The organism is Selenomonas sputigena (genome assembly GCF_026015965.1).
Taxonomy (GTDB): Bacteria; Bacillota; Negativicutes; order Selenomonadales; family Selenomonadaceae; genus Selenomonas.
Window position 1 is genome coordinate 343,567 of sequence record NZ_CP110383.1, and the last position, 57,671, is coordinate 401,237.

The 57,671-nt window shown below is 56.8% G+C and carries 47 protein-coding genes, 1 tRNA gene and 1 pseudogene (2 of these 49 only partly in view); 34 read left to right on the forward strand and 15 right to left on the reverse strand.

Translation table 11 applies throughout. From position 1 onward, the window contains the following. A protein-coding gene (dnaJ, locus tag OL236_RS01615; RefSeq protein WP_265071087.1) for a molecular chaperone DnaJ crosses the window boundary here: on the forward strand, positions 1-101 show its final stretch. The gene continues 1,069 nt to the left of window position 1, outside the view; only the last 101 of its 1,170 coding nucleotides appear in the window; its start codon lies beyond the left edge, outside the window; its stop codon occupies positions 99-101. Between the two features lie 136 nt (positions 102-237). On the opposite strand, the gene OL236_RS01620 is transcribed toward dnaJ, so the two are convergent. The 3 genes from OL236_RS01620 to OL236_RS01630 all read right to left on the reverse strand — a co-directional run bounded on the left by OL236_RS01620 (position 238) and on the right by OL236_RS01630 (position 2,031). Beyond that, on the reverse strand, positions 238-879 hold the full coding sequence (locus OL236_RS01620) for a DNA-3-methyladenine glycosylase family protein (protein WP_265071088.1): 642 nt from the start codon (positions 877-879) through the stop codon (positions 238-240). An 11-nt stretch (positions 880-890) separates the two neighbouring features. Beyond that, the gene (locus OL236_RS01625; RefSeq protein ID WP_265071089.1) at positions 891-1,319 is read right to left on the reverse strand and encodes an EamA family transporter; all 429 of its coding nucleotides are present in this window, start codon (positions 1,317-1,319) and stop codon (positions 891-893) included. A 635-nt stretch (positions 1,320-1,954) separates the two neighbouring features. Further along, positions 1,955-2,031, reverse strand: a tRNA-Pro gene (locus OL236_RS01630). A 306-nt stretch (positions 2,032-2,337) separates the two neighbouring features. Here OL236_RS01630 and hcp point away from each other — a divergent pair. After that, a complete protein-coding gene (gene hcp / locus OL236_RS01635; RefSeq protein ID WP_265071090.1) occupies positions 2,338-3,975 on the forward strand; it encodes a hydroxylamine reductase in 1,638 nt (545 codons plus the stop codon). 203 nt (positions 3,976-4,178) lie between these two features. Here hcp and OL236_RS01640 read toward each other — a convergent pair whose 3' ends face one another. Beyond that, positions 4,179-5,474 carry a bacteriohemerythrin gene (locus OL236_RS01640; RefSeq protein ID WP_265071091.1) on the reverse strand — a complete coding sequence of 432 codons (1,296 nt, stop codon included), beginning with the start codon at positions 5,472-5,474 and terminating at the stop codon, positions 4,179-4,181. A gap of 145 nt (positions 5,475-5,619) precedes the next feature. Here OL236_RS01640 and OL236_RS01645 point away from each other — a divergent pair, with 145 nt between their 5' ends. Beyond that, positions 5,620-6,942, forward strand: coding sequence for a replication-associated recombination protein A (locus tag OL236_RS01645; RefSeq protein ID WP_413777382.1), 1,323 nt, complete (start codon positions 5,620-5,622; stop codon positions 6,940-6,942). Between the two features lie 81 nt (positions 6,943-7,023). Here the strand turns inward: OL236_RS01645 and OL236_RS01650 are convergent, their stop codons facing one another. The 4 genes from OL236_RS01650 to OL236_RS01665 form a co-directional block, all read right to left on the reverse strand. Further along, complete coding sequence (locus tag OL236_RS01650; protein WP_265071093.1) at positions 7,024-8,715, reverse strand: methyl-accepting chemotaxis protein; 1,692 nt, start codon at positions 8,713-8,715, stop codon at positions 7,024-7,026. A gap of 252 nt (positions 8,716-8,967) precedes the next feature. After that, positions 8,968-9,762 (reverse strand): ABC transporter ATP-binding protein, encoded by a 795-nt coding sequence (locus OL236_RS01655; protein WP_265071094.1) that lies wholly within the window; start codon positions 9,760-9,762, stop codon positions 8,968-8,970. Further along, positions 9,762-10,643 (reverse strand): ABC transporter permease, encoded by an 882-nt coding sequence (locus OL236_RS01660; RefSeq protein ID WP_265071095.1) that lies wholly within the window; start codon positions 10,641-10,643, stop codon positions 9,762-9,764. The genes OL236_RS01655 and OL236_RS01660 overlap by 1 nt, the downstream gene beginning before the upstream one ends. Before the next feature lie 86 nt (positions 10,644-10,729). Then, positions 10,730-11,716, reverse strand: a complete 987-nt coding sequence (locus tag OL236_RS01665) for an ABC transporter substrate-binding protein (RefSeq protein WP_265071096.1) — start codon at positions 11,714-11,716, stop codon at positions 10,730-10,732. A 255-nt stretch (positions 11,717-11,971) separates the two neighbouring features. Between OL236_RS01665 and OL236_RS12455 the strand changes: the two genes are divergently transcribed. The 13 genes and pseudogenes from OL236_RS12455 to OL236_RS01735 form a co-directional block, all read left to right on the forward strand. After that, positions 11,972-13,468, forward strand: a complete 1,497-nt coding sequence (locus OL236_RS12455) for a PAS domain-containing protein (protein ID WP_320109803.1) — start codon at positions 11,972-11,974, stop codon at positions 13,466-13,468. Positions 13,469-13,668: 200 nt separating this feature from the next. Beyond that, positions 13,669-14,457, forward strand: a complete 789-nt coding sequence (locus tag OL236_RS01680; RefSeq protein ID WP_313972255.1) for an amino acid ABC transporter substrate-binding protein — start codon at positions 13,669-13,671, stop codon at positions 14,455-14,457. A 134-nt stretch (positions 14,458-14,591) separates the two neighbouring features. Continuing rightward, positions 14,592-15,470 carry a transposase gene (locus tag OL236_RS01685; RefSeq protein ID WP_265071097.1) on the forward strand — a complete coding sequence of 293 codons (879 nt, stop codon included), beginning with the start codon at positions 14,592-14,594 and terminating at the stop codon, positions 15,468-15,470. Positions 15,471-15,556: 86 nt separating this feature from the next. After that, the gene (locus tag OL236_RS01690) at positions 15,557-16,354 is read left to right on the forward strand and encodes a diaminopimelate epimerase (RefSeq protein ID WP_265071098.1); all 798 of its coding nucleotides are present in this window, start codon (positions 15,557-15,559) and stop codon (positions 16,352-16,354) included. Between the two features lie 453 nt (positions 16,355-16,807). Next, positions 16,808-17,263 carry a MarR family winged helix-turn-helix transcriptional regulator gene (locus OL236_RS01695; RefSeq protein WP_265071099.1) on the forward strand — a complete coding sequence of 152 codons (456 nt, stop codon included), beginning with the start codon at positions 16,808-16,810 and terminating at the stop codon, positions 17,261-17,263. A 31-nt stretch (positions 17,264-17,294) separates the two neighbouring features. After that, positions 17,295-18,371, forward strand: coding sequence for an efflux RND transporter periplasmic adaptor subunit (locus tag OL236_RS01700; protein WP_265071100.1), 1,077 nt, complete (start codon positions 17,295-17,297; stop codon positions 18,369-18,371). Further along, entirely contained in the window at positions 18,368-21,415 is a 3,048-nt protein-coding gene (locus tag OL236_RS01705) for an efflux RND transporter permease subunit (protein ID WP_265071101.1), read from the forward strand. The genes OL236_RS01700 and OL236_RS01705 overlap by 4 nt, the downstream gene beginning before the upstream one ends. A gap of 128 nt (positions 21,416-21,543) precedes the next feature. After that, positions 21,544-23,490 carry a GGDEF domain-containing protein gene (locus OL236_RS01710; protein WP_265071102.1) on the forward strand — a complete coding sequence of 649 codons (1,947 nt, stop codon included), beginning with the start codon at positions 21,544-21,546 and terminating at the stop codon, positions 23,488-23,490. Positions 23,491-23,673: 183 nt separating this feature from the next. Beyond that, positions 23,674-23,949 (forward strand): YhdT family protein, encoded by a 276-nt coding sequence (locus OL236_RS01715; RefSeq protein ID WP_265071103.1) that lies wholly within the window; start codon positions 23,674-23,676, stop codon positions 23,947-23,949. Beyond that, positions 23,946-25,430: a sodium/pantothenate symporter gene (panF, locus tag OL236_RS01720; RefSeq protein WP_265071104.1), complete on the forward strand. Its 1,485-nt coding sequence runs from the start codon at positions 23,946-23,948 to the stop codon at positions 25,428-25,430. Before OL236_RS01715 ends, panF begins: the two co-directional genes overlap by 4 nt. 51 nt (positions 25,431-25,481) lie before the next feature. Continuing rightward, positions 25,482-26,645 carry an exonuclease SbcCD subunit D gene (locus OL236_RS01725; protein WP_265071105.1) on the forward strand — a complete coding sequence of 388 codons (1,164 nt, stop codon included), beginning with the start codon at positions 25,482-25,484 and terminating at the stop codon, positions 26,643-26,645. After that, on the forward strand, positions 26,642-29,716 hold the full coding sequence (locus tag OL236_RS01730; protein WP_265071106.1) for an AAA family ATPase: 3,075 nt from the start codon (positions 26,642-26,644) through the stop codon (positions 29,714-29,716). The genes OL236_RS01725 and OL236_RS01730 overlap by 4 nt, the downstream gene beginning before the upstream one ends. Before the next feature lie 125 nt (positions 29,717-29,841). Beyond that, a pseudogene (locus OL236_RS01735) lies at positions 29,842-29,979 on the forward strand (IS3 family transposase); the annotation flags it as partial. 133 nt (positions 29,980-30,112) lie between these two features. On the opposite strand, the gene OL236_RS01740 reads toward OL236_RS01735, so the two are convergent. Further along, positions 30,113-30,388, reverse strand: coding sequence for a helix-turn-helix domain-containing protein (locus OL236_RS01740; RefSeq protein ID WP_265071107.1), 276 nt, complete (start codon positions 30,386-30,388; stop codon positions 30,113-30,115). Between the two features lie 5 nt (positions 30,389-30,393). After that, a complete protein-coding gene (locus tag OL236_RS01745; RefSeq protein ID WP_265071108.1) occupies positions 30,394-30,756 on the reverse strand; it encodes a type II toxin-antitoxin system RelE/ParE family toxin in 363 nt (120 codons plus the stop codon). A gap of 66 nt (positions 30,757-30,822) precedes the next feature. On the opposite strand from OL236_RS01745, the gene OL236_RS01750 reads away from it, so the two are divergent. The 7 genes from OL236_RS01750 (at position 30,823) to OL236_RS01780 (ending at position 39,708) form a co-directional block, all read left to right on the forward strand. Then, positions 30,823-31,188 (forward strand): hypothetical protein, encoded by a 366-nt coding sequence (locus OL236_RS01750; RefSeq protein ID WP_265071109.1) that lies wholly within the window; start codon positions 30,823-30,825, stop codon positions 31,186-31,188. Between the two features lie 293 nt (positions 31,189-31,481). Beyond that, positions 31,482-33,248, forward strand: a complete 1,767-nt coding sequence (locus OL236_RS01755) for a DUF262 domain-containing protein (RefSeq protein ID WP_265071110.1) — start codon at positions 31,482-31,484, stop codon at positions 33,246-33,248. Positions 33,249-33,358: 110 nt separating this feature from the next. Next, positions 33,359-34,936 (forward strand): type I restriction-modification system subunit M, encoded by a 1,578-nt coding sequence (locus OL236_RS01760; RefSeq protein ID WP_265071111.1) that lies wholly within the window; start codon positions 33,359-33,361, stop codon positions 34,934-34,936. Then, positions 34,933-36,249: a restriction endonuclease subunit S gene (locus OL236_RS01765; RefSeq protein WP_265071112.1), complete on the forward strand. Its 1,317-nt coding sequence runs from the start codon at positions 34,933-34,935 to the stop codon at positions 36,247-36,249. Before OL236_RS01760 ends, OL236_RS01765 begins: the two co-directional genes overlap by 4 nt. Before the next feature lie 17 nt (positions 36,250-36,266). Beyond that, a complete protein-coding gene (locus tag OL236_RS01770) occupies positions 36,267-36,353 on the forward strand; it encodes a hypothetical protein (RefSeq protein WP_265071766.1) in 87 nt (28 codons plus the stop codon). A 1-nt stretch (position 36,354) separates the two neighbouring features. Further along, positions 36,355-36,627 (forward strand): helix-turn-helix domain-containing protein, encoded by a 273-nt coding sequence (locus tag OL236_RS01775; RefSeq protein WP_006193136.1) that lies wholly within the window; start codon positions 36,355-36,357, stop codon positions 36,625-36,627. A gap of 21 nt (positions 36,628-36,648) precedes the next feature. Then, positions 36,649-39,708, forward strand: a complete 3,060-nt coding sequence (locus OL236_RS01780; RefSeq protein WP_265071113.1) for a type I restriction endonuclease subunit R — start codon at positions 36,649-36,651, stop codon at positions 39,706-39,708. Positions 39,709-39,787: 79 nt separating this feature from the next. Here the strand turns inward: OL236_RS01780 and OL236_RS01785 are convergent, their stop codons facing one another. Beyond that, the gene (locus tag OL236_RS01785; protein WP_265071114.1) at positions 39,788-40,300 is read right to left on the reverse strand and encodes a hypothetical protein; all 513 of its coding nucleotides are present in this window, start codon (positions 40,298-40,300) and stop codon (positions 39,788-39,790) included. An 18-nt stretch (positions 40,301-40,318) separates the two neighbouring features. Then, positions 40,319-41,191, reverse strand: coding sequence for an RsiV family protein (locus OL236_RS01790; protein ID WP_265071115.1), 873 nt, complete (start codon positions 41,189-41,191; stop codon positions 40,319-40,321). Between the two features lie 155 nt (positions 41,192-41,346). On the opposite strand from OL236_RS01790, the gene OL236_RS01795 reads away from it, so the two are divergent. After that, the gene (locus OL236_RS01795; protein WP_006191552.1) at positions 41,347-42,504 is read left to right on the forward strand and encodes an MFS transporter; all 1,158 of its coding nucleotides are present in this window, start codon (positions 41,347-41,349) and stop codon (positions 42,502-42,504) included. Between the two features lie 74 nt (positions 42,505-42,578). Here the strand turns inward: OL236_RS01795 and recQ are convergent, their stop codons facing one another. Then, the gene (gene recQ / locus OL236_RS01800; protein WP_265071116.1) at positions 42,579-44,360 is read right to left on the reverse strand and encodes a DNA helicase RecQ; all 1,782 of its coding nucleotides are present in this window, start codon (positions 44,358-44,360) and stop codon (positions 42,579-42,581) included. A gap of 60 nt (positions 44,361-44,420) precedes the next feature. Between recQ and OL236_RS01805 the strand changes: the two genes are divergently transcribed. The 6 genes from OL236_RS01805 (at position 44,421) to OL236_RS01830 (ending at position 49,943) form a co-directional block, all read left to right on the forward strand. Continuing rightward, positions 44,421-44,642 (forward strand): type II toxin-antitoxin system HicA family toxin, encoded by a 222-nt coding sequence (locus tag OL236_RS01805; RefSeq protein WP_265071117.1) that lies wholly within the window; start codon positions 44,421-44,423, stop codon positions 44,640-44,642. After that, positions 44,639-44,953 carry a type II toxin-antitoxin system HicB family antitoxin gene (locus OL236_RS01810; RefSeq protein WP_264919483.1) on the forward strand — a complete coding sequence of 105 codons (315 nt, stop codon included), beginning with the start codon at positions 44,639-44,641 and terminating at the stop codon, positions 44,951-44,953. Before OL236_RS01805 ends, OL236_RS01810 begins: the two co-directional genes overlap by 4 nt. Positions 44,954-45,213: 260 nt before the next feature. Continuing rightward, positions 45,214-46,812 (forward strand): TolC family protein, encoded by a 1,599-nt coding sequence (locus tag OL236_RS01815; RefSeq protein WP_265071118.1) that lies wholly within the window; start codon positions 45,214-45,216, stop codon positions 46,810-46,812. After that, positions 46,809-47,954, forward strand: coding sequence for an efflux RND transporter periplasmic adaptor subunit (locus OL236_RS01820; protein WP_265071119.1), 1,146 nt, complete (start codon positions 46,809-46,811; stop codon positions 47,952-47,954). Before OL236_RS01815 ends, OL236_RS01820 begins: the two co-directional genes overlap by 4 nt. Positions 47,955-47,972: 18 nt before the next feature. Then, a complete protein-coding gene (locus tag OL236_RS01825) occupies positions 47,973-48,713 on the forward strand; it encodes an ABC transporter ATP-binding protein (RefSeq protein WP_265071767.1) in 741 nt (246 codons plus the stop codon). A gap of 12 nt (positions 48,714-48,725) precedes the next feature. Further along, positions 48,726-49,943 (forward strand): ABC transporter permease, encoded by a 1,218-nt coding sequence (locus OL236_RS01830; protein WP_265071120.1) that lies wholly within the window; start codon positions 48,726-48,728, stop codon positions 49,941-49,943. 136 nt (positions 49,944-50,079) lie between these two features. On the opposite strand, the gene OL236_RS01835 is transcribed toward OL236_RS01830, so the two are convergent. Together OL236_RS01835 and OL236_RS01840 are read right to left on the reverse strand one after the other, a co-directional pair. Further along, the gene (locus OL236_RS01835; protein WP_265071121.1) at positions 50,080-52,224 is read right to left on the reverse strand and encodes a methyl-accepting chemotaxis protein; all 2,145 of its coding nucleotides are present in this window, start codon (positions 52,222-52,224) and stop codon (positions 50,080-50,082) included. Between the two features lie 187 nt (positions 52,225-52,411). Then, a complete protein-coding gene (locus OL236_RS01840) occupies positions 52,412-52,765 on the reverse strand; it encodes a hypothetical protein (protein WP_265071122.1) in 354 nt (117 codons plus the stop codon). 129 nt (positions 52,766-52,894) lie between these two features. Between OL236_RS01840 and OL236_RS01845 the strand changes: the two genes are divergently transcribed. The 4 genes from OL236_RS01845 to sucD all read left to right on the forward strand — a co-directional run. Then, positions 52,895-54,319, forward strand: a complete 1,425-nt coding sequence (locus tag OL236_RS01845) for a carbon starvation protein A (protein WP_265071123.1) — start codon at positions 52,895-52,897, stop codon at positions 54,317-54,319. A gap of 195 nt (positions 54,320-54,514) precedes the next feature. Next, complete coding sequence (locus OL236_RS01850) at positions 54,515-55,495, forward strand: KpsF/GutQ family sugar-phosphate isomerase (RefSeq protein ID WP_265071124.1); 981 nt, start codon at positions 54,515-54,517, stop codon at positions 55,493-55,495. Between the two features lie 250 nt (positions 55,496-55,745). Continuing rightward, a complete protein-coding gene (sucC, locus tag OL236_RS01855) occupies positions 55,746-56,936 on the forward strand; it encodes an ADP-forming succinate--CoA ligase subunit beta (protein WP_009645122.1) in 1,191 nt (396 codons plus the stop codon). A gap of 21 nt (positions 56,937-56,957) precedes the next feature. Further along, positions 56,958-57,671: the 5' portion of a succinate--CoA ligase subunit alpha gene (gene sucD / locus OL236_RS01860; RefSeq protein ID WP_009645156.1), read on the forward strand. 192 nt of this gene lie beyond the right edge of the window; 714 of the gene's 906 nt are visible here — the first part of the coding sequence; the start codon lies at positions 56,958-56,960; the stop codon falls past the right edge of the window.

Here is a 57,671-nt window from a genome sequence, read left to right on the forward strand (position 1 = left end):
AGCAGAAGGACGCACTGAAGGCATTCGGCGACCTCTGCGGCGAAAGCGTCAATCCCGAGCAGAAGACGTTCAAGGATACGCTGAAGAGTTTCTTCAAGTGAATATTCGGCGCGAAGTGATTGTCGCGAAAAGGCTAGGAAAGGGGAGCTGCTCCGGCAGCTCCCCTTTGTGCTTGCAATATTGGCGGTTTTGTTCAAACGTTATATGCACGTTGTCTTTGCTTTTGCGATGCGTCCGCTATTTCTTTCGCGCGGCCGGATCGCTCAATCCCTCGATTGCGCCACCTGCAATCGCCCATAGGTAGAGGCTGGCGGTACTTGCGTAGGGAGAGTAGCGCTTCTTGTAGCGCTCGAATCTCCTGCGGTCGATTTCCTTGTGCCGGTAGAGCATCCGCAGGCCGCGCTGTATGCCGAGGTCGCCGAAGCTCAGGACGTCGGGACGCCGTAGCGTGAAGATCAGCAGCATTTCCGCCGTCCAGTCGCCGATGCCTTTGAGTGAGGAGAGGGCGCAGATGACCTCGTCATCGCTCATCGCATACAAGGCGGCGATATTGAAATCACGGTTCGCAACCTTCTCGGCAAAGTCCATGATGTAGTCGACCTTGCGAAAACTCGTGCCGACGGCCTGCAGTTCCTCGCGTCCAAGGGAAAGCAGATGCGCCGCATCCACCGTGCAGACCTTCTCACAGAGCCTTGCCCAGACGGCTTCCTGCGCCTTCGTCGAGATCTGCTGCCCGATGATGTGATGCACGACGGCGGAAAACACGTCGTCATGCACGGGACGCTCCAGCACACCGAGGCTCTCGATGACGGCGGCGAGTTTCTTGTCCTTGGACTTCAAATAGGCGATTTCCTTTTCGCCGCAGGGAACATACATCATGTGCGTCCTTTCTACAGTACGGCGATGATCAAACTGCCGAGAGAGATGAGAAAGATGCCGATGCCGTGCGTGAGGCTGACTTCTTCCTCAAAAATGAGGATGGCAAGGAGGACGGCGAAGACGACGCTGAGCTTGTCTATGGGAGCGACGCGCGAAACGTCGCCAGTCTTCAGTGCCATGAAGTAGAAGAGCCACGATGTCGCTCCGGCAATGCCGCTCAAAGCGACGCATGCCAAGGCTCTGCGGTCGGCAAACACTTCGGGTAGATGTGAGGCATGTCCCTGCACGACCATGACCGCGACGAGGAAGATCGCCATGATGATGCTGCGCACAGCGGTAGCGACGCTGCTGTCCAGCCCTTCAAGGCCCATCTTGCCGAAGATGGAGACGAAGGCGGCGGAAAGTGCGGAGAGGAGAGCATAGAGAAGCCAAGAGGACATGAGTGAAACCTTTCTTTCCTTGTGGACGATACGAAAATATTGTATAATAGCGGCAGAGAACCACCAAAGGCTAAGCGGCTGCTTCTTCCACTTCCATTCTGAAAAGAAGGGAGGTGGCGCGTATGACTTCTTTCGAGTTGATCGTGATTTTGATCTTCGCGACAGGGTACATTATCGTGATAAAAAAGAAATAACCGCCCCCTCGCCAAAGGATAGCGGTTAGTTCTTAACCCATTTCTTTCGGAAGAGGTAGCCGTTTACGGTGGTTCTCTTCTTGTCTATATCATAGCAGATTCACGACACGCTTGCAAGTTTTTTGGTGTTTGGCGTACTACGGCTGATGGTACAACCACAATGGACATATATTGTCACGATAGCAACGAATTTGACGCATCAGACAGGAAGAAAATCGAAGAAGGATTGAGGGGCTTAGGTCTTGGAAACGAATAAGCGGGTATTTTAGGCATAAACTACACGCACAAACGTCCACTTTGTGGACATTGTGCGCCGCCCTTACAGAAACCTAACCAATCGGTCTGCACCCTCTGGGCTTGACCTCTTGGGGTTTCATGGTAAAAAAATGGAGCTATCCAAATAGCAGTTGGATAACCCCTGAAGCCTTGAAAATACTAAGCTGGTCGGAGCGACGGGATTTGAACCCACGACCTCTTCCACCCCAAGGAAGCGCTCTACCAAGCTGAGCCACGCCCCGACTGCTTTAGTATAGCAGACTTCTCCCGAAAAAGCTAGGGGAAATTTTCTTTTTTTAGAAAAACTTTGCGGCGGCAGGATTTTCGGATGGGGGGAGTGCTCGGCTGATCCATAATGGAAAGTATTTGAGATTGTGCGCGTGCAAAGGTATAGGAAGAAAGATTCTCACACAAGAGAATGAAGGACTTTTTTCGTTTCGGTAACAAGTGTTACCGAAGGGGCATGTTCTCTTTGCTATGATAAGGCTGTCAGGAGGAACTGCCTCGTGCGGGTTCTCGTTACATCGCAAAGAGAGAGGATGGTATATATGGAGAACAAGATGTTTTGCTTTCAGTGTCAGGAGACGGCGGGCTGCAAAGGCTGTACGCAGGTGGGCGTTTGCGGCAAGAAGCCGGAGGTCGCAGGACTTCAAGACCTTTTGGTTTATGTGACGAAAGGGATTTCTGCTGTTTCGACGGCGTTGCGCGAGGCGGGAAAGACGGTTTCCCAAGCGGTCAATGATCGCGTCACGCTGAATCTCTTCATCACGATTACGAATGCGAACTTCGACGATGCAGCGATTGCCGATGCGATCGAAGAGACGCTCAGCATGAAGGAAGATCTGCTGAAGGAGCTTGCCGACACGTCGAAGCTTCCGGCGGCGGCTCTTTGGAACGGTGCGAGGAGCGAATTCCAGGAAAAGGCGGCCTCGGCAGACGTTGGTGTTCTCGCGACGGAGAACGAGGACGTTCGTAGCCTCAGGGAGCTTGCGACGTACGGCCTCAAGGGTATGGCGGCGTACAATCATCATGCGAATGTCGTCGACTATCGCGATGAGGCGATCGACGCCTTCATGCAGAAGGCGTTGGCGAAGCTTCTTGACGACAGCCTCTCGGGCGACGACCTCACGGCTCTCGTGCTGGAGACGGGTAAGTACGGCGTCGATGTCATGGCGCTCCTGGACAAGGCGAATACGGAGACTTACGGCAATCCGGAAATCACGAAGGTTGATCTCGGAGTGCGCAAGAACCCGGGCATCTTGATTTCGGGTCACGATCTTAAGGATCTGAAGGAATTGCTCGATCAGACGGAGGGCACGGGCGTCGACGTTTATACGCACGGCGAAATGCTGCCTGCGCACTACTATCCGGCATTTAAGAAGTACGCACACTTCGCGGGCAACTACGGCAATGCTTGGTGGCAGCAGAAGGAAGAGTTTGAGGCGTTCAACGGCCCGATTCTCATGACGACGAACTGCATTGTGCCGCCGAAGGCGAGCTATCAGGATCGCATCTTCACAACGGCTGCCGTCGGTTTCCCCGGCTGTCCGCATATCGAAGAGAAGAATGGCAAGAAGGACTTCTCCGCTGTCATCGAGTTGGCGAAGAAGTGTGCGCCTCCGAAGGAATTGGAGCAGGGCGAGATCGTCGGTGGCTTTGCGCATGAGCAGGTCTTTGCGCTTGCCGACAAGGTGGTTGACGCCGTGAAGTCGGGCGCAATCAAGAAGTTTGTCGTCATGGCCGGCTGTGACGGTCGTCATAAGACACGCAGCTATTACCGCGATTTCGCCGAGGCTCTGCCGAAGGACACGGTCATTCTGACGGCGGGCTGCGCGAAGTACAAGTACATTAAGCTCAATCTCGGCGATATCGGCGGCATTCCGCGCGTGCTCGATGCGGGTCAGTGCAACGATTCGTACTCGCTGGCGCTCATCGCGCTGAAGCTCAAGGAAGTCTTCGGCCTCGCCGATGTGAACGAACTGCCGGTTGTCTACAACATCGCATGGTATGAGCAGAAGGCGGTTATCGTCCTCCTCGCGCTCCTGCACCTCGGCGTGAAGAACATCCATCTCGGACCGACGCTTCCGGCGTTCCTCTCGCCGAACGTCGCGAACGTGCTCGTCGAGACCTTCGGCATCGGCGGCATCACGGACGTCGAGAGCGACATCAAGAGCATGATCGGCTGAGCATCGTGTGTGCTGAAGCCGCATAGCGAAAAAGGGTTCCCTTTGCGAAAAGTAAGGGGAGCCCTTTTCTTATAAAAATTTCGGAGAGGGATGTAGAAATTTTATTTCAGGGACAAATCATGTCCCTAGATAGAACAAGGGCGGCGCATAAGTCGGGATGGACTTATGCGCTGCCCTGTTCATGTAAGGGACGGTCTATCGTGTCATTCTGTCAGCTTCGATGCCGCTTCTTCGATGTAGGGCATCTTCTTGTCAACCTTCAGGATATGCTGTACGAGCCAGTTGAGAAGGAATTTGATGAGTTTGTCGAGCGCGTCTTCCTGATCGCGGTCGATTTCGTCGAAGTCGATGTTGTTGAGCTTCTCGACGAAGGCTGTGTGTGCGGCGACCTGCTCGGCAAGGCCGTCGTAGTTGATGCTCTTCATGTAGCGCTCCTCATCGGCGAAGTGCTTGATCGTGTAGTCGCGCAGTTCTTCGATGATCTCGATGATGTCGTCGAATTTATCGACGCGGAACTCGTCATGCACGAGTTCGTATGTCTGGCGCACCAGGTCGAAGAGTGTTTCGTGCTCCTTGTCGACGAGCGGAATCTGCGTGCGGAATTCGTCGGTGAAGGCGAAGGGATCAGCGGGCGCCTTTTTCGCCTTGATGACCGTCGTCGTCGGCTTTGCCGTCTTGGACGCGGCTGCCTTTGCCGCAGGTTTGACGGCAGAAGTGGGTGCGGAGGCTGCTTCCTCCGTGGGCTTCTTTGCGGAGGCTTTCGTCACTTTTTTTGCGGGTTCGGCTGCTTTCGCGGCAGGCGCATCGCCCTTGCTGTCTTCATTAGCAGGTGCAGCGGCATTAGCAGGTGCAGCGGCATTGGCCGGCTTCGCGGCAGTGCGCTTCTTCGTCGTCTTTTTGGCGGGAGCGGCGGGGGCTTCTGGCATTTGGGCCGCCGGTGCTTTTGCCTCGATGGTCGTTTTCGCCTTCTTTTCGACGGAGGACGCGTGCTCTTCCTCGTTAGTTGTAGGTGCCGCTTCTCGTGCCTTGGCGGCTTCTTCGGGGTGCGCCGTTTCCGCTGCCCGCGCTTCCTTTGCTGCCCGCGCCTTCGCTTCGACGGCGGCGGCCTTTGCCTTCTTCAGTGCACTGCCGATCAGCATGTCGCTCGATAAAATGTGCTGCAGAAACCATTCGTTGAGGAAGTGCAGGAGACTCGTAAGCTCCTCGTGGTCGTTCTGGAAGTTCATCGAGGATTTGTGCTGGTCGATGACTTCGCGAAAATGTGCGTGCGCTTCCTTCTGATCTGCAAGTTCGCCGTCGCGCGACATGGCCATGATTTCTTCTTCGTAGACGTGCTGCTTGACGATATGATCGTTCATCGTCGCTAGGAGTTGACCGCTCAAGCGGTGGTACTCGTCCTCATGACCGGCGGCGAGCGCTACGCGCGCTTCTTCCATGTCTTCCAAGAGGCGGCGGTGTCCGTTGTCGATAAAGGGGATTCCTGTTTCAAAATTTTCCAAGAAGCGGTACATAAGGCTCACTCCATTTTTGCATAGTAATTCTCTTCTAAAGTATATCGTAGGTCAGGAGGTTTGTCTTAAGCTCGTCTTTTGACCCATAGCTATATCTGCTATAATGGAAAGAAATGAGGTGTGGAGGATGGAAATGGAACAGGAATCACTTTTTCGGCGAGAGATCGATTTGCCGCTGGCGGCGCGGATGCGCCCCAAAAGTCTCGCGGATTATGTGGGGCAGCAGCACCTCGTGGGCAAGGGAAAGATGCTCAGGAAGCTCATCGCCGAGGACAAGATCTTCTCGATGATCTTCTGGGGGCCGCCGGGCGTCGGCAAGACGACGCTCGCACGCATCATCGCGCGGGAGACGAAGGCTCGTTTCATCGACTTTTCCGCCGTGACGAGCGGCATCAAGGAGATCCGCACGGTCATGCAGGAGGCGGAGAAGAACACGGCGTACGGCGAGCGCACGATTCTTTTCGTCGATGAGATCCATCGCTTCAACAAGGCGCAGCAGGACGCCTTCCTGCCGTTTGTGGAGAAGGGAAGCATCATCCTCATCGGCGCGACGACGGAGAACCCGTCGTTCGAAATCAACAGCGCTCTTCTGTCGCGCTGCCGCGTCTTTGTGCTCAAGGCCTTGCAGAAGGAGGACATTTTGGGGCTTCTGCGCCGTGCGCTCGCCGCGCCCGAGGGCTTCGGCGAGCAGAAGGTGGAAATAGCGGATGATCTTCTGGAAGCTTTGGCCGTGTTCGCCAACGGTGATGCGCGAACGGCTCTTTCCACCTTGGAGATCGTCGTTTTGAACGGCGAGGTGGAAAAGGATGCGATCCGTGTCACGCGCGAAACGGTGGAGCAGTGTTTGGAGAAGAAATCGCTGCTCTATGACAAGAAGGGAGAGGAGCATTACAATCTGATTTCGGCGCTTCACAAATCGATGCGAAACTCCGATGCTGACGCTTCGGTTTACTGGCTCGCGCGCATGTTGGAAGCGGGTGAAGATCCCTTGTACATCGCGCGGCGCATCGTGCGTTTTGCGAGCGAGGATGTGGGACTTGCTGATCCGCGCGCCTTGGAGCTTGCCGTCGCGGCGTATCAGGCGTGCCATTTCATCGGCATGCCCGAGTGCTCGGTTCATTTGACGGAGGCCGCCGTTTACATGGCGCTCGCGCCGAAATCGAATGCGATGGAAGTCGCCTATTTGAAGGCAAAGGCCGATGCGACGAAGCGCCTCGCTGAGCCTGTGCCGCTCGTCATACGGAACGCCGTGACGCGGCTCATGAAGGATGAGGGTTACGGCAAGGGTTATCAATACGCGCACAACACGAAGGACAAGCTCACGAACATGCAGTGCCTGCCCGACGATCTTCTGGGAAGCGTCTACTACGAGCCGACGGAGGAGGGGCTTGAGGGTCGCTTCAAGGCGCGGCTCGCCGATATCAAGCGCTGGAAGAAGGAGCATGGCGCGAAGTAGCGGAGGTGCAGAAGCGAACGGAAAAGTGGCAGTACGGGGAAAAACCTTTCCCCTGCACTGCCACTTTTACCTCATTTAGAATTACAACTGGAACTTCTGCACTTCTTCTTGAAGTCTTTGTGCGAGTTCAGCAAGCGTCTGGCTGGCGTGCGCCATTTCCTGCATGGCGGCCGCCTGCTCCTCGGTGGCGGCGGAAATCGTCTGTGTATCTTCCTGCGATTTGTTGCTGATCTCCTGCACCTGGTTCATGGCGGCGATCATCTCGCTGCTCGTTCGGCTTACTGCCTGTACGGCATCAACGGCGGTGCGGATCGTCTGTTCGAGTTCGCCGAACTGGTTGGCGATATTGTCGAAGGCTGCTCCCGAAGCATTGACGGCATCGGTGCCTCTCTGGACATTTTCGTTTCCAGCCTGTATGGAATCGACGGCTTTTGTCGTGTCCTGCTGGATGGCGGTGATGCGTTCGGTGATGTCCTGCGTGGCGATGCCCGATTGCTCGGCGAGTTTTCGCACTTCTTCGGCGACGACGGCGAAGCCTTTGCCGGCCTCGCCGGCACGCGCCGCTTCGATGGCGGCGTTGAGGGCGAGGAGGTTCGTTTGCTCCGCGATGTCGGAGATGGTTTCGACGATGGTACCGATCTCGTCGGAACGCTTGCCCAGCGTATCGACGATTGCCGCCGAAGACTGCACTTGTTCGGCGATGGCTTTGATTTCGGTGATGGCATGACGGACTTTTTCCTGCCCGTCTACGGTCACTTCTTGACTCTTCTGGGCGAGATTCTGCATGGAAGCCGCGCTCTTTCGCAGCAGATCGATGGTCTCGCCCATCGCATGAGCCTGCTCTGTCAGATTGCCTATCGTATCGGCAGAGGCAGCAGCTCCCGCTGCCATGTTAGTGGCATTTTCCGCTACCTGCGTGACGGACTGCGTCGTCTGGCTTGCACTGGCGGTCAGTTCCTCTGAAGAGGCGGCGACGGATTCAGAGGAAGAGGCGACATTTTTGATGACGCTCTTCAAACGAGCCTTCATGCCGTTTGCGCTGTGCGCGAGCGTGCCGAGTTCATCGCTGCGATCTTCTGGAAGGTTGGCGACGCGAAGGTTTCCGTTTGCAATTTGGCTCAAGGTATCGGCGAGCGTGAGCAGGGGGCGGATCGCTTTGCCGATGATGATGTATGACAGGAAGCTCAGGAGTCCTGACAAGACGAGGACAGCGATGACGCTGGCGAGCATGAAGGAGTGGCGTACATCGTCCATGTCCGACGTGCGCACGTCGATACCGATGAATGCCATGCCGATGTTTTTCCCCGCGGCGTCTTTCAGGGGGAGATAGGCGCTCATGTAATCCTTGCCGAGAATCGTTGTACGTCCTTCATAGGCCGCGCCGTTTCTCAGCACAGTGTTGATGATCTGGTCATCAGCCTTCGTGCCAATATTGCGTGAGCCGTTTTGGTCTTTGACATTCGTCGAAATGCGCGTGTCGCCGGCAAAGAATGTAACGAAGCCGTGACAGCTGCTACCGAATCGGTCGACGATCTCCGTATCCTCGTTCATATTATGGTCGCCTTTGTAAAGAATGCCGTCTCGGACTTCCCAATCCCCCGGATAAAGGGAATCCATGTTGTCGACCATGATGCGTAGATTCGATGCTGCCTGTACCTGCAGCGAGGTGTCGAAGCCTGCGTTCGCACTGAACCACCCGATCAAAGCCATGACGATGCAGGCGATGATGAGACAGATGTTGAACGCAAGTACGCTTTTTGTTTGCAGTTTCATTACAAAGCCTCCTTTGTGTTTTTGAATATAAACCTAAATAAACTATATTACATATATTGACATCTATGATGTCCTCTACAAGTTACATAATGTCTTTCTATATTTTAATTTTTAATCCTTGAGATAAAAGTCTTGTTTAAACATTAAAATATAAAAAGAAGATCTATATATGAGTCCATGGAAACTCGTATACAGATCTTCTGTCAAATTGTAGGGAAAGGTTCATTCTGTTATTCTGCAACGAAATGTTTTTCACGACAGCAGCAGACTGTCATTCGCCATTTCGTTGCCCGCCGCTTTTTCAAAGAGCGCGAGCAGGTCGCGCACGGTCAGGCGCGATTTTTCTTCGCCTTTGACGTCGACGAGGATGTTTCCTTCGTGCATCATGATGAGGCGGTTGCCGAGGCGAAGGGCGTCCTTCATGTTGTGCGTGATCATGAGCGTCGTGAGCTTGCGTTTTTCTACGATGGATTTTGTGATGTCGAGAACTTTTTCCGCCGTCTTGGGGTCGAGCGCCGCCGTGTGCTCGTCGAGGAGTAGGAGCTTAGGCTCGGCCATCGTTGCCATGAGAAGCGTCAGGGCTTGGCGCTGACCACCCGAGAGAAGGCCGACCTTGGATTCGAGACGATCTTCGAGGCCGAGGTCGAGTCCCGCCAGAAGCTCGCGGAAGCGTTCGCGCTGCGCTTTGGAGAAGCTCCAGCGAAGACGCGGTGCATTGCCGCGGCGTGCGGCGATGGCGAGGTTCTCTTCAATCATCATGCCCGCTGCCGTGCCCATCATGGGGTCTTGGAAGACTCGTCCGATGTACTTGGCACGCTTGTGCTCGGGCCATTTCGTGATGTCTGTGCCCGCGATGACGATGCTGCCCGCATCGACACGGAAGGTGCCGGCGATGGAGTTCATCAGCGTCGACTTTCCCGCGCCGTTGCCGCCGATGACGGTCACGAAGTCGCCGGGCGAAAGGTGCAGCGTGACGCCTCGGAGCGCGTACTTTTCTGTGATTGTGCCGGGATTGAAGGTCTTGGCGACGTTTTGAAGTTTGAGCATCAGCGAGAGCCTCCTTTCGCGCGGCGGATGCGCGCCTGGATAAGAGGCAGGGACAGCGCGAGCGCGACGAGCGCCGCCGTGAAGAGCTTGAGGTCGTTGGGCGGCATGCCGAGTTCGAGGACGATGGCGATAACGGCGCGGTAGACGATGGAGCCGCCGATGACGGAGAGAAGGCAGTTTTTGAAGCTGCGCGTGCCGAAGAGCACCTCGCCGATGATGACGGAGGCGAGACCGATGACGATCGTGCCGACGCCCATGCCGACGTCCGCAAAGCCGTTCGACTGCGCGACGAGCGCTCCCGAGATGGCGACAAGACCGTTTGAGAGCAGAAGGCCGAGGATGATCGTCATGTCGGTATTGACGCCGTTCGCACGGATCATGTGCGGATTGTCTCCCGTCGCACGAATCGCCGCGCCGAGTTCCGTACCGAAGAAGTAGTAGCACGCGACGCTGATCACGACGACGACGAGAAAGCCCATGGCGAGCACGGCGACTTCGCGCGTGAGGCCGAAGCTCTGTGCCTGCGTGAAGATCGTCTCTGTATTGAGGAGCGGCAGGTTCGCCTTGCCCATGATGCGAAGATTCACGGAGTAGAGCGCGATCATCGTGAGGATGCCGGCGAGAAGCGCGGGGATCTTGAGCTTCGTCGTCAGAAGTCCCGTGATGACGCCTGAGATCATGCCCGCGACGAAGGCCGCGAAGATGGCGAGAAGCGGTGTGACGCCGGCGGCAAGGAGGCTCGCTGCCGTCGCCGCGCCCAGAGGGAAGCTGCCCTCGACGGTGAGGTCAGCGATGTCGAGGACGCGGAAGGTCAGGTAGACGCCGATGGCGAGGAGCGCCCAAAGGAGTCCTTGGGAAATCGTTGGTATGATGAGATCCATAGAGAGAAATTCTCCTTTTTGAAAAAGCAGCCGCAAGGAATTGCTTGCGGCTGTTTCTTGGTTTTGATCGGGGACAGGAGCTGCAATTATTCGAAAATCTGCGCATCCTTCAAGATGTCGGCAGGAATCTGGATGCCGAGCGTTTCCGCGTTCTTCTTGTTGATGCTGACTTTGAGTTCCTTCGCCATCTCGATCGGCATGTCAGCGGGCTTCTTCTTGCCTTCGAGGATGTCGGCGGCCATGTGACCCGTCTGCACGCCGAGCTTGTAGTAGTCAATGCCGTAGGTCGCAAGCGCCCCCGCCTTGACCCAGTTGTCCTCGCTGCAGAACACGGGCTTCTTCGCTGGATTCGTGATGGAAAGAAGTGTCGGGACGGCGGAGGCCATGATGTTGTCCGTCGGCTCGAAGAAGGCGTCGACGTCGCCGACGAGGCTGTTCGCCGCCTGCTGGATGTCATTGACGGTCGAGATCGTCGCCGTGCGCACCTTCAGCCCACGGCTCTCGGCGTACTCGGCAATCGCCTTCGCCTGCACCTCGGAGTTGACTTCGCTTGAGCAGTAGATGATGCCGATGGTCTTGACCTCGGGGCAGATCTTCAGCATGAGGTCGACCTGCTCCTTGATGGGACTCATGTCGCTCGTTCCCGTGACATTGCCGCCGGGCTTCTCGTTCGAGGCGGCGAGCTTCGCGCCGACGTAGTCCGTGATCGCCGTGCCGACGATGGGAATGTCGTGCGTCGCGTTCGCCATGCTCTGTGCGGCGGGCGTCGCGATCGCACAGACGAGATTCATCTTCGCGTTGACGAAGCGCTGCGCGATGTTCTGCAAGTTCGATTGATCGGCCTGCGCGTTCTGGCGGTCGATGGAGATGTTCTTTCCTTCCTCGAAGCCGCGCTCCTTGAGTCCGTCGGCGAATCCCTTGTTCGCCGCATCGAGCGCATTGTGCTCGACGAGCTGCACGACGCCGATCTTCACGTCCTTTGTGGCGCTTTGGCCGCAGCCTACGAAACCGAGGCTCGCTGTGAGAAGAGAAGCGCCGAGGATGAGCGCCTTGAATTTTTTGGAAATGTGCATGAGGATTCCGCCTTTCTTCTGTGTGGGAAACGCATCTGAAGCCGCGTCGCCGAACAGTTCTTGATGAAGATTCCGGATGGATTCATGTAGAAAATATTGACGCAATATGGATATTATACATGTTTACAGAAAGAAATGCCATAGCTCTATGAAAATCAGGACGAAGCTTCTGGTTGACAATTTCTGTTAAACGCTATATTCTAGTACTTATAGAGAAGGTATGACCGGTGAATAGTATCATTGGAGGAGATTTTGATGTTTGGCATGAAAAAGGCTGCAGCCGCCCCGAATGACGGGCAGAATCTGGCGGCAGCCATTCAGAGGGTTGCACAGGGGCATGAGAAGAATCAGCTTTTCTCCAAGGCAGATTCGCGCGAGCCGTGGGCGGACGCGTTCAATGCGCTCATCGACAAGGTGAACGAGGAGATCGAGTACCAGAAGTTCCGCATCCGCACGATCAATGATGCCGTCCATTCGGGGCTTTGGTATATGAAGATCAATGCGGACTTCAGCATCGCCTATGCCATCTGGTCCGACGAGTTCCGCCGCATGGTCGGCTTCCGTGACGAGAACGACTTCCCCAATACGGTGGAATCTTGGAGTTCGCGCCTGCATCCTGACGATGTGGACGGAACGCTTTCCGCCTTCACGCAGTGCATCAAAGATCTGAGCGGCAATACGCCGTACGATGTCGACTACCGCATGAAGGTGCATGACGGCAGTTACAAGTGGTTTCATGCCTCGGGCAACGTCGTGCGCAGCCAGAGCGGACATCCCGAAGAGATCATCGGCGTCTTCGTCGACATCGACGAGGAGGTCAAGAACAAGGAATATCTCGACTACACTTTGAAGCGCTACGAGGCGATCGACAGCATCCTGGCGGAAGGCTCGTGGAACATGAAGGTCGTCGGCGACGATCCGACGAATCCGAACAATGAGTTCTGGTGGTCGGATCGTTTCCGCCACCTCCTGGGCTTCTCCAATACGACGGACTTTCCGAACAAGCTGAACTCGTGGGCCGATCGCCTGCATCCTGAGGACAAGGCGCGCACCTTGCAGGCGTTTCAAGCGCATATCATGGATCGCAGCGGCAGGACGCCGTTCGACCTTGAGTATCGCTTGAAGACGAAGACGGGCGAATATCTGTGGTTTCACGCCGTGGGCAAGACGATCCGAAAGCCCGACGGCACGCCCGTCCTAGTCGCCGGCGCCATCGAGGACATCACGTTGCTGAAGACCGGCAAGGAACAGTTCTACAAGGAATTCGGCTCAAGGATGGAAGGGCTTTATCAATCAATCGAGACGATCACGACGCGCGTGAACGAGACGGCGGAGCGCACGACCGAGATCACCGGCGTACAGGAGGAAATCACGCGGGCGGCAGAGGATACGCGCACGCAGACCGAGAACACGCTGAAGATGACGGAGCTCATCATGAACATCTCGAAGCAGACGAACCTCCTCGCGCTCAACGCCTCGATCGAGGCGGCACGCGCGGGTGATGCGGGCAGGGGTTTCTCCGTCGTCGCTGAAGAGGTGCGAAAGCTTGCTGACAGCAGTCAGGAGGCTGTCGGCAAGATTGTCGAGGCTCTCGGCTCGATGGAGAAGGCCTCGGCCAATATCGAGGAGAAGATCAAGACGATCAACCTCTTGATTGAAAGGCAAGCGGAGGGGATGAAGGAAATCCATACGTCTGTGGTACAGGCGAAGGAAGTATCGGGCGACATTGAGAAATTGACGAAGAGTATGTAAGAAAGCACTGGATTTATCCGTGCTTTTCTAGGCAGAAGCCTAGGAAACGCCGCGAAGGAGCAGGAAATTGTGCTCCTTCGCGGCGTTTTTGTGCATCAAAGAGCCGAAAATTATGACGAGATTCCCCCTTGGCAAATTCTCTTTGTCCATGTATAATATCACTATGATAATACTTTAACGAAGAAAAGGAGTGCTTTGTTTTGAAGAAAATTTTATTCGTCTGTTTATCCCTCATGCTCGCGGCAGGCTTTATGGCGGGCTGCGGCGGACAGAAGGCGGCAAACGACGCGCCGAAGAAGATCGTCATCGGTCTGGACGACAACTTCCCGCCGATGGGCTTCCTCGACGAGAAGAACGAGATCACGGGCTTCGACGTGGAATTGGCGAAAGAGGCGGCGAAGCGCCTCGGCACGGAGGTCGAGTTCAAGGGCATCGACTGGGCAAGCAAGGAGGCTGAGATTCAGAGTGGTCGCATCGACGCGCTGTGGAATGGCTTGGAAATCACGGAGGAGCGCAAGAAGAATCTGCTCTTTTCCGAGCCGTACATGAACGATCAGCAGGTGATCTTCAAGCGTGCGGACGACGCTTCGATCACGAAGGAAGACGACCTTAAGAACAAGATCGTCGCGACGCAGAGCGCCTCGGGCACGGCAGAGGACTATGTGGATGGTCACAAAGATGTTACGGGCTACAAGGACGTCAAGAAGTACGCGGATTATTTGTCGGCGTTCATGGATCTCGAGAACGGCCGCGTCGACGCGATCGTCTGCGACGAGATCATCGGCCGCTTCTACATGTCGAAGCACCCCGACAAGATTGCCGCGCTCGACGGTCACGTCGGTCCCGTGACGCAGTTCGGTGTCGCTTATCGCAAGGATGATACGGCGCTCAAGGAGAAGATGCAGAAGGTTCTCGACGAGATGCGCGCCGACGGCACGATGGCGAAGATCTCGGAGAAGTGGTTCGGCAAGGACATCACGAAGTTGTAGTTTTGAAGGCTGTGCGCGAGCTTGGGGCTTGTGCACAGCCTTGCTGTATTTCGTGTTTTTTTATTGAGCGAGTACAGATCTCGTGATAAAATATAGAATAAAGAAAGGATATTTTTTGACATGGAGAGAGCTGTATGGCGCGGGTGAAGAGAACGTACAAGGATTCGCTTTTTTGCGATATATTCCGCCGCAAAGATTATTTGCAGGATGTATATCGCGGGCTTTTTGGGCGAGATGTTTCCTTGCAGGAAATACAGCTCATGACGCTGCAGGGGACATTCTTCAACGACGAGAAGAATGATGTGAGTTTCTTGGCGGGTAAGCGGCAAATTGTTTTGATGGAGCACCAGAGTACTTTGAACGAGAATATGCCCTTGCGTATGTTTTGGTATATGGCGAAGCTTTATCGGAAGCAAGTGCCGAAGGATGCACCGTATCGAACGCGACGTCTCCAGTTGCCGGCACCATGCTTCTATGTATTCTACAATGGTCTTGATCCAGCGCCGGATGAATGGGAAATGCGTCTGTCGGAGGCTTTCGGAGGAGAGTGCTCCTCGTTGGAACTTTGCGTCAAGGCATATAACATTAATGAAATGTCGGGCAGCAGACTTCTTGAAAAGAGTCGTGCGCTCAAGGGGTATAGCGTTTTCGTGGCGCAAATCCGACGAAAAACGGCGGCGGGAGTATGTTTGGAGGGGGCTGTTAAGCAGGCAATCCGCTATTGTATCGAGCAGAATCTTTTGGCGGAATATTTTCTTGAGCGTGAGATGGAGGAGGTTTTTGACATGGTGAGCTTCAAGTGGGATCCTGAATTGGCAAAGCGTGTCCAGCTTCAGGAAGCACAAGAGATCGGCATGGAAAAGGGCATGGAAAAGGGCATGGAAAAGGGTGTGACGGAGATCGTGCTCAACATGCTGAAGAAGAAAAAATGGTCATTGCAGGATATTTCTGAAGTCTCGCAATGGCCGTTGGACAAGATTGAGAATCTTGGAAAGATGCATCAGCTTTTGTGAATTCGTTGTCGATGGTGTTGTGCGCTTTTTGCCTGCGCTGTGGAAACAGCAAGCAAAAGGCGCATTTCTCGTAGGAGATATAGTTTATGGAGCTGGATTTCATCAAGCTGAGTCCGCTGGGAAATACGACGGTATTTTTGCGCGGGGAGGCTGCACCGGAGGCGCGTGCCGCGCTCCTCGCTGAGGCGATGGATTACGATCATCTGGCGGCGGAGCAGGCGGGTTTCCTCGTTGCGCCGCATTCCGAGGAGGCGCTTTTTCGCATTGAGATGTCGGGCGGCGAGTTCTGCGGCAATGCGACGCTTTCAGCGGCGGCTCTGGCGGCATCTGAAGGTGCTGAGTCCCCCTTTTTTGTCGAGTGCTCGGGTGCACCCGAACCGCTTCGGGCAGAGGCGCATCCGCTCGGCTCGGGACGCTGGCTGGCGCGTGCCGAGATGCCGCAGGCGCATGAGGTGCGGCGTATTTCTCTTGACGGATTTTCGTTTGGGGGCGCGGCGATATGTGTATCGCTTCCAGGCATCGTGCATCTCGTCGTCGAAGCCGCAGACCTTTCGGCGGCGGATTACGACGAACTGCTTGCCCGTCTGATGTGCGAGACGGACGCCGATGCTTACGGAGTCGTGCCGTTTGAGCGCTTGGGACGCGATCACTTTCGCATCCGTCCCTACGTCGCCGTGCCGAGCGCTAAAAGCCACGTCTTTGAGCGTGCCTGCGGTTCGGGAAGTCTGGCACTTGCGCTTGCCGAAGGAGGCGAGCGTGGGCGCATCGTCGTCGAGCAGCCGGGCGGCACGCTCTTCGTTGAGACGGGCAAGCGTTTCTTCCTCGAAGGCGAGGTGCTCATTTCCTGCCGCGGTACGGTGGAACTGGGAAACGTGGGGCTGTGAGATGGCGGAGGTTCGTGAGGTGGGTTGCGCCAAATGGTTTGACGTGTATCGTATCGTGTCGTATAATAAAAAGAGAAGAGGTGCTACTGGTAAACGGTCAGCCCCTACTCTTGGTTGAGAGAAGAATTCCCCGCCTAAGTTGTGAGCCTGAGGCGGGGAATTCTTATTTTGCTTTTAACGCAACGATGCAGATCGTTACGAGGAAAACCAACGATAAAAAATCGTACAGATCCATAAGCAACGCCCCCCTCTCAGGGGCTAAGAATCGACCGCCTACCGTTTTCGTAGTACCAATTGTATTATAGCATGGAAAGATGGCGTTTGGATATATAGTGCACCGATTTATTGAAATATAAAGAAAATGTTGATATAATCAACTAAGAGAAAATCTGTACGTCATGGATGTGAGCTTGCTGCTGTTGCATTTGGTCGTGTATTGAGAGGGGGATCTTGGTGGAAAATTTGCAGGTGGCGCGTTGTTTTTCCATTTTGGACGGACGTTCGCGCAGCTATGTGTTGGAAGCATGTCGTCCTTTGCAGCTTACGTATTCGGAGTACGTCCTGCTTCTGCGCCTTTTTGACTGCGAGGGGGCGAGTCAGGAGGATTTGTCGCGTGCTCTGCAGACGGACAAGTCCGCCGTGGCGCGCACGCTCAAGCTTTTGGAACAGAAGGGCTTCATCTGTCGCGAGAAGGACGCGGAGGATCGCCGCATCAAGCGCATCCGTCTGACGGAGTACGGACGCATGCAGCATCCGTTCCTGCTGTCCGTGATGAATTCGTGGGTTAATTATCTGATCGATCCGTTGTCGCCGCAGGATGTCTCCTGTGTGGAGCGCAACTTCCAGATTTTGGCGGAACGCTCGTCGAAGGCGGATTTTCGAGAGCTCATTGGAAAGACGGCGCGGTGAAACCCGCAGGAAGCTGAGAGGGGGAAACGATGTGAGATATGGGGCATGCAGTATTCTGGCGCTCCTTTTGGCGGGGCTGCTCGTCAGTGCCGCAGGCTGCGGCGATGCGCCGCCCGAGAAGGCGAAGCCGCCGTTGGTGCGCACCGAGCGCGTCGAGACGAATGAGGCGGCGCACGCGGTCAACTATGCGGGCAGTGTGCGCGGCCGCTACGAGAAGAATCTGGCATTCCAGGTAGGCGGCCGCGTCATCGCGCGTGCGGTCAACGTCGGCGACCGCGTGGAAGCGGGAGCGCCGCTCCTGCGCCTCGACGCCTCCGACATCGTGCAGAGGTCGAGGCAGGCCGACGCCGCAGTCGATGCAGCGAAGGCGCAGCTCGACCTCGCGGCGGCAAATGCAGCGCGCTACCGCGAGCTTTACGCGGCCGAGGCCGTGCCCGCCGCCGTGCTCGACCAGTACGAGACTGCCTATGGGGCGGCGGCGGCGAGCTATCGGCAGGCGCTCGCCCAAGCGGCAGAGGGGCACAATGCCGTTTCCTATACGGAGCTTCTTGCCGATGCGCCCGGCGTGATTTCTGCCGTGGCAGCAGAGTCGGGACAGGTTGTCGCCGCAGGACAGACGGTCGTGACACTCGTCGAGTCGGGCGATCTTGAGGTCGAGATCGCTGTGCCCGAAGATCGTCTCGCCGATGTGCCGCCGGGCAAGGAAGTCGCCGTATCCTTCTGGGCGCTCGGCGCAGGCGTCGTTTCCGGCACGGTGCGCGAGGTCGCGCCGATGGCGGACGCCGTCTCGCGTACCTACCGCGTGCGCGTCTCTGTGCCCGCACCGCCGGCCGGCATGGCGCTCGGCATGACGGCGAATGTGGCTGTGGGACGGATGCCGACGGCAGCCGTGCGCCTGCCGCTCGCCGCCATCTACCAGACGGGCGGCAAACCTTCGGTCTGGCTCGTCGGCGCGGACAACAAGGTGTTCTTGCAGGAAGTTGCGGTCGACGGCTATGACGGCAACGACGTGCTCGTCCGGGGACTTCCCGACGATGCGCTCGTCGTGACGGCGGGCGTCCACAAACTGCGCGAGGGCGACGAAGTGCGGACGGGGGATGCGCCATGAGGAATCTTACGGAAATCTCCCTCAAGCACAAGGGGCTCGTATGGTATTTCATTCTCGTCGTCTTTATCGGCGGCATTTTTTCCTACGGCAAGCTCGGCAGGATGGAAGATCCTGACTTCACGATCCGCCAGATGGTCGTGTCCGTCGCCTGGCCGGGTGCGACAGCGCAGCAGATGGAAGAGCAGGTCACGGACAAGCTGGAGAAGAAGCTGCAGGATGTGCCGGGACTCAAGGAGCTCAAGAGCTATTCGCGCGAGGGACAGGCGGTCATCTATGTGACGCTGGACGACGCTGTGGCGAAGGAGGATATTCGTCCGACGTGGCGCGACGCACGCAATCTCTGCGAGGATGAGAAGCGCAGCCTGCCCACAGGTGTTTACGGCCCTTATTATAACGACCGCTTCGACGATGTATTTGGCTCGGTCTACGCCGTAACGGGCGACGGCTGGTCCTACGAGGAGATGCGCGAGCAGGCGGAAAAGACGCGCCGCGCCCTGCTTGCGGTCGAAAATGTGCAGAAGGTCGAATTGATCGGCGTGCAGCCGGAGAAGATTTACGTCGAGGCCGCGCGCGAGCGTCTCGCGGAGCTTGGCATACCGCCCGATGCGATTCTTTCTGCCATCCGTACGCAGGAAGAGATGACGCCGGCGGGCATGATCGAGACGCAGACGGACAACGTCTACGTGCGCGTCTCGGGCGCTTTCGACGACCTTGAGGCGATCCGCGCCCTGCCGATCGCCGCCGGCGGGCGCACCTTCCGACTCGGCGACGTCGCGAGCGTCACGCGCCGCTATGCCGAGCCGGCCGAGCCGAAGATGTACTTCAATGGCGAGCCTGCCGTGGGCATCGCCGTTTCCATGCGCCCGGGCGGTAACATCCTGACGCTCGGCAAGGATTTGCAGAAGAAAATCGCCGCGCTCAAGGACGATCTGCCGCTCGGCTTGGAAATCCATCAGGTCTCCGACCAGCCGCAGGTCGTCGCAGAATCCATCGATGATTTCGTCGACACGCTCAGAGAAGCCGTCATCATCGTGCTCGCCGTGAGCTTTCTGACGCTCGGCCTTCGCACGGGGTTCGTCGTCGCCTGCTGCATCCCGCTCGTACTGACGGGCGTCTTCCTCTTCATGTACGGTGCGGGCATCGACCTGCAGAAGGTGTCTTTAGGCGCGCTCATCATCTCCCTTGGGCTTCTGGTTGACGATGAGATCATCGCCGTCGAGATGATGAGCGTCAAGCTTGAAGAGGGGCTTGACCGCTTCAGCGCCGCCTCGCACGCCTTCCGTGCGACGGCTCTGCCCATGCTGACGGGCACGCTCATCACATGCGCGGGCTTCATCCCCGTCGCTTTCTCGAAGGGCATGGCGGCGGAGTTCTGCGCCTCGCTCTTTCCCGTCATAGCCGCCGCGCTGCTGCTCTCTTGGATCGTCTCCGTCATGGTCGCCCCGCTCCTCGGCTACCACATCATCCGCATTGAGCCGAAGCGCGATGAAAAGGGCGAAGCCTTGCTCCATCAAGGCCGATTCTATCGCGTGTTTCGCCGCGTGCTGGAGGCATTTTTAGCACATCGCCGTCTCGTGCTCGGCGTGACGGCGCTCGTCTTCGCTGCATCCATCGCGCTTTTGGGCGCTTGCCGGCAGGACTTCTTCCCGCCGTCTTTGCGGCCTGAGATCATCGTCGAGATGCACCTTGCCGAAGGCTCTTCCATGAAGAACACGGACGGCGAGGCGAAGCGCTTTGCTGCTTTCCTCGACGGCCTTGCGGACGAGTACAGGAACTATTCCGTCTATGTGGGCGAAGGTGCGCCGCGCTTCGTGCTGACCTTTGAACCCGTCTTGGCTGCGGACAATTATGCGCAGTTCGTCATCGTCGCGAACGACAAGGAGTCACGCGAGGATTTGACGGCGAAGATCCGCACGGAGCTTTCCGAAAACTTCCCGAACGTGCGTGCAAATCTCAAGTTCATCCAGACGGGGCCGCCTGCAGCGTACCCCATCATGCTGCGCGTCGAGGGAGAAGACAAGGAAAAAGTCATGTCGCTTGCCAATGAGGTTGCCGACCTCGTGGCGAGCGATGCGAACACGCGCGACGTGAACCTCGACTGGCAGGAAAAGAGCAAGGTTCTGCACCTCGCGCTCGATCAAGACAAGCTCAAGGCGCTCGGACTTTCGACGCAGATGGTGCAGCAGATGCTCTACACGGAACTGGCGGGAGTGAAAGCGGCGGAACTCTACGAGGGCGACCGCACGGTGGACATCGTGCTGCGGCTCAGGGAGGAGGCGAGGGACGATCTCTCGCGCCTCGAAGAATTGCCGATCTACCTGCCGCAGGCAGGCTATGTGCCGCTTGCGCAGGTGGCGAAGATTTCCTATGACGCGGAAAACGGCATCATCTGGCGGCGCGACTTGAAGCCCGCCGTGACCGTACGCGCCGACATCATCGCGGGCACGCCGACGGATGCGGCGAAAAAAGCGTACGCGGCGACGAAGGAACTGCGCGAGAATCTTCCCGCAGGATATGCCATCGAGCCGGACGGAAGCCTTGCAGACAGCGAGGATTCGATGAAATATCTTCTTGTGCCCGTGCCCGCCATGATCTTCCTCATCATGACGCTCTTGATCTTCCAAGTGCGCGAAGGCCGCGCCATGCTCATCACACTCTTGACCGCTCCTTTGGGCATCATCGGCGTCGCCTGCGGCATGTTCCTCACGGGCGAGCCGATCGGCTTCGTCGCCGACCTCGGCATCCTCGCGCTCTCGGGCATGATTATCCGCAACTCGGTCATCCTCATCGACCAGATTCAGAAGCATATCAAGGCGGGCGAGTCGCCGTGGCAGGCGGTCATCGACTCGGCTGTTCTGCGCTTTCGTCCCATCATGCTGACGGCTGCTGCTGCGATCCTCGGCATGATTCCGCTGATGACGAGTTCTTTCTGGGGACCGATGGCGGTGGCGATAGCGAGCGGGCTTTCCGTGGCGACGGTATTGACGCTGCTCGTGCTGCCCGTCATGTACGTCACTGTCTATCGAGTGAAGCGGGAGACTTGAAAAGAAAAAATACGATCTCCAACTCTGGACTTTTGTACTAATATGTGATATATTATGGCAAAAGGGTCTTGTGTCTTGCAGGAATGACGGACGGAAGGCTTTCGTAGTCGGCAGTGAGAGGGCGGTGCATGGCAATGTTGGGGAAAAGAGGGTGCAGAGCGGCGCATGACTTTCTGCGCATTCTTGCGCTCGCAGCTGTTCTCTTCGTCCTCGCCGCCTCCTTGCCGAAGGCCTTGCCTGCAGTCGCCGCGCATGGACTTTCCTTGGATTCCCATGAGATGGCAGGCTTTTCCCTGCAGCATTCTGCTAAAGAGGAAGCTGAGCCTACGGAACTGCACTATTGGCAGAGCGCGAACCTTCCGGACGAGGGAGAAATGCAGGAACTTCTGCAGGAGGCGCAGAATGGTGCCGAAGGATGGCAGTGTGTGACTTATCCCGCACAGCCGCTCCTTTCGAGCGAGACGCGCTATGTCTATCTGACAACGAGTCTGCCCGAAGAGGGGTACAGCGGCACGGGTTTGTTCTTCAAGACGACGAACCAGTCGGTTCGTCTGTGGCTCGATGGCAAGCTCCTTTACGAATACGGTTCGATGGAGGACGGTGACTACAGCTACGGCACGCGCTGGCATCTCGTTCCTCTGCCGGAAGGCTATGCGGGGAAGACACTGACCGTCGGAATGCATTCTTTCAGCACGGTCGATCTCGGCCGCTTCGACCACCTGTGTCTGCGCGACATGCGTGCGAGCGTGGCGGAGCTTTTCTTCGCCGATCTGCCCTTCGTCTTCGGACTTTCTTTGATCTTCATGATGGGGGCGATCGTCGCCATCTATAGCTGCACCTTGCGCCGCAACCGAGGCGCCTACGTCTTTCTGCTGCTGTTCTTCCTCGTCTACGGCGCCTGGATGGTCAGCGTGATGAACGCGCGGTATTTCCTTTTCGATTCGCCGCGCTTCTGGTGGTTCGTGCAGCTTACAGCAGTGTATGGCATAGCGATCCTGGCTTTTCAGTTTCTCGCGGGCTTCCTGCCCGCCGCGCAGCGCCGCACGATGCGCCTTTTGTCCGTACCCTTTGTGCTCCTCTTGGCTGCGTCCGCTCTCGGCGAAATCTTCGTCGCACGCGGCAGTTTCTTCACCTGCATGAACTTTTACTATCCGCTGGCGGCCATCTTTACGCCGTGGGCGAGCCTCTTGCTCTGGCGCGAAGCGAAGCGCGGCAACGAATACTGCCGCACGGCGCTCGTGCCGCTCCTCGCGATTGCGCCGCTCGGGCTTTTCGACGGACTTTGGTTTCAGTACCATCTGTTTGCGTGGGACACGTACATCACGCCTTTCGCGTTGCTGTCCTTCGTCGTCTTCGTCCTGAGCACGATTCGCATGCGCATTCGCGACGAGGTGCGCAGCGAAGCGGTGCAGAAGTCTCTGGAGAATGAAATTGTCGAGGCGAAGGAAAAAGCGCAGATCGATCCCTTGACGCGCTGCTTCAACCGCTACAAGTTCAACGATACGTTCCCCGAATGGGTGAAGGTGGCGCAGAATACAGACGGACATCTCGCGTTCATGATCCTCGACATCGACTTTTTTAAGCGCGTGAATGACGACTATGGACACGATGAGGGGGATCATGTGCTGCGCTCCTTTGCCGGGGTTCTGCACACTTCGCTCGACCGTCGTCACCTTCTGGTTCGCTGGGGCGGTGAGGAATTCGTCATTCTCTGCCTGCACTATTCACTGAAAGAGGCGGAAACCTTCGCCAATCATCTGCGCGAGCGGATCGCACAGGCGCCGATCTGCAACTACCGTCCCATCCAGTGCAGCATCGGCGTTTCGCGCTGGCATGGCGTGCAGAAGGACACGATGGAGGCGCTCTTGAAGCGTGCGGACGATGCGCTCTATCGGGCGAAGCAGGAAGGGCGCAACTGCGTGCGCATCGAGCAGATGGAAAGCCCGTCGCCCGATGGCGAGAGGTCAGAATGTGCGGAAGGCTCTCTGCTCGACAGCGAGAAGACGGAAGGCACCGAGCGTCCGAGGATTGCTGGCGAGCGTGCGGAGTGCGCCGAAAGCGTGCCTGCACATTGAGCAGGAAAACAAGAGTTACATGGAGAAATAACAGGGGTCGGCTGTATGCCGCGAAGGTTCGCAAAAAGCGTCTTCGCGCTGCAGGCGGCTCCTGTTTGCTGTTTTGGGCAGACGCCGATCAGACGGGGATTCCCGCTGATACATTCGGGGAGGAGACTCCCGAGGAGAAAGGAAAATCATACAATGACAAGAAAAGAGAAGTACCACCAGGTAAGGCGCGAGGCCATAGCCACAGGACTGGCACTCGCCGCGCTCATCGTCTACTGGCTCTTCGCCGGCTTCGGCACGGCGCAGTTCCTCGACGGCAGCATCCGCATCGCGGGACTGCCGCTCTGGGTCGTCCTCGGCACATTCGGCACATGGGCGATGGCGCTCGTCATCGTCACCCTCTTGCTGTGCTTCGTCTTCCGCGACATGCCGCTCGATGACGAGGAGAGGCGGAAGGGGGGCGAGGCATGATGGAAAAGCTCTCGCTCCTACTGCCGCTCCTCGCTTTCATGGGGCTGATGCTCGCCGTCAGCTTCGCCGTGCGCGTGCGCAGGGAAAAGGAGGGCGCGGGCTTCGTCTCGCAGTACTTCATCGGCAACCGTGCGATCGGCGGCTTCGTGCTCGCCATGACGACGGTCGCGACGTACAGTTCCGTCAGCTCGTTTGTCGGCGGGCCGGGCATGGCTTGGAAGGTCGGCTTCGGTTGGATCTACATGGCGGTCGTGCAGGTCACGGCGATCTTCCTCGTACTTGGCATCTTCGGCAAGCGCGTCGCGCTCCTCTCGCGCCGCCTTGACGCCGTGACCATCGTTGACATCATCCGCGCACGCTTCGGCTCCGATGCGCTCGCGAACCTTTCCGCATTCGTCATCGTGCTGTTCTTTCTCGGCACGATGACGGCGCAGTTCGTCGGCGGTGCGAAGCTCTTCGAGGCGGTCACGGGCTACAGCTATTTCACGGGACTCGTGCTTTTCGGCGCCGTCGTCGTCCTCTACACGGCGATCGGCGGCTTCCGCGCCGTCGCCTTGACCGACACGCTGTGCGCCGTCATGATGATGGTCGGCATCGTGCTGCTCTTTTACTTCGTGCTTGAGGCGGGCGGTGGTTACTGGGCGATCCTGGAGACGATCGAGCGCGAGCATCCGGCGATGCTCACGCCTCTGTCCGCCGGCGACATGCCGCTCGGCCTCTACTTCACGCAGTGGCTGCTCGTCGGCATCTGCACGATTGCGCTGCCGCAGTCCGTCGTGCGCGGCATCAGCTACCGCGACACGCGCGGACTGCATCAGGCGATGCTCATCGGCACGTTCGTCATCGGTTTCATGAACATCGGCATCAACTTCACGGGCATCCTCGCGCACGGCGTTCTGACGGGTCCCGTGACGGACTACGGCACGGTCGACAACATCATTCCGCAGGCAATCGCACGCTCGATGCCGCCCGAACTCGCGAGCATCGCCATCATCGGCCCTCTGGCGGCGTCGATCTCGACGATCTCAGGGCTTCTGATCGTCGCTTCGTCGGCGATCATCAAGGACGTCTACATGCACGAGAAAATGAAGAAGGGGCGCGTCCCCTCGATGAGCCGCCTGCGCCTCCTGTCCATGACCTCGACCGTCATCATCGGTGCGCTCGTCTTCTTCCTTGCGGCCTCGCCGCCGAATCTCATCTGGCTCATCAACATGTTCGCCTTTGGCGGACTCGAAACGGCATTTCTCTGGGTCATGCTCTTTGGCCTCTACTGGCGGCGTGCCAACAAGGCGGGCGCTATGCTCTCGATGGCGGGCGGCACCGTCGTCTACTGCGCGGCGCAGGCGCTGAAGATCCATGTATTCGGACTGCATCCCATCGTACTGGGGCTTTCGTCTTCGCTCGCCTTCTTCCTGCTTGGCACATATCTGGGCAAGCCGACCGCCGCGGAAAGGCTTCGCGTGTTCTTCCCCGACAAATAAATCCGCTTTGCGGCCATCTCGCGCCGCCTTCGTATGAAAGGAAGGTTTCCCATGCGCTTCATCCATACCGCCGATTGGCACCTCGGGCGGCTCTTCTTCGGCCGCCATCTGACGGACGATCAGGCGCACGTCCTCGACGAGCTTGTGCATCTCGCGAGGGACGCACGCGCCGAGGCTGTCGTCATCGCGGGTGACGTCTATGATCGCGCCGTGCCGCCCGTCGAGGCGGTCGAACTCTTCGATGAGGTGCTCTCGCGCCTTTTGCTCGAAGAAAAGCTCAAGGTGCTCTACATCGCGGGCAACCATGACAGCGCTGCGCGCCTCGGCTTCGGCAGCCGCCTCCTTGCAGGGGGCGGCGTTTTTGTCGCAGGGCAGCTGCTGGCGGATGCCGCGCCCGTCATCTTGGACGACGCGCACGGCAAGGTTGCCTTTTCGCTCCTGCCCTACATGGAACCGGCGACGGTGCGCTTCGCTTACGGCGAGGCGGCGGAAGATCTCGCGGGCTTCGACGAGGCGACTTCGTTCGCCGTCGCACGCGCGGCGGCGCTCGTGCCCGAGGGCTGCCGCAGCGTCGCCGTCGCTCACGCCTTCATCGCGGGCGGCGCATCGTCCGAGTCGGAGCGTCCTCTTTCCGTCGGCGGCTCGGACTGCGTGAGTCCCGCGTGCTTCGCGCCTTTTTCCTATACGGCGCTCGGGCATCTGCACGCGCCGCAGCAGGCGGGGGCGGCGAACATCCGCTACGCAGGCTCGCTCATGAAGTATTCGTTCAGCGAAGCGGGTCAGAGGAAGGGCGCGACCATCGTCGACCTCACCGCCGACGGCTCTGTGACGATCGAGGAAGCCGCGCTCGCTGCGCCGCACGACCTCCAAGTCGTGCGCGGCACGCTTCAGGAAATCCTCGAAGACCGCGATCGCTTCCCGAAGAGCGAGGACTATACGGCCATCGAGCTTATGGACAAGGGGCCAGTGCTCGACGCGCACGGCAAGCTCAGCCGCATCTATCCGAATGTCCTGCAGGTCACGCGCCCGGGACTCATGGAGCAGGCGGGCGCTCTGCGCGAGCAGGGCAGGAAGAAGCTGGAGCGTCCCGACGACGTGCTCTTCGGCGAGTTCTTCGCCGACATGACGGGCGAGATGCTCGATGAGGTGCAGAAGAAGGAGCTTTTTGATGTGCTCGAAGAGCTGCTGCGCGAGGAAAGGGAGGCGAAGATATGAGACCGCTGCGATTGACCATGGAGGCGTTCGGCTCGTATGGGAAGAAGACTGTCGTCGATTTCACGGAACTCGGCGAGAGGAGCTTTTTTCTCATTCACGGCCGTACGGGATCGGGCAAGACGACGCTGCTCGACGCCATCTGCTTCGCCTTCTACGGCGAGGCGAGCATGGCGGGGCGCACGGGCACGATGATGCGCACGGACGAAGCGCCGCGCGAGGCGAGGACGAGCGTCGACTTCGTCTTTGCTTTGGGAACGCAGAAGTACCACATCTGCCGCACGCCGTCCTATGAGCGCATGAAGAAGGACGGCACGGGGCTGACGCCGGTGCAGGCGTCGGCGATGCTCTGGCAGGTTGAGGAAGGAGAAGCAGCGGAAAATGAGGAGCGCGTGCTCGCACAGCGTCCGTCGTCGGTGACGCAGAAGATGACGGAGCTTCTGGGTTTCGGCCCTGCCGAGTTCCGCCAGGTCGTCCTCCTGCCGCAGGGCGCGTTCCGCGACCTTTTGACGGCGAAGGTGGACGAGCGCGAGGCGCTCCTCGCGATGCTCTTCAAGACGGAGCGCTACCGCAGATTGGAGGAACTCTTCAAAAGCCGCGCCAAGGCGATGGAAGCGCGAAGAGCGGAAATCAAGGCGCAGGAAGGGGCGCTCCTCGCGGGCGGCGCGGCAGATTCGCTCGACGCGCACCGAGCGGCGAGCGAGGAGAAGGAAAAGGCGCTCGCCGTCCTCGAAAAGCAGGCGGCGGCGCTGCAGGAAAAGCAGGAAGCGGCGCAGCGTGCCGAGCAGAAGGGCATCCGTGCGGCGGAAATCCTGACGCGCTGGGAGAAGGCGCGAAAGATGCTCGCCGACCATGAGGAGAAGCGCGGCTCTGTCGAGCGCTACCGCGCACAGCTCGAAGAGGCGCAGCGTGCGGCACAGATCGAAGACGTGGCGGCGGGCGCGGCGCGTGACCGCGAGAAGGCGAAGGAGCGCGAGGCTGAGTGCGCGGCGCAGGAGAAGCGGCGCGAGAAGGCGGCGCATGAGCTGAAGCGTGCCGAAGACGCGCTGATGCGCGAGAAGGCGCGGGAAGGCGAGCTGGAAGAGGGCAAGGCGAAGGTGCGCAAGCTCGAAGAATACGGCGCGTGCGCGATTGACTTGGCAAAGGCGCGGGCGCGTGCGAAGAGCCGCGAAGAGGCGGCGCATGAGGCGGCAGAGAAGGCGGCGCAGGCGAAGGCGGCGCAGGAAAAGCTCGCCGCTGAACTTCTCGCGCTCGGCACGCGCGAGAAAGAGCTTGCCGAGCGTGCGGCAAAGGCCGAAGGGCTTTCCCTTGCGCTCGCGCAGAAGGAAAAGGAGCGCGAGGCGCGGCAGAATCTTGCCGCATTGAAGAAGCGTGCAGCAAAGGCGCAGGAAGCCGCCGAGAGCGCAGGCGAAAAGGCGCGGGCGGCGCGAGAAGAGCACGAGATGAAGCGCAGGAATCAGCGCGCCTTGGAGCATGTCTACATGGAAGGCCAGGCGGCGCTCCTCGCACGCAGTCTGGAAGACGGCAAGGCCTGCCCCGTCTGTGGCTCGACCGCGCATCCGCATCCGACGGTGAGCAAAGACGATGTGCCCGAAAAGGCGGATGTGGAGCGTGCGCGAAGCGAGACGGAAAAGGCGGAGAAGGCGCGCGAGAAGGCGGAAAAGGCGCAGACGGCAGCAGAAGCCGACCTCGCCGCCGTGCGCGGCGAGTTGGCGGCGGCGCAGAAGTCGCTGACGCAGACGACGGAGGACGAGGGAAGCCTCGCTGCCGCCATCGCCTCTTTGCAGGCCGAGGTCAAGGCGGCCGGGCAGGCGGCAGCGGCGCAGAAGGAGGCCGCCGCCGAGCGCGAGGCACTGTCCGCAAGGCTCGTGCAGGTGGAAGCCGCAGAAAAGGAGGCGGCGAAGGGCGCGGAAGCAGCCAATGCCGAGGCCGCACAGGCGGCGGGAGCATTGCAGGAAAAGAGCGCATCTCTGCCCGAAGCATACCGCGAGCCGAAGGCGGTCGAGATGGCGCTCGCGGCGGCAAGGCGTGGCGTCGCAGAGAGGGAGAAGGCGCTGGCCTCAGCGCAGGACGCTTTCTCCGGTGCAGGGAAAGAGCTTGCCGCAGCCAAGGCCGCAGCCGAGGCGGCAAAGACAGCGGCGGCACTCGCGCAGGAAGAAGCGCGAAAGAGCGCGGCGCTTCTCACCGAGCGCTTGAAGAGCGCGGGATTCTCGGACGAAGCGGCATTTCGCGCCGTGCTCACAGGACACTTCGCGACAGCAGAAGGCCGCAAGGAAGTCTCCGACCGCATCCGCGCCTACGAGGACAAGCGAACGGCTTTCGCCGAGGCAGAAAAAAAAGCCGCCGAGGAGGCGGCCGGCATCGCTCCACCCGACCTCGCCAAGCTCAAAGCGGCGCGGGAGGAAGCGGCTGCCGCGTGGACGGCAGGCACGCGCGAAGCCGCAGCACTGGCACAGGAGCTGAAGGAGCGCAGGTCGCGCGAGGAGCAGCTGCAAAAGCTCGCTCTTGAAGCGGCCTCGCTTGAAGCCGCCTACCATACGACGGGCAGGCTCGCGGAAGTCGCCGCTGGGCAGAATCCTCACCGCATGCATTTCCAGACATACGTCTTGCGCTCCATTCTCGCCGATGTGGCGGATGCCGCGAACATGCGCCTCCTGCGCATGACGCACGGGCAGTACCGCTTGGAGCGCAAAGAAGGTGTCGCCGACATGCGCAGGAGCGCGGGACTTGATCTTGAAATCTTCGATGAGAACACGGGCTACGCACGCCCCATGGCGACGCTCTCGGGCGGCGAATCCTTCCTCGCCGCCCTCGCCCTTGCGCTTGGCCTCGCCGACGTCGTCACCAACTACGCCGGCGGCATCCGCCTCGACACCATCTTCATCGACGAAGGCTTCGGCACTCTCGACGCCGAAACCCTCGACCTCGCCATAAAAACTCTCATGGACCTCCAAAAAGGCGGCCGCCTCGTCGGCATCATCTCCCATGTGGAGGAACTAAAAAACCGCATCGATGTGCGGCTTGAAGTAGAAAAGGGTGAGGACGGGAGCACGGCGAGGTTTGTCGTGGGGTAGATGAGGCGGCAAAGAAGTATGGGGTGTGCGGTAGAGATTCGTTCATAGGTGCAGAAGAGGCGTGCTGTTGTGATAAACTAAAATTGTAACAGAAGTGTCTAAAGAAAAACATCGAATGAAAGGAGATTTATTTTCACGAGTATCACGATGAGGAATCTCTCTATCGCGCCGTTGAGTATTTTGCCTATACCACGTACAACCATGTACGTCCGCATTCTTATAACGGTTACCGTACGCCATTCGAAGCAAGGTATTCGTCATAAGTTTATTGGACACTTATGTTACAAAAATGCTTGATCACAACAGCCCCCCGTTTGACGGGTGGTCATGATTTGCATAAATTCCTCGAATAGCATCCGTCAGACATCTCATCTTCCTGCATTCATGTGAGACTGATTAAAGGGTTGCTACTTGAAGTTTCAACCCTAGTGGCTGCATGAGTTTCAGCAGTGTGTCGATTTTTGGTGTGGTTTTAAAGGATTCGATGCGTGCGACAGAGGACTGCGGCAAGCCGCAGCGTTCTGCAAGCATTCGTTGGCTGATGCCGAGGGCAGTGCGACGTTCAATCATAGAAGATACGATGGCTGCAATCTCCTCGATTTCCTCCATGTTGCGACGACTTTCTGCGTCGATGGATTTTACATGATTCTTGTAATCTTCCCATGTCTTCATTGCGGTCACTCCTTTTGTTGACGGATGTAATCCTTCCGTGCCTCTTTAGCGTGGGCAAGTTCTCTAGGCGGAGTCTTTTGGCTTTTCTTACGAAAGTGGTGCAGCAAAACATATCGATTATCGGCGTAATAGAAATAAAAAATGCGATTATTTCCTGGGCGGAGTTCCCATATACCATCTTCCAGATGTTTTGTGATTTTGCTTGGCAAATTTGTTCCGTTGAGTGCTAGAAGATCGAGATAAAAGATGATTTGTTCATACTGAATGCGTGCATCTTTGTTGCTTCCGCTTTTGAGGCGCAGTTCCTCGAGGAAATCCCATACGTCAGATATGCCGTTTCTTTTTTCGTAGAAATCAATTTGATACATAGTCCACTCCCTCTGTTCACTATTTATATGATAGCATAAAAGCTATCGCTATACAAGGAGGATTCCATGAACCCATTCAGCAAACTCTTTCTGCTGTATTACATACTGTTGCCAACCAAGCTGATTGCAATGATTTTGCATGAGTTAACACAGCGTGTTTCTGGCATTGATGTTCGTTCAAGAGCAAACAAAGTAGCGAATCTTTTTTCACGAATTGCTCGTCAGAAGTGTATTAGTAAAGAGCACGAAGATTGCATATCTCTGCTGCATGAATATCTTGATTCGATATTGCAAGCGATTATTGGTGGGAGGCACGCGAGTTCATTCAAAAGAGCGGCACCCCTTTTTATGCTTGGATATCCGATTGGGAGAACTTTGATTATGCAAATTTTAATATTGATTGGCTTGCATGGTGTGCAGAAAATTTATTAAAAACGATGGGAGAAATGTACAGGTACGAAAAAAGATTCAAGAGGCAGTAAGAAAGCAACATCTGGATGGATATAGAAACGCCAGTGCTATGAGGAGATACTTTGAGATCTTTGCCGTTTAGCTATATAGAGGACAGTCCGTCTGTGCTTTTAATGCAGGGCAATGTACGATATAATGAATTCGTAGAATAAACCGACTCCAAGAAGACGGGCGATATGATCAGCAATATAGAGATAGATAACAGCTGTGGCAGTATGCGCTGCGATGGCAATAAAAGATAGGAGATGGACTGCATGAGAACAAACGATACTCCGATCTTGGATTTGATGAAGGACATCGACAAGGGAAACATTCAATTGCCTGATTTCCAGCGCGGCTGGGTATGGGATGACAGTCGCATTCGTGGGCTTATTGCCAGCATTACGCAGAATTTTCCAGTAGGTGCCGCCATGTTCCTCGAATATGGCAATGCGAATGTACGCTTCAAATATCGCATGATTGAGGGCGCACCGTCCTGCAAAGCACAGCCCGAGCAGCTTATTCTGGATGGTCAGCAGCGGCTCACTTCCATCTATGCGTCTATGTGCAGTCCGAATGCCATCAAAACCAGAACCGACAAAGGCAATGAGATCAAGCGATTTTACTACATCGATATTGCCAAGGCAATTGATCCTGCTATCGATCGAGTGGAGGCTATTATATCCGTCCCAGAGTCGAAGCGAATCACATCCGACTTTGGCAGGAAAATTGACCTCGATGTTTCGACTGCCGAAAGGGAATATGCGAATAAGCTGTTTCCTCTGAATATCATCTTGGATGACGAGAAGTCCTTTGAGTGGGAACGGGCATATCTTGCTTATCACAGTAATTCACACGAGGCAAGCGACGAGTATAGAACTTTTCGTGGAAAAATTATAATGACCGTCACTCATTACAAAATTCCTGTCATCAGCCTGGACAAGGACACGCCGAAGGAAGCGGTGTGCCAAGTTTTTGAGAATGTGAACCAAGGCGGCGTATCGCTTACGGTTTTCGAACTCGTCATAGCTGTATTCGCTATGGATGATTTTGAACTCAGGAAAGATTGGGAAAAGCGCAAAAACAATCATCTCAACGGAGATATTCTGAATATTGTCACGGCTACGGATTTCCTGACTGCCTGCACGCTTCTTTCTGCCTATGAGAAGAAGGGTGTGGTGAGCTGCAAGAAGAAGGACGTGCTGAACCTGAAGCTTGCCGATTATCAAAAATACGCCGATGTTTTGATGCAAGGATTCGAGGAAGCGGAAATGTTGCTCTTCGAGGAGCGCATCTTCGTCAGCCGCGACCTTCCTTATACGACGCAGCTCATTCCATTGGCCGTTTTGTGCGCCTTGCTCTTGCTCGATCGTCGAATAAAAAATTCCAATGTGAAGAACAAAATCAAGCGATGGTATTGGTGCGGTGTATTCGGTGAGCTTTATGGAAGTGCCAATGAGACGCGTTATGTAAATGATGTAGTTGGCGTGATGAATTGGTTGAACGGTGGTGAGCTGCCCAAGACCATTGTCGATTCCTATTTCAATCCCATGCGCCTGTTGATGCTTCAGTCAAGACGGAGTGCTGCCTATAAGGGAATCATGGCGCTTATCATGAAGAATCACAGTCGTGACTTCATCAGCGGGCAGGAGATGGATCTTGTTCTCTATAAAGCCGCCGGCATTGACATTCACCATATCTTTCCGAAAAACTATTGCAAGAGCAGGGGATATGATTATATCAAGTGGGATTCCATCATTAACAAGACGCCCCTATCGTACAGTACCAATCGGGAGATAGGCGGTGTTGCTCCGAGTGAATACCTGGCGCGTATCGAGAAGAAAAAGGTAGAGCAGACAGACTTGTGCGATTATCTCGCCAGTCATTGGATTGATATGGCCGATTGCATGTCCGATGATTTCGAGAGATTTATCGTTCATCGCGCGAGAAAAATTCTCGATGCCATTGCAAATGTCACCGGCAAGCCGATTTCCGGCAGGGATAGCGATGAAGTGAGAGAAAAATTTGACGAAATTTTGTAAGCTATCTGCTCCGTGGATGTCTGGTTGTTTTGCGGGGAACGTTTTCACTAGAAGGACAAAGGCGGCTTCAACAAGAATTAGAAGAGCATACTGACTACGGAGGCGATACGATGGACAATAAAAAGGAAATGGAGCGGGCGGAGCTGCATCGGGCGATCTGGCAGATTGCGAACGATCTGCGCGGTTCGGTGGATGGCTGGGATTTCAAGCAGTATGTCTTGGGCACGCTCTTTTATCGCTATATCTCGGAGAAGCTGACGAATTACCTCAACCGTGAGGCGCATGAGGCGGGGGATGCGGCATTTGACTATGCCGCACTGTCCGATGAAGAGGCGGAGACGGAGCGCGAGAATCTCGTGGAGGAGCAGGGGTACTTCATCCTGCCGAGCGAGCTTTTTGCCAATGTGCGAAAAAGTGCGCCGACAAATGAAAACCTCAATGAAACGCTGGAAAAGGTATTTCACAACATTGAAGCCTCGGCGACTGGCACGGCGAGTGAAAACGATCTTGCGGGGCTTTTTGAAGACCTCGACGTCAACAGCAACAAGCTCGGCGCTACGGTGAAGGAGCGCAATGCAAAGCTCGTGAAACTCCTCGACGGCATCGGCGAAATGCAGCTGGGAGATTATCGGGACAACACGATCGATGCCTTCGGCGACGCCTATGAATACCTCATGCGGATGTACGCTTCGAATGCCGGCAAGAGCGGCGGCGAATACTATACGCCGCAGGAAGTCTCCGAGCTTCTGACGCGCCTCACGGTCATCGGCAAGGCGCGGGTGAACAAAGTGTACGACCCCGCCTGCGGCAGTGGATCTCTATTACTGAAGTTTGCCAAAATTCTCGGCAAGGAGAATGTGCGAAACGGCTTCTACGGGCAGGAGATCAACATCACGACGTACAATCTTTGCCGCATCAATATGTTCCTGCATGACATCAATTTCGACGACTTCGACATTGCGCGCGGCGATACGCTGACTGATCCGCAGCATGATGCGTTTGAGCCGTTTGAAGCGATTGTTTCCAATCCGCCGTATGCGATTCGGTGGGAAGGCAAGAACAATCCTACCCTTATCAACGATCCGCGCTTCGCGCCTGCGGGCGTGCTTGCGCCGCCGTCGAAAGCCGACTTCGCCTTCATCTTGCACGCGCTCGCGTGGCTGGCGGCGAACGGCACGGCGGCGATTGTCTGCTTCCCCGGCATCATGTATCGCGGCGGCGCGGAGAAGAAGATTCGCCAGTATCTGATCGACAGCAATTTCGTCGATGCCGTGATTCAGCTGCCGGACAATCTCTTTTTCGGCACGAGCATCGCGACCTGCATCATGGTGCTGAAGAAGTCGAAAGCGGACACGACTACGCTCTTCATCGACGCTTCGAAGGAATGTATCAAGGTCACGAACAACAACAAGCTCACGCAGGAAAACATCGAGCATATCCTGCAGATGTATACTGACCGCGCAGATGTTGCCTACACGGTGCGCCTCGTTCAAGGCAAGGAAATAGCCGCCGAGGACTACAACCTCTCCGTCAGCACTTACGTCGAACCGGAAGACACGCGCGAAGTCATCGACATCGTGGCGCTCAATGCAGAGATTCGCGAGATCGTCGCAAGGGAAGAAGTGCTGCGGTGTGAGATCGACAAGATTATTGCCGAGATCGAAGACGAGGAGGGAATTGCTCTATGAGCAGGCTGAAGGAGTTGATGGAAGAGCTTTGCCCGAGTGGAGTGGAGTATAAACAACTTGGTGAGATTGGAACACTTGTCAGAGGAAAAAGATTTGTAAAAAATGATTTTGCAGATATTGGAGTACCAGCCATTCATTATGGGGAAATGTATACCTATTACGGAATTTCTAGTAGTGAAGCTAAAACAAAAATACGTGCAGAAATCTCATCAAAGATGAGGTATGCACAAACCAATGATGTTATTATTGTAGGCGCAGGCGAAACTGTTGAGGATATTGGAATCGGTGTAGCTTGGCTGGGAAAAGACGATGTAGCTGTACATGATGCTTGCTATATTTTTCGACATAATATGAATCCGATATATGTATCGTATCTCTTGCGTACAGAAAGCTACCACAAACTAATTAAGAAATATATTACTACAGGGAAAATATCGTCTATTTCGGCGCAAGGCTTAGCGAAAGCGATCATTCCCGTCCCGCCATTGGAAATTCAAAATGAAATCGTAAAATTATTAGACAGTTTTACGGAGCTTACAACGGAGCTTACCGCAGAGCTTACAGCGGAGCTTACCTTGCGGAAAAAGCAGTATAATTTTTACCGCGACAGCCTTTTGAATTTTGTCCGTGTGGATGATACAATCGTTCAGACAGACAGACAGACAGACAGACAAGCTCAAAGAATAAGTGAATTTGGGCTGTGGCGGAAAACGCAACATATAGAGTGGAAAAGTTTACGAGATATTTCCGTGCGAATTTCTTCGGGAGGAACGCCAAGAAAAACAAATTCTGCTTATTATACTGGCGGTACAATTCCTTGGTTGCGAACTCAAGAGGTGGAATTTAATTATATTGAGAAAGCGACATCTTTTATTACAGAAGAGGGATTAAAAAACTCATCGGCGAAATGGATCCCTGCACACTGTGTTATTGTTGCCATATCTGGTGCGACAGCTGGACGAAGTGCTGTCAATAATATCCCTGTTACAACGAATCAGCATTGTTGTAACATTGAAGTTAACGAGGAAATGGTTGAGTATAAATATGTGTTCTATTGGGTAAAAAGCCAATATGAAAAGTTGAAAGGGCTAGGGCGCGGCGCACGGGCAGATTTGAGTGCAGAAATTATAGCCAACTATCCTATCCCTGTTCCGCCTCTTTCTGAACAGTGCCGCATCGTCTCCATCCTCGACCGCTTCGACGCCCTATGCAACGATCTCACAAGCGGCCTCCCTGCCGAGATCGCCGCACGCAAGAAGCAATACGAACACTACCGCGATAAACTGCTGACCTTTCCAAGAAGCAACGGATAGTTCTAACGCATGGATTCATTAAGAAAACACAGAAGACTCCGGTACGAGAAATCGAACGTGCGAAAAAATATCGTGTGATTTATTGCGAGAGAGAGGAGAAATGACATGGATGATTTGGATCGCTATATTGCAGAGCAGATGAAAGACCCCGCTTTTCGCGAAGAACACGAACGGACACGTTTGGAATTCGCACTTACAGAACTCCTGATTACGGCACGCATGGAGCAGGATCTGACACAGAAAGAATTGGCGGAGAAATCGGGGGTTCGCCAATCGAACATCAGCCGTATTGAAAAAGGACAGGCGGTACCTTCCTTGGTGACGCTTGATAAGATTGCAAAGGCATTGGGAAAGGAAGTCCAAGTCAGTTTTGTCTGATGGGGCGAGGAGGTCGGTACATTGTACTATAACCTGATTGCAAGCGCAGAAGAGAGCACGGTGCTCGCGCAGTATGTTCGCGAGGAGCGGGCGCCGTATGCGGCGTATCAGTCGGAGGCGGCGCTTGAGCGAGCATTGATCGGGCTGCTGGAAGAGGAAGGCTATACGTATCTTCGGATTCATGACGAGGCGGAGCTGGTCGCGAATCTTCGAGAGCAGCTTTCGGCGCTCAATGATTATGTGTTCAGTGATGCGGAGTGGGAACGGTTCTTCAAGGCTTCGATCGCGCCTGCGGGCGACGGCATTGTGGAGAAGACGCGGCGTATTCAGACGGATTACATTCAGAATCTTCGGCGCGATGACGGAACGACGAAGAACATCAAGCTGATCGACAAGGAGAACATTTATAACAATCGTTTGCAGGTCATCAACCAATATGCGGTAGAGGGCGGTGCGGACGCTCAAGCAGAGAATGCGGCGGCTCATGCGAATCGCTACGATGTGACGATTCTCGTCAACGGCTTGCCGCTCGTGCATTTGGAGCTGAAGCGGCGCGGCGTGGAGATTCGGCAGGCGTTCAACCAGATCAATCGCTATCAGCGCGACAGTTTTTGGGCAGGTGCGGGGCTGTATGAGTATGTGCAGGTTTTCATCATTTCGAACGGGACGAATACGAAGTATTATTCCAATACGACGCGTGCAAGTCATATCCGAGAGATGGATGCGGCGGGGCGCAGGGCGAGCAAGAAGACGAGCAACAGTTTTGAGTTCACATCGTTTTGGGCGGATGCGAGCAATCGCCTCATCACCGACCTCATGGATTTCGGCCGCACGTTCCTCGCGAAGCATACCCTGCTCGCCGTCTTGACGCGCTATTCGATCTTTACGACGGAAGAGGTGCTGATGCTCATGCGTCCGTACCAGATTGCGGCGACGGAGCGCATTTTGTCGCGCATCAAGATCGCGTCGAATTACAAGACTTGGGGCAAGATCGAGGGCGGCGGCTATATCTGGCACACGACGGGGTCGGGCAAGACGCTGACTTCGTTCAAGACGGCGCAGCTTGCCGCAGGGCTGCCGGATATTGATAAGGTACTCTTTGTGGTCGACCGCAAGGATCTTGACTATCAGACGATGAAGGAGTACGACCGCTTTGAAAAGGGCGCGGCGAACGGCAATACGTCGACGCGCGTGCTCGCGGGGCAGCTCGCGAATGATGCGGCGCGCATCGTCGTCACGACGATTCAGAAGCTCGCTATGTTCATCAAGCAGAACAAGACGCACGCGATCTACGGCAAGCATGTCGTGCTGATTTTCGATGAGTGCCATCGCTCGCAGTTCGGCGATATGCACACGGCGATTGCGAAGGCGTTCAAGAAGTATCATATCTTCGGCTTTACGGGCACGCCGATTTTCGCGCCGAATGCGTCGGGCGCGGGCAAGCCTTCGGCGCGGACGACGCCGCAGCTTTTCGGCGATAAGCTCCACACCTATACGATTGTGAACGCCATCAACGACGGCAATGTGCTGCCGTTTCGCATTGATTACATCAACACGATGAAGAGCAAGGCGGAGATCGAGGACAAGGAAGTGCGTGCCATTGACCGCGAGAAGGCGCTCGCTGCGCCCGAGCGCATCCGTGCCGTGACGGAATATATCCTCGTGCATTTCGATCAGAAGACGATGCGCGGCAAGGCGTATTCGCTCAAGGGACAGCGTGTCTTGGGGTTCAATTCGATGTTCGCGGTCGCGTCGATTCCTGTCTGCATGAAGTATTACGAGGAGTTCAAGCGTCAGCTGGCAGCGGCGGGGCGCGACCTTGCGGTTGCGACGATTTTCAGCTATGCGGCGAACGAGGACGATCCCGAGGACGCTTTGCCCGATGAGGATTTTGATACGGCGGGGCTTGACCGCACGAGCCGCGACTTCCTTTCGGACGCGATTGCGGACTATAATGCGCGTTTTTCTACGAATTTTTCGACGGACGGGGATTCCTTCCAGAATTATTACAAGGATCTTTCTCAGCGCATGAAGAAGCGCGAGATCGATTTGCTCATCGTTGTCAATATGTTCCTCACGGGCTTTGACGCGACGACGCTCAACACGCTTTGGGTGGACAAGAACCTCAAGTACCATGGGCTGATTCAGGCGTTTTCACGCACGAACCGCATTTTGAATTCGGTCAAGACGTTTGGCAATATCGTCGCTTTTCGCAATCTGGCGAAAGCGACGGACGATGCGATCTCGCTTTTCGGTGATGAGAATGCCGAGAGCGTCGTGCTGCTGCGAGGTTTCCGCGACTACTACGACGGCTATGATGATGCGAGCGGCCGTCATCATAGGGGCTATGCGGAGCTTATCCTGGAGCTGCGCGAGAAGTTCGCCGTCGGTGAGCCGATCTTGGGCGAGCAGGCGCAGAAGGATTTCGTGCGCATCTTCGGCAGCATTCTGCGCCTCAGGAACATTCTCACGGCGTTTGATGATTTTGAGGAAAATGATCCTCTCCTGCCGCCGCGCGATTTGCAGGATTACCAGAGCATGTACTTGGACATTCATCGCGAGATGACGGGCGCAGGAAATGCGGAGAAGGAGAACATCAACGACGATGTCGTGTTCGAGTTGGAATTGATCCGGCAGGTGGACATCAATATCGACTACATTCTTCTGCTCGTGGAGAAGTATCATGCATCGAACGGCTTGGACAAGAGTATCATCGGCGCGATCGACCGCGCCGTCGGCGCAAGTCCTGAGCTTAGGAGCAAGAAGGAGCTGATCGACGGCTTCATCAAGACGGTCAACACGAGTACGAAGGTGATGGAGGACTGGCGCACCTATGTCGATGCGGAGAAGGAAAAGGCGCTCGAAAAAATCGTGCAGGAGGAGAAGCTGAAGCCCGAGGAGACGGAGAAGTTCGTCCGAAGTGCGCTGCGCGACGGCAGGTTCAAGACGACGGGCACGGCGATTGATACGATCCTGCCGCCCGTTCGCCGCTTCGGCGGCGCTCGCGCCGAGAAGAAGGCGGGCGTCATCGAAAAGCTCAAGACGTTCTTTGCAACTTTTATGGGGCTGGTGGAGGAGTGAGGGAGCCGTCTGTAAAAAACAGGTGCGGTCTGTATTGAAACCATACAGACCGCACCTGTTTTTTATTTTTGTCCGTTCGTCAGAACAGATCCTCCATCAGGCGGATTTCGTAGATCGTGCCGTCTTCGTAAGTGTAGAAGATGAGGGTGGAGTCTATGCCTTCATAACTATAGGCATAGTTCATAGGGGTGCCGTTTCCTTCAAGTCTCTCGGGCAGCCAGCCGAAGGCGCGCTCGATGTCGGCTGTGGTGCTGCCGACGTGCAGGCCTTGCGGTGTTTCGATGCCGTTGTTGGCGGTAGTGTTGATATCCATGACGCTGTCTCTGTCCGTGCGGATGAGGATTTTGAATGAGTTGCCGTAATAGTAATAGAGAACTTTTACGTCGGAATGGTTGGGTTCGATGTTCGTATACATGCTGCTTTCCAGGCGGTCGGGTGTGCCGTAGATGCTTTCCACGTAGGCGCGGGAGCTGCCGATCTTGAGGCCGCCCAGAGAGAGTGCTTCTTCGGGCAAAGCGGTTGCCGAAGAGAGGTGTGTAGGGAGCAGCAGGGCGACGAGGAGCAGGAAGCGAGCGAGTGCTTTTGCTTTCATGAGAAAGATCTCCTTTTATCAATCTATAGAATACGCGTCGATGAAAAGCTGCGGAGCGTCCGCGCGCTCGATGGTGAGCGTGAAGTCGCCGGAGGCGTAGGGGGCGAGAGCGTAGGGCGGGTAGAGGAAGACGAGTTCGCCGCGCGTGCCCATGTACCATGAGAAGGTGTCGAGGCCTTTTTCTGCGGGGTGAATCCGTTCGAGTTGCTCGCGGATGTCGAAGGCGAACAGTTCTTCCTCACGTCCTGGGTATTGAGCATGGAAGGCAGCGGCAAGCGCTTGGAGCAAAGCTTCGCGGTTCGTGACGAGGGCGGCGAGGGGGACTTCTTTTCCCGTTCGTGTATCGAAGGTCGTGCCGCCTTTGCCGTGCATCGGGTGTATGCCGCCCGCGTAGGTGATAGCGAAGCTGCAGAAGCTGATCATGTTCTCATCGACGCGCCCCCACTTCGTGATGACGGAGTAGTCGAAGTAGGCGGTCTCTTTGAGAACGCCGTTATCACGATCCTCTTTCTTGTATTCGTAGGCGAAATCAAAACCCCGCTTCGCAGCTTGCGCTTCCTGTTTGCTCCAAGTAGCAAGACCGTGTGCGAGCAGGGGGTGTCCTTTGCCGTTGACACGAAGCACGGGATGGCTGCTGTAGGTCACGCATTTGCCGTTGGCATTCAAGGCCTCGATGCGATGGTCTTCGACGAGGAGCCACGGCACGGGGGCTTTGACGGAGCGTTCCTCGTCTTTGTCGGCGGAAGTTTTTGCCGGACGCGTGTACTCTTTGATTGTATCTTGCTGCGCTGCCGCATGGACGACGGATGCGAGGGGCAAGTCGCCCGAGACAGGCGCAATGGGAGCGAGCAGGAGGACGGCTGCGAGGGAGAGTGCATGGATTTTCTTCATGGGATGAACCTCCTTTTTGATGGCTCTGCATATACTTTGCTTTTTCTCGTGTGCAATCGTACGCGAAGTTGCAGCAAGACTTCGTTTAGGCTGCTGTCTATCGGTTGACAAGCCATCGGGAATATGTTAGTCTCCCTAAAACAAGGGGGTTGAATATGCAAAACAACGGTTTGCCGGTTGATCGCTCGCGCAGTTTGCTGCATCGCGCCAATCAGGCTTTTTTCTTTGTCGGCGGCTTCGGCGTGGCATCTTGGGCGCCTCTCGTGCCGCTTTTGAAGGCGCGGCTCGGCGTCGCTGAGGATGTGCTTGGACTCTTGCTTCTCTGCATCGGCGTTGGCTCGCTGGTGACGATGCCTTTTGCAGGAGTCCTGGCCGGGCATTTCGGCTGCCGCCGCGTGATCGCTGTCGATTCGCTCGTCTTTGCGGCGCTTCTTGTGGCTCTTGCCAGGGTGGACAATATCGTTCTTGCTGTGCCGACGCTCCTTTTGTTCGGCTCTTCCATGGGAATTATCGATGTCACGATCAATATCCATGCCGTGCGCGTCGAGCAGCTTTTGAAGAGGCGCGTGATGAGCGGCATGCACGCGCTTTGGAGCGTGGGCGGTTTCATGGGGGCGGGGCTTTTTGGTGTTTGGATGGCGCTCGGATTCACGCCCTTGGGCGCGACGGCGTGTTCGGCAGGCATCATCGTGCTCATGGTGCTCGCCTTCGCGCGATTTTTGCTCGCGGGCAGGAGTGCACCTGAGGGCAGGGCGCTCGCCGTGCCGCACGGCATCGTCGCCTTTGTCGCGGCGGTCGCCGGTATATCCTTCCTCGTCGAGGGCGCTGTCATGGACTGGTCGGGTGTGTTTCTCACGGAGGTGCGCGCGATGGACATGTCTCTTGCGGGCACGGGCTTCGCTGTCTTTTCTGCGGCGATGCTCCTCATGCGGCTCTTGGGTGATGCGATTGTCAATCGCTTGGGTGCGCGCCGCGTCGTATTCTTCGGTTCGGTCATCGCCATCGCGGGTTTCTTGCTCGTGATCGTTTCGTCCTCCGCGTGGCTCATCTTCCCCGGCTTCTTCGCGATCGGTTTCGGCTGCGCGAACATCGTGCCGATTTTCTTCTCATTGATGGGAAAGCAACAGGATATGACGATCAATGCGGCGGTCGCGGCGGTGTCGACGTGCGGTTACCTCGGTGTGCTCATGGGGCCTGCCGCCATCGGTTTCATCGCACACAGCACGAGTCTTTTGGCATCGTTCGCACTATTGGCCGTGCTGCTCTTCGTGCAGCTCCTCATTGGGCTGCATGTGTTCCGCAAGGTGGCGTGAGAAAAAATTCATCGGCGCGTGCCTATAAAGGCGGCGCAAGGGCAGCAGCAAAAGCTCTTTCGCCGCCTTTTCGCTTAAGTGCGATGCTCTTTGATGCATGCGAGGAAGGCTTCGCCGTAGCGCTCGCACTTTCTTTCGCCGACGCCCTTGACGTGCAGGAAGTCGTCGAGCGTTTCGGGCAGAATGCGGCACATGTCGCGCAGCGTCGCGTCGGAGAAGATGACGTAGGGCGGCACGCGGTCGCGGGCGGCTAGCTCTTTTCTGAGTGCGCGGAGGTAGTCGAAGAGTGAGATGTCTACGGGCTTTTCCTTCTGTTTTCGGGGGAAGTTCTGGAAGACTTGCTCCTTGCCGCGCAGCACAGCGTAGGCGGGTTCTGCGAGCTGCAGCACGGGGTATTCGCTCTCGGTGAGCGAGAGATACCCCGTGGCGATGAAGCGTTGAATCGAGCGCTTGATCTCGGCGAGCGTCTGCTCCTGCATGATGCCATAGGTCGACAGTTCGTCGAGGTGCAGCGTGCGCACGCGCTGCTCGGCGGAGCCTTTGAGCACCTGCGCTGTCAGCGTCATGCCGTAGCGTCCTCTCATGCGGTAGACGCACGAAAAGATTTTCTGCGCATCAAGCGTCACGTCGCGCCGCTCGAAGTCGCCCTTGCAGCTGCTGCAGTGCTCGCACGAGGCGGCGGGGCTTTCCTCGCCGAAGTAGCGCAGGATGAAGGCACGCAGGCATTCGGGCGTGTGGCAGTAGTCGGACATCTTCTGCAGGCAGCCGAGTTCGTGCGCCTTACGCGCGGCATCCTCGGTCGAGATGTCGATCAGGTACTTTTGCGTCATGACGTCCTGCGGCGAGAAGAGCAGGATGCATTCGCCCGGCTCGCCGTCGCGTCCCGCGCGTCCCGCCTCCTGATAGTACGACTCGATGTTTTTCGGCATGTTGTAGTGGATGACGAAGCGCACGTTCGACTTGTCGATGCCCATGCCGAAGGCGTTCGTCGCGACGATCGCCTGCACGTTGTCGTAGAGGAAGTCGTCCTGCGCCTTCGAGCGCTCTTCGTCGCTGAGTCCCGCATGGTAGGGACGCACAGCGAATTTTTTTTGCTGCAGGAAGTGGCTCAGGGCGTCCGTCTCTTTGCGCGTCGCACAGTAGATGATGCCGGCTTCTTCGCGATGCGTGCGCAGGTAGTTTGCGATGAAGTCCTTGCGGTCGACGCCTGTGAGGACGCCGAAGAAGAGGTTCGGCCGGTCGAAGCCTGCGACGTGCACGGCGGGGCGGCGAAGCGAGAGGAGCGAGATGATGTCGTCCTTGACGCGCGGCGTCGCCGTCGCCGTGAAGGCGCCGATCAAGGGACGCTTCGGCAGACGTTCGATGAAGGGCGCGATGGCGCGATAGCTCGGGCGAAAGTCGTGTCCCCACTGCGACAGGCAGTGCGCCTCGTCGATGGCGATGAAGGAAACGGTCTGCTCTTGCAGCAGGGATTGGAAGAAGTCGGTTTCGAGCCGCTCGGGCGCGACGTAGACGATCTTGTACGCGCCTTGCGCGATGGCGCGAAGCCTTTCGCGAGCCTCCGCCTGCCCGAGCGAGCTGTTGATGAATGTCGCGGGTGCACCGGCTTCCGTGAGAGCGTCGACTTGATCCTTCATCAGCGAGATCAAGGGCGAGATGACGAGCGTGACGCCCGGGAGCAGCAGAGCGGGCACTTGGAAGCAGATGGACTTTCCCGCGCCCGTGGGCATGATGGCGACGGTTTCGCGGCCTTCGAGCAGGCTCTTGACGACGGTCTCCTGCGCAGGGCGGAAGTTCTTGTAGCCGAAGGTTTGCTGCAGGATCTGCAGCGCACGGGCGAAGTTTTGCTCGGGCATTGGATGGACTTCCTTTCGTGTCATGGTATAATGTATGTCAAGGAGGCGGTACGAGTGCCGATGACGGCAAAACAGATGATACGGCTGCTTGAAAAGAATGGCTTTGCAGCGGTATCATCAAACTCCGGCTCGCATCAGAAGATGAAAAATTCTGCGACAGGGAAAATGATGATTGTACCCGTCCATACAGGAACATTGGGCAAGGGCTTAGAACATAAGATATTGAAGCAAGCAGGTTTGCTAGAAAGGCTGTGCGAATCGAAGGGAGGATATGAGCCATGAAGCATTATTATCCTGCTGTGTTTGAAACGGCGCAGGAGGGCGGCTATACGGTGACGGTGCCCGATATCGACGGTTGCTTCACGGAAGGGAAAACGCTGGAACAGGCAATGTGGATGGCGCAGGATGCGATTGGCTGCATGCTTGAGGACGTGGCAGAGGCGGATTATCCGAAGGCAAGCAAGGTGAATGACATTGATACGGCGGAATATGCGGACTGCTTTGTGACACTCGTGGAATTTGATCGACAGGTCTATGAGCAGCGCTGCAGGGATGTTGCTCTTGCGCGCGAACAGATCAAGGCGCTGGCATGAGGGTTGGCGTCATAGAATACGATGGTAGAAAAGGCATCGAGAGCATGATGCCTTTTTTGTGTACATCGATTCGTTCATCTCGTAACGAATACTGAAAAGATTGCGATACACGAGAAGTGTCGTGCTTTTACAGTTACACCTTTCGCGGGAAATCGTTAAATCCCTTTAAAGCTCAGCGATTTCTTATTGTTACGCGGGGGGACGGGCAGTATAATAAATAACATAAAGTGGAAGTATACCCCTCGGGGAGGAGAGAGACGATGAAGAAATGGTGCAGGAAGCCTTGGTCGCTTTTATTGGCGGGAGCTTTCCTTTACAGCGTGTCATCCGTGGGAGCGGCGGCTGACCTTTCGCTTGCGGGCGCGGTCGAACTTGCGCTTTCGCAGAATGCGGATCTGAAGATCACGAAGCAGGCGGAGGAGGCGGCGCTTGCTTCGCTCGGCGAGGCGAAGAGCGAGAAGGGATTCTCTGTCAGCGCTTCGGGCGGCTATTCTGTCGGCAGAAATTGGAGTGATCGCGGCAATACGACGACGTCGAAGCTTAATGGGGGCGTCGAGAGCGGCGTCAATATCTGGGACGGCGGCAAGGCGAGCGGCGGCATCGACAGCGCCAAGATCGCCATCTTGACGGCGCGCCTCAAGACGGCACGCGCCGAGGAGAAGCTGCGTCTTTCCGTCATCGAGGCGTATTACAACGCGTTGCAGGCGAAGAAGACCGTCGGTGTGAACAAGGCGTCCGTCGACAACTACCAAGCGCATTTGACGAACGTCGAGCAGCTTTTCTCGGCGGGCAGCAAGGCGCGCATGGACGTGCTGCGTGTCTCCGTGGAGCTTTCCGATGCGCGTCAGACGCTCATCAAGGCGGAGAACGACTACGAGATCAGCTTGGCGAAGCTTAGGAATCTTGTGAACATGGACAGGGACGAGCCGCTTCGCCTCACTGACGATGCCGTATACAGCCCGTTCACTCCCGCGCTCTCCGACTGCCTCTCCTTCGGCGTCGAGAACCGCAAGGAGCTTTGGATCGACAATTACGATGTCGTGCGCAAGGAGCTTGATGTCGAGGTGGTCAAAGCGGGCTATACGCCGCAGATCGACTTCTCGCTGAGCGCGTCGGCGAACAAGGACTTCGAGCCTGCGTCGGACAGCAGTCGCGGCGTGACGGCAGGCATCAATATGAAGTGGAACATCTTCGACGGCGGCAGAAAGAAGGCACGCATCGAGGCGGCGGAAGCGGCGCTCGATGCCGCGCGGCTGCAGCTGGAAAAGGACAGGAACGATGTGGACTACGACATCCGCGCGGCGTACTTTTCGATGAAGGAGGCGGAAAACCGTCTGAACTCGACGCAGGACGCCGTAGACAAGGCGAAGGAGGACTACTTCATCGCACGCGAGAAGTACCGCGCGGGTGAAGGCATCATGCTCGACATCATCGACGCGCAGCTCGCGCTCTCGAAGGCGGAGATGAACCACATCAGCGCACAGTACGACTTTGCACGCGGCAAGGCGCAGGTGGAAAACGCCATGGGGCAGAGCCTCACGGAGAGTGAGCAGCGTGCGGCGGACGCCATGGACGCCGTGCCGCTGGCGAGAGCTGAGATCAGCCGCAGGGATGCGGTGCACGCCTATGAAGAGAACGAGAAGGCGATGAAGGAGCGTCAGGACAGGACGGTCATTCCTTTCCTCGCGTCTGAGGCAGCGGCGGCGAAGCAGTCCGCCGTGCAGAAGGAAAGAGCGTCAGGCGCGAAGGATTCGAATACAATGAATACAGCGAACGCGGCAAATGCGACGAATGCAGCTGATACGGACAGTGCAGCGAATGCGGCGGCAGCGGCAGCCGGAAATGGAGGATGGGCATGAAGATTTTCGGCAAGGACATCACCTTCGGCACGAAGGCGAAGATAGCAGTGACCGCGCTCGTCCTCGCTGGCTGCGCTTTTGGCGGCTACAGCTACTATGAGGCGCAGCAGGCGGAAAAGGCTATGCGGGAGTCTGCGGGCGAAACGGCGACGGTCGTGCGCATGGAGATGAAGTCCACCGTGTCGGCGACGGGCACGATCATTCCTGTCGATTCCGTCGAGGTCAGCTCGAAGATCACGGCGCGCATCAAGAATGTGCTCGTCAAGGAAAACGACATCGTGACGGCAGGCGAGACGGTCGCGACACTCGACGCCAAGTCGCTCGCAACGAAGCGCGATCAGGCGCAGTTCAAGGTCACGAACGCCAAGGCGAAGTACGACCGCGAAGCCTACCTCTACAGCATCGGCGCGAATCCGCAGACGACGTTCGAGGACGCGCAGTACAACTACGATGCTGCCAAGAGCGTCTTGGAAGAGACGGAGTCCGATCTCGCTGAGACGATCATCCAGGCGCCGATCAGCGGCATCGTCGTCGGCAAGCCCAAGACGGCGGGTACGATGGCGACGGCGGGAACGGACTATCCGACCGTCATCATGCGCATCGCCGACCTCTCGAAGAAGCAAATCATGGCGAAGGTCGACGAGACGGACATCGGCAATATCAAGGTCGGCCAGCAGGCGACGTTCACGGTCGATGCCTATTCGGGCAAGACCTTCACGGCGCGCGTCGCGAAGATCAGCCAGACCGATACCGTGAATACATGGCAGACCGTCTCCTCTTCGAGCAGTACGACGACCTCGACGGCGAGCGTCATCTACTACTATGTGACGCTCGATGTCGACGATCCAGAGAACCTGCTGCTGCCGGCCATGACGGCGCGTCTTGAAATCGAGACGGCGACGAAGCCCAGCGCGCTCGCCGTTCCCATCGCCGCATTGAAGACGGACGCCTCGGGATCCTACGTTGTCGTCGAGATGCCCGACGGCACGAAGGAGAACCGCCCTGTCAAGACAGGCATCTACAGCGATGACTATGTGGAAATCCTCGACGGTCTCATCGAGGGCGAAACCGTGTCGATTTCCTACACGGCGACGCAGCCGCAGGTCATGATGATGGGCGGCGGCGGCCACCCGCCGATGTAAGTGCGGAAAGGAACGATCATGGAGCAAAAGGCGAAGGAAGAGCGAGCGGCGCAGGAAAAGGCGACGATCGAGCTTCGGGGCATCAAGAAACTCTATCCGATGGGCGATCAAATCGTCGCCGCGCTCGCGGGCGTTGATCTTACGATACGAAAGGGCGAGTTCGCCGCCCTCATGGGGCCGTCCGGCTCGGGCAAGTCGACGCTCATGAACATCCTCGGCTGCCTCGACCGCCCGACGGAAGGATCGTACAAGCTCGACGGCGAGGAGGTCGCGCACCTCTCGGACGACGCGCTCGCGCTCACGCGCAATAAGAAGATTGGCTTCGTATTTCAGAACTTCAACCTGCTCTCGAAGAGCAGCGCAGCTGAAAACGTCGCCCTGCCGCTCATCTATGCGGGCGTCGGAAGAGGCGAGCGGCGCGATCGTGCCATGCACCTCTTGGAAGCCGTCGGCCTTGCCGATCGCGCCGACCATCAGCCCAACGAGCTTTCGGGCGGTCAGCGCCAGCGCGTCGCCATCGCGCGCGCCCTCGTCAACGATCCGCACATCGTCATGGCGGACGAGCCGACGGGCAATCTCGACACGAAATCGACGCATGAGATCATGGAACTCTTCGAGAAGCTTCACGCCGCCGGACGCACGATCATCCTCGTCACGCACGAGCCGGACATCGCTGCCTGCGCGAGCCGTCAGCTTCTCGTGCGCGACGGACTCATCACGCGCGACGAGGGCAGGGGCGTCAAGATGGATGTCGTATAGGAGGGAAGTCGCTTGTTGATTTGGGAAAGCATCACCATCGCCCTGCATGAGCTCTTTGCGAACAAGCTGCGCTCCGTCCTCACCATGCTCGGCATCATCATCGGCGTCGCCGCCGTCATTGCGATGGTCTCCATCGGCATGGGCGTCAAGAGCAACGTCGAGGACTCGATGGCGAGCCTCGGCAGCAACATGCTCATCGTCACGCCCGGCGCGGCGAACTCGGGCGGCATTCGCGGCGCGGCAGGATCGCGCGAGTCGCTGAAGTACGACGATGCCGTCGCGATCAAAAAGAAGATCAAGAACATCGACCACGTTTCGCCCATCGTGCAGCGCTCCTATCAGATTGTCTACGGCAATCAAAACTGGAATACCGTTGTCATGGGCGTGACGCCCGAGTACATGGCGATCCGCTCGCTCACGCTGACCGTCGGCACCTTCATCTCGCAGACGGACAACGACAAGCGCCAGCGCGTCGCCGTCATCGGCCCGACCGTCGCTAGGAATCTCTTCGGCAGCGAGAACCCCATCGGCAAGAACATTCGCATCCACAATCAGCCGTTTAAGATCATCGGCGTCCTCGCGAGCAAGGGACAGTCCTCCATGGGCCAAGATCAGGACGATGTGGTCATCGTGCCGCTGATGACGGAGCAGGAGCGCCTTCTCGGCATCACGCACATCCAGATGATCCAGCTGCAGGTCAGCGAGGCTTCGAAGATCGTCCAAGTGCAGAGCGAGGTCGAAACGCTGCTGCGCCAGCGCCATCACATCCTGCATGGCAAGGATAACGACTTCACCGTCAACAACCTCACGAGCCTTCTCGAGACGGTGACCCAGCAGACGACGATGCTGACGATCCTCCTCGGCAGCATCGCAGGCATCTCGCTCCTCGTCGGCGGCATCGGCATCATGAACATCATGATGGTCTCCGTCACGGAGCGTACGCGCGAGATCGGCATACGGAAAGCGCTCGGTGCGACCTTCAGCAACATCATGCTGCAGTTCCTCATCGAGTCCGTCGTCATGGGCGTCGTCGGCGGCATCCTCGGCATCTGCCTCGGCTGCGCCATCTCCGTTGCCATCTCTCATGTCGGCGAATTCAAGACCGTCATCACGGCGACGCCGATCCTCGTATCCTTCTCATTCGCCGTCGGCATCGGTCTCTTCTTTGGCATCTATCCGGCAAGAAAGGCCGCGAAGCTCGACCCGATCGACGCGCTTCGCTACGAGTAAGAGGTCGTTGGAAAGTGACCTGCATGAGTTCGTTATTACCGTACGATGCGAAAAGCGCGGCAGAGCGCTGCTGCATGAAGAATCCCCCGAGAAAAATTCTCGGGGGATTCTTCGCTTTTGCCGCCAAGGATGCGCCTTACACTTGGATCTTGGCGACTTCGCCTTGCAGACTTGTGGCGATTTCGGCGAGCCCTTCGCTTGCATCGGCGATATTCTGCAGGGACTGCGTCTGCGTCTCCACGGCGCTGTTGCCCTCCTCGCTCGTCGCGGCATTTTCTTGTGCAAGCGCCGAAAGACTCTCGATCACCTGGGAGACGGAGCGGTTCTTGTCCACGATGTTTCGCGTCGAGTCGTTCATCCTCTTGACGACCTGTTCCGTCTCTTCGACGGCTTCGTCGATGCGGCGGAATTTTTCCTGTGTTTCGTCGAGACTCGTGCGCGTTTCGTCGACGAGATGCCGGGACACTTCCATCGTGTCGACCGCCTCTTGGGATTTCTCCTTGAGTCCGCCGATGATGGCGCTGATTTCGTCGGTGAAGCTGCGACTCTGCTCCGCGAGCTTGCGGATCTCGTCTGCGACGACGGTGAAGCCGCGTCCTGCCTCTCCGGCGCGTGCTGCTTCGATGGCGGCGTTCAGGGCGAGAAGGTTCGTCTGCTCGGAAATCGACTGGATCATCTGGCTGGCCACTTCGATCTTTTCCGCGCTTTTGTTCGTCTCGATGACGACGCGAGCCACGTCTTCGGTCGCCCGGGAAGTTTCTGCCGATTTCTTCATGACATCAGCGAGGATGGCGATGCCTTCATCCTTGCGTTGGCGCACGGCGGCGGTTCCTTCATTGATTTTTTCGAGAATTTCCTGATTGCCGTCGAGCAGGGTCTGGATTTCGTCCAGGTGATCGGAAGCTTCCTGCGTGTCCTGCGCCTGCTTCGATGCACCGTCGGCAATGTTGTGGATGGCCGTCGTCACGTTGCGCGCACTGTTGGCCGTGCTTTGCGTCGTGGCGGTCAGTTCCTCGCTCGTGGCGGCGACAGATTGGGAATTGCCATTGATCTTTCCGACGATGTCGCGCAGGCTGCTCGCCATCTTGCCGCAGGCGCGTGTGATGATGCCGATTTCATCGCCGCGCTCCAGGTATTTCGCAAGGTGCATATTTTTTTCTTTCTGCAGATCGAGTCCTGCAAAGCGCTCGATCATGCCCGCCATATCCTTTAGAGGTGCGGAGACGCGCTTGTGGATGAAGAAGCTCATGAGCGCGATGAGACCTGCACCGCAGGCTACTGCAATCAGCAGCGATATGAGGACGAGTGCCTTTGCCTCATGCGTGAACATCTCGTTGGAGACGGCGACGAGCGCCCCCCAAGGCTGTTCGATGCCCTTGAGCTTGATGGGGTTGAAGATATAGGTGGTAGGAAGCCCCGTGGATTCGGAGGTGCGCTCCATGGAGAAGAGCTCCTGGCCGAAGAATTTCTGTCCTTCGCTTTCGCTTACGCCCAGCATTTCATAGACGTTCTTGGAGACCGCGTCATCTTTTAGACCGTGGGCAAGCAGCGTTCCCTGCGGGGTAAAGACGGCGAAGAAATTGTTCGGCGTGCTGATCGCCGCCATGTCGCTCTGGAAAGGGGCGGCGTCGAAATCCACCGTGACGGCGCCGACGAAACGACCGTCCTCGATGAGAGGGAAGGCGATGGTCAGCATGTAGGTGCGCTGGGTCGGCGTGACATCGTACCAGTAGGGATCGGTCAGCGTGATTTTCTGCGTCTTGCGCGGGGATTGATACCACTCGTCCGTCTCATAGCCGGCGAGCGGCGTGATCACGATGTCGGATCCTTCCTTGCCCGCATAAGGGATGGCGCGCCCCGTGGCGTCGGAAGCGGGGGAGTTCACGAATGCGGCATCTTTGCCGTCGAAGGCGTTTGGCTCGAAGCAGATACCTGAACCGACGATGTCGTCATTGGAAGCGACGGTCGAGCGCAGGGCGGCGATCAGATCGTCGCGATTGCGCTGCTCGGGTGGCAGAGACAGAATCTGTTGGACGCGCGATCTCAGATCCTGTCCCGATTGATAGACGGCAGTGTAGCGCGTCTCGATGGCGGCCGTCTTCATGCCGACCTCGTTGTACTTTTCTCGTATGCCGTCTTCAATCATGGTGTTGTACGAGCGATATCCGATGAAGCTCATGAGAATGGCGATCATCAGCGTGACGCCGAGGAAGATGACAACATTGACTTGCAGTCCGATGCCGTAGCCGCCCTTTTGCGGGGTTTCCTTTGTTTTGTTCATGTTGTACAGCTCCTTTTCGGGGAGGCGCGTGCATTTTTCGTCAAGAAATGCGCCTCCTAATTTAGTTGATTTCATCTACTACTTTACAAAGACGGAATCTGGAATCTTTTAATATTATATCACATTTTTCAAAAAAAGTGGCACTTGAATATAATTTAATAATAAACTTTAGCGATACGAAGCGCTCCTACCCGAGCAAGGGGCTTTCGCCAAGCTTGTCGAGCAGCAAATTTGTTTCCATGACGCTCTTCTTGTGCGTGAGCGCGAAGATGAGGACGCTGTCCCAGCTCTTCTTGGCGTAGAGCTGTGGCAGATGAGCCGCGTGCAGCAGACGGCTCGTTCCCTTGAGGTCGAGTCCGAGCGCGAGGGCGAGCGCCAGAATTTTTGGCGCGAGGGATTCTTGTCGCCGGAAAAGATATGGTAGGCGTATGTGGCTTCGAGTCCCGAGGCGCGGATGACATCGCTTTTCGTTCGATTCTTCTGCGAGAGAAGCTGCGCGAGATAAGGCTCCTCTTTTTCTTTGGAAAAGCACTATTGACAACTTGGCGAAAAAGGTTTACATTGAATCCGTAAATGTATTTCAACAATAGTCCGAATATTGCCTATATGAAGGAGAGGAGGGGCGGTACGGCGGTCTATAGACTGACGGACAGAAGGAGAGTGATTTGCGATGGTTACATTTTTGGTGGCATTGCTCGCTTTGATTCTGGGCTACGTCATCTACGGCAGGGTTGTCGACGTGATTTTCTCGCCTACGGACAAGCCGACGCCTGCGTTGGTGCACGATGACGGTGTGGATTACATTCCTCTGCCGACGTGGAAGGTCTTCATGATCCAGCTTTTGAATATCGCTGGTCTCGGACCGATTTTCGGCGCTTTGCAGGGGGCGCTTTGGGGGCCGTGCGTCTACTTCTGGATCGTTCTCGGCACGATCTTTGCGGGCGGCGTGCACGACTATATGTCGGGCATGATTTCTCTGCGTGAAGACGGCAAGAGCATCTCGGAGGTCGTCGGCAATCACATGGGCAAGACGATGCTCTTCATCATGCGCATCTTCTCGGTCGTGCTTCTCGTCCTCGTCGGCACGGTTTTTGCGACGGGGCCTGCTATGCTCATCGACGGCAAGCTGTTGTCGCTCGGTTCTATTGGCGCGATCAAGATCTGGCTCATCATCATCTTGATTTATTACTTCCTTGCTACACTTTTGCCGATCGATACGTTGATCGCGCGTTTCTATCCGCTTTTCGGCGTCTGTCTCATCGTCATGGCGTTCGGCATCATGGGGGCGATGCTTGCGGGCGTCGGCGGCCACGTCATGCCGGAGATGGTCTTGGCAAATCTCCATCCGCAGAATATGCCGATCTGGCCGCTGATGTTCATCACGGTTGCCTGCGGCGCCATTTCGGGATTCCACGCCACGCAGTCGCCCATGATGGCTCGCTGCCTGAAGGATGAGCGTCTCGCGCGTCCCGTCTTTTACGGCGCGATGGTTTCTGAAGGCTTCATCGCTCTCGTCTGGGCGGCGGCAGGCGTGACCTTCTACGAGAGCACGGGCGGCCTCGGCGCCGTGCTTGCCTCGGCAGGTCCCGGTGGCGTCGTCTACGATATCTGCGTCGGCTTCCTCGGTCCCGTCGGGGCGGCTCTCGCGTTGCTCGGCGTCGTGGCCTGCCCGATCACTTCGGGCGATACGGCGTTCCGCTCGGCACGTTTGACAATCGCCGACTGGTTCGGCCTTGAGCAGAAGTCGACGAGCAGACGTCTCGCGCTTGCCGTGCCGATCCTTGGTGTCGGTGCTGCTCTTACACAGATGGACTTCTCGATCATCTGGCGCTACTTTTCATGGACGAACCAGACGCTCGCTATGATTGTCCTGTGGACGGGATCTGTCTACCTCTATCGTACGTTCCGCGGCAAAATCTACTACATCATCGGCATGATTCCTGCGACCTTCATGTCGGCTGTCACGGTGACGTACATCCTGCAGGCGAAGGAAGGTTTCGGCCTTTCGACAGATGTTACATATCCCGTCGGTATTGCCGCCGCTGCGCTCTTCTTGTTCCTCTTCCTGCGCACGACGGTGCTGCGGCATGAGTGAAGAAATTTTCTGTCTGTGCGGCAGACGAGGACGAGTCGTGGAATGCTAAAGACGAACAGCAAGCCGAAAGTTGCCGAATCGCCCGAAAGATTCGGCAACTTTTTTCGCGCTCTACCCAGACTTTCTCGCGCGGTGTATAATAGGGAGGTAGATTTCTTAGTTGATTTACAGTCGAATGGAAAAGGAGAGCGGCGAATGAAGCGAGATGTGATACGGGAAAAGGCAAAGGAAACGCTGGCGCTGGAAGCAGCGGCAGTGAAGAAGCTGACGGAGAATGTGGATGAGGAGTTCTGCCGTGCGGTTGAGTGCGTGCTGGACTGCACGGCTCGCATCGTCGTCACGGGCATGGGAAAATCCGGGCATATCGGACGCAAGATTGCCGCGACGCTTGCGAGCACGGGAACGCCTTCGTTCTTCATGCATCCAGCGGAGGCGTTTCACGGCGATCTCGGCATGGTGACGGACAAGGATGTAGTTCTGGCGATTTCCAACAGCGGCGAGGTGCAGGAGGTCGTGAAGATCCTGCCCGTCATCCATCGCATCGGTGCGACCATCATCGCCATGACAGGCAACCGTGCTTCGCAGCTCGCCGAGTACTCGGACTACGTCATCGACATCGGGCATGAGCCAGAGGCTTGCCCCTTGGGACTTGCGCCGACGACGAGCACGACGGCGACGCTCGCCATGGGCGATGCCATCGCCGTCGCTGTGATGTCCGTGCGGAATTTCAAGAAGCAGGATTTCGCGCTCTTCCATCCGGGTGGCGCACTCGGCAGACGGCTTCTCCTCAAGGTGCAGGACGTCATGCACACGGGCGAGGAAAACCCTGTCGTCTCGGGGGAGAAGACGGCGAAGGATGCGCTCTTTGTCATGACGGAGAAAGGCTTGGGCGCTGTCTCTGTCACGGATGCAGCGGGCAAGTTCATCGGGCTTCTGACTGACGGCATCATCCGCCGCGCACTCGCGAAGGACTATGCTTTCCTCGATGAGCCTGTGCACGAGATCATGTTTACTGAGCCGCTGACGATTCGTGCCGATGAACTGGCGACGGCGGCGCTCTCCGTCATGGAGAAGCACGAGCCGCGCCCCGTGACGGTGCTGCCCGTCATCGACGAGAAGGGGGCGCCGGTCGGCATGATCCATCTGACCGATCTTTTGAAGCAGGGCGTGGTTTGAGCCGCATCCTGCCGTTGGGAATGGATGTGCCATAAAGTGTCGGGGCGTGTCGCTGGTACGTTGAGAGAATGGGTTCGTAGCGCGAGAATTTTTCGATAAATCCAGGATATGATAAGTTCTGCCTATGATAATATTTCTAAGAAATCACTAGACAAATGAGCAAAAAAATTATACAATATAGTTGTTTATGGGATGAAATCAGAGGAAGTAATATCCTCGTCCCGAGAACCATCAACAGGGAGGCATGGTTATGAATATTCATGAGTACCAGTCCAAGCAAGTCCTGCGGGAATTCGGCGTCAATGTGCCGAACGGCCTGCCGGCGTTCAGCGTGGAAGAGGCGGTCGAGAACGCGAAGAAGCTCGGCGCCGCTGTCACGGTCGTCAAAGCGCAGATCCACGCGGGTGGCCGCGGCAAGGCGGGCGGCGTCAAGATCGCCAAGTCCGTTGAAGAGGTCGAAGGCTACGCGAAGGAGCTGCTTGGCAAGGTTCTCGTCACGCATCAGACGGGTCCTGAGGGCAAGAAGGTCGGTCGCCTCCTGATTGAAGAAGGCTCGAACATCAAAAAGGAATACTACCTGAGCTTTGTCGTTGATCGTGCCACGGCGAGGATCGTCATGATGGGTTCTGAAGAGGGTGGCGTCGAGATCGAGAAGGTCGCTGCCGAAACTCCGGAAAAGATCATCAAGGAGTATATCGATCCGGTCATCGGACTTGCTCCGTTCCAGGCGACGCGCATGGCGTATGCCATCAACATCCCGGCTCCTGCGATTCGCAAGGCGGCGGCTCTGATGGAGAAGCTTTACAATGCGTTCATTGGCAAGGACTGCTCGCAGGTTGAAATCAATCCGCTCGTCGTCACGGCCGAGGATGATGTGATCTGCCTCGATGCGAAGCTGAACTTTGACGACAGCGCATTGTTCCGCCATCCCGACATCGTCGAACTGCGCGATGAGACGGAAGAGGATCCGAAGGAGCGCGAAGCTGCGGCTGCCGGCCTCAACTACGTCAACCTCGGCGGTGATGTCGCGTGCATGGTCAACGGCGCAGGCCTTGCCATGGCTACGGTCGACATCATCAAGCATTACGGCGGCGAGCCCGCCAACTTCCTCGATGTCGGCGGAGACTCCGAGCCTGAGAAGATCGCGAAGGCGTTCAACATCATGCTCGAAGGCGGCCAGGCGAAGGGCATCTTTGTCAACATCTTCGGCGGTATCAATCGCTGCGACAACATCGCGAACGGCATCATCGAGGCTGCGAAGATCATCTCCAAGGACGGCAAATCCCTCCCGGTTCCTGTCGTTGTCCGTCTTGAGGGCACGAAGGTCGAAGAAGGCCGCGAGATCCTGAAGAACACGCCGATTGCCAACGTCTTCCCCGCACCTACGATGGAGGGCGGCGCCGAGCAGATTGTCAAACTCGTTGCTGAGGCGAAGGCTTAAATCGAAAGGGAGGTCAAACACATGTCAGTTTTGATTGATAAAGATACAAAGGTCATCGTGCAGGGCATCACGGGCAAAGCGGCGACGTTCCACACGAAACAGATGCTCGACTATGGCACGAAGATTGTCGCAGGCGTAACGCCGGGCAAGGCGGGTCAGAAGGTCGAGGGCGTTCCCGTGTTCAATACGGTTGCGGACGCTGTGAAGGCTACGGGCGCGACGGCTTCGGTCGTTTATGTTCCACCTCGTTTTGCGGCGGACAGCATCATGGAAGCGGTTGATGCCGGTCTCGATCTCGTCGTCTGCATCACGGAGCATATCCCTGTCCTCGACATGGTGAAGGTGCGCCGTTACATGGAAGGCAGGAAGACGCGTCTTGTCGGCCCGAACTGCCCGGGTCTTCTGACGTCCAAGCAGTCGAAGCTCGGCATCACGCCGGCTACGGTCAGCAAGCCCGGTCATGTCGGCGTCATCTCGCGCTCCGGTACCTTGACGTATGAGGCTGCTTTCCAGCTCACGAATGCGGGCATCGGTCAGACGACGACGGTCGGCATTGGCGGCGACCCCGTCAAGGGCACGGACTTCATCGACGCTCTGCAGCTCTTCAAGGACGATCCCGAAACGTTGGCCGTTCTGATGATCGGCGAAATCGGCGGCACGGCGGAAGAGGACGCTGCGAAGTGGATTCAGGCGAACATGAAGGATAAGCCGGTTTCCGCCTTTATCGCAGGTCGT

Coding starts and splice junctions, on each gene's coding strand:
- OL236_RS01765 (WP_265071112.1), top strand. CDS start 34,933: ATGAGCAGGCTGAAGGAGTTGATGGAAGAGCTTTGCCCGAGTGGAGTG.
- OL236_RS01650 (WP_265071093.1), bottom strand. CDS start 8,715: ATGAAACTGCAAACAAAAAGCGTACTTGCGTTCAACATCTGTCTCATC.
- OL236_RS01655 (WP_265071094.1), bottom strand. CDS start 9,762: ATGCTCAAACTTCAAAACGTCGCCAAGACCTTCAATCCCGGCACAATC.
- OL236_RS01620 (WP_265071088.1), bottom strand. CDS start 879: ATGATGTATGTTCCCTGCGGCGAAAAGGAAATCGCCTATTTGAAGTCC.
- OL236_RS01815 (WP_265071118.1), top strand. CDS start 45,214: ATGAAGAAATGGTGCAGGAAGCCTTGGTCGCTTTTATTGGCGGGAGCT.
- OL236_RS01760 (WP_265071111.1), top strand. CDS start 33,359: ATGGACAATAAAAAGGAAATGGAGCGGGCGGAGCTGCATCGGGCGATC.
- OL236_RS01835 (WP_265071121.1), bottom strand. CDS start 52,224: ATGAACAAAACAAAGGAAACCCCGCAAAAGGGCGGCTACGGCATCGGA.
- OL236_RS01625 (WP_265071089.1), bottom strand. CDS start 1,319: ATGTCCTCTTGGCTTCTCTATGCTCTCCTCTCCGCACTTTCCGCCGCC.
- OL236_RS01790 (WP_265071115.1), bottom strand. CDS start 41,191: ATGAAGAAAATCCATGCACTCTCCCTCGCAGCCGTCCTCCTGCTCGCT.
- hcp (WP_265071090.1), top strand. CDS start 2,338: ATGGAGAACAAGATGTTTTGCTTTCAGTGTCAGGAGACGGCGGGCTGC.
- OL236_RS01725 (WP_265071105.1), top strand. CDS start 25,482: ATGCGCTTCATCCATACCGCCGATTGGCACCTCGGGCGGCTCTTCTTC.
- recQ (WP_265071116.1), bottom strand. CDS start 44,360: ATGCCCGAGCAAAACTTCGCCCGTGCGCTGCAGATCCTGCAGCAAACC.
- OL236_RS01805 (WP_265071117.1), top strand. CDS start 44,421: ATGACGGCAAAACAGATGATACGGCTGCTTGAAAAGAATGGCTTTGCA.
- OL236_RS01645 (WP_413777382.1), top strand. CDS start 5,620: ATGGAACAGGAATCACTTTTTCGGCGAGAGATCGATTTGCCGCTGGCG.
- OL236_RS01690 (WP_265071098.1), top strand. CDS start 15,557: ATGGAGCTGGATTTCATCAAGCTGAGTCCGCTGGGAAATACGACGGTA.
- OL236_RS01705 (WP_265071101.1), top strand. CDS start 18,368: ATGAGGAATCTTACGGAAATCTCCCTCAAGCACAAGGGGCTCGTATGG.
- OL236_RS01730 (WP_265071106.1), top strand. CDS start 26,642: ATGAGACCGCTGCGATTGACCATGGAGGCGTTCGGCTCGTATGGGAAG.
- OL236_RS01845 (WP_265071123.1), top strand. CDS start 52,895: ATGGTTACATTTTTGGTGGCATTGCTCGCTTTGATTCTGGGCTACGTC.
- OL236_RS01685 (WP_265071097.1), top strand. CDS start 14,592: ATGGCGCGGGTGAAGAGAACGTACAAGGATTCGCTTTTTTGCGATATA.
- OL236_RS01810 (WP_264919483.1), top strand. CDS start 44,639: ATGAAGCATTATTATCCTGCTGTGTTTGAAACGGCGCAGGAGGGCGGC.
- sucC (WP_009645122.1), top strand. CDS start 55,746: ATGAATATTCATGAGTACCAGTCCAAGCAAGTCCTGCGGGAATTCGGC.
- panF (WP_265071104.1), top strand. CDS start 23,946: ATGATGGAAAAGCTCTCGCTCCTACTGCCGCTCCTCGCTTTCATGGGG.
- OL236_RS12455 (WP_320109803.1), top strand. CDS start 11,972: ATGTTTGGCATGAAAAAGGCTGCAGCCGCCCCGAATGACGGGCAGAAT.
- OL236_RS01850 (WP_265071124.1), top strand. CDS start 54,515: ATGAAGCGAGATGTGATACGGGAAAAGGCAAAGGAAACGCTGGCGCTG.
- OL236_RS01750 (WP_265071109.1), top strand. CDS start 30,823: ATGAACCCATTCAGCAAACTCTTTCTGCTGTATTACATACTGTTGCCA.
- OL236_RS01665 (WP_265071096.1), bottom strand. CDS start 11,716: ATGCACATTTCCAAAAAATTCAAGGCGCTCATCCTCGGCGCTTCTCTT.
- OL236_RS01740 (WP_265071107.1), bottom strand. CDS start 30,388: ATGAAGACATGGGAAGATTACAAGAATCATGTAAAATCCATCGACGCA.
- OL236_RS01715 (WP_265071103.1), top strand. CDS start 23,674: ATGACAAGAAAAGAGAAGTACCACCAGGTAAGGCGCGAGGCCATAGCC.
- OL236_RS01755 (WP_265071110.1), top strand. CDS start 31,482: ATGAGAACAAACGATACTCCGATCTTGGATTTGATGAAGGACATCGAC.
- OL236_RS01710 (WP_265071102.1), top strand. CDS start 21,544: ATGGCAATGTTGGGGAAAAGAGGGTGCAGAGCGGCGCATGACTTTCTG.
- OL236_RS01775 (WP_006193136.1), top strand. CDS start 36,355: ATGGATGATTTGGATCGCTATATTGCAGAGCAGATGAAAGACCCCGCT.
- OL236_RS01660 (WP_265071095.1), bottom strand. CDS start 10,643: ATGGATCTCATCATACCAACGATTTCCCAAGGACTCCTTTGGGCGCTC.
- OL236_RS01795 (WP_006191552.1), top strand. CDS start 41,347: ATGCAAAACAACGGTTTGCCGGTTGATCGCTCGCGCAGTTTGCTGCAT.
- OL236_RS01745 (WP_265071108.1), bottom strand. CDS start 30,756: ATGTATCAAATTGATTTCTACGAAAAAAGAAACGGCATATCTGACGTA.
- OL236_RS01785 (WP_265071114.1), bottom strand. CDS start 40,300: ATGAAAGCAAAAGCACTCGCTCGCTTCCTGCTCCTCGTCGCCCTGCTG.
- OL236_RS01825 (WP_265071767.1), top strand. CDS start 47,973: ATGGAGCAAAAGGCGAAGGAAGAGCGAGCGGCGCAGGAAAAGGCGACG.
- OL236_RS01820 (WP_265071119.1), top strand. CDS start 46,809: ATGAAGATTTTCGGCAAGGACATCACCTTCGGCACGAAGGCGAAGATA.